46 protein-coding genes and 2 tRNA genes (2 of these 48 cut by a window edge) are annotated in these 57,671 nt (G+C 61.7%); 22 read left to right on the plus strand and 26 right to left on the minus strand.

Annotation, left to right across the window (positions count from 1 at the left end):
* Positions 1-331: the 3' end of a type II secretion system protein N gene (locus ACZ2HM_RS04810; protein WP_470426375.1), read on the plus strand. 392 nt of this gene lie to the left of the window's left edge; only the last 331 of its 723 coding nucleotides appear in the window; its start codon lies off the left edge, out of view; it ends in the stop codon at positions 329-331.
* Positions 328-1,068, plus strand: coding sequence for a prepilin peptidase (locus tag ACZ2HM_RS04815; protein WP_470426376.1), 741 nt, complete (start codon positions 328-330; stop codon positions 1,066-1,068). The genes ACZ2HM_RS04810 and ACZ2HM_RS04815 overlap by 4 nt, the downstream gene beginning before the upstream one ends.
* A 6-nt stretch (positions 1,069-1,074) precedes the next feature.
* Here the strand turns inward: ACZ2HM_RS04815 and ACZ2HM_RS04820 are convergent.
* The 3 genes from ACZ2HM_RS04820 to ACZ2HM_RS04830 all read right to left on the minus strand — a co-directional run bounded on the left by ACZ2HM_RS04820 (position 1,075) and on the right by ACZ2HM_RS04830 (position 2,999).
* Positions 1,075-1,151: transfer RNA gene (locus ACZ2HM_RS04820), tRNA-Pro, on the minus strand.
* Positions 1,152-1,256: 105 nt separating this feature from the next.
* On the minus strand, positions 1,257-1,469 hold the full coding sequence (locus ACZ2HM_RS04825; protein WP_037472731.1) for a hypothetical protein: 213 nt from the start codon (positions 1,467-1,469) through the stop codon (positions 1,257-1,259).
* Between the two features lie 156 nt (positions 1,470-1,625).
* Positions 1,626-2,999 carry a M20/M25/M40 family metallo-hydrolase gene (locus tag ACZ2HM_RS04830; RefSeq protein ID WP_470426377.1) on the minus strand — a complete coding sequence of 458 codons (1,374 nt, stop codon included), beginning with the start codon at positions 2,997-2,999 and terminating at the stop codon, positions 1,626-1,628.
* 102 nt (positions 3,000-3,101) lie between these two features.
* Between ACZ2HM_RS04830 and ettA the strand changes: the two genes are divergently transcribed.
* Positions 3,102-4,787 carry an energy-dependent translational throttle protein EttA gene (gene ettA, locus ACZ2HM_RS04835; protein ID WP_470426378.1) on the plus strand — a complete coding sequence of 562 codons (1,686 nt, stop codon included), beginning with the start codon at positions 3,102-3,104 and terminating at the stop codon, positions 4,785-4,787.
* A 23-nt stretch (positions 4,788-4,810) separates the two neighbouring features.
* The gene (locus tag ACZ2HM_RS04840) at positions 4,811-5,932 is read left to right on the plus strand and encodes a 5-methyltetrahydropteroyltriglutamate--homocysteine S-methyltransferase (RefSeq protein ID WP_470426379.1); all 1,122 of its coding nucleotides are present in this window, start codon (positions 4,811-4,813) and stop codon (positions 5,930-5,932) included.
* A 184-nt stretch (positions 5,933-6,116) separates the two neighbouring features.
* Here ACZ2HM_RS04840 and ACZ2HM_RS04845 read toward each other — a convergent pair whose 3' ends face one another.
* Positions 6,117-6,932 (minus strand): NYN domain-containing protein, encoded by an 816-nt coding sequence (locus tag ACZ2HM_RS04845; RefSeq protein WP_470426380.1) that lies wholly within the window; start codon positions 6,930-6,932, stop codon positions 6,117-6,119.
* A gap of 10 nt (positions 6,933-6,942) precedes the next feature.
* Positions 6,943-7,581, minus strand: coding sequence for a carbonic anhydrase (locus ACZ2HM_RS04850; protein WP_470426796.1), 639 nt, complete (start codon positions 7,579-7,581; stop codon positions 6,943-6,945).
* Between the two features lie 65 nt (positions 7,582-7,646).
* Between ACZ2HM_RS04850 and lipA the strand changes: the two genes are divergently transcribed.
* Complete coding sequence (gene lipA / locus ACZ2HM_RS04855) at positions 7,647-8,588, plus strand: lipoyl synthase (protein ID WP_037472212.1); 942 nt, start codon at positions 7,647-7,649, stop codon at positions 8,586-8,588.
* Between the two features lie 7 nt (positions 8,589-8,595).
* A complete protein-coding gene (locus ACZ2HM_RS04860; protein WP_037472214.1) occupies positions 8,596-9,072 on the plus strand; it encodes a type II toxin-antitoxin system RatA family toxin in 477 nt (158 codons plus the stop codon).
* Here the strand turns inward: ACZ2HM_RS04860 and ACZ2HM_RS04865 are convergent.
* Both ACZ2HM_RS04865 and ACZ2HM_RS04870 read right to left on the minus strand, forming a co-directional pair.
* Positions 9,018-9,536, minus strand: coding sequence for a CinA family protein (locus tag ACZ2HM_RS04865; protein WP_069066707.1), 519 nt, complete (start codon positions 9,534-9,536; stop codon positions 9,018-9,020). The genes ACZ2HM_RS04860 and ACZ2HM_RS04865 overlap by 55 nt on opposite strands.
* Positions 9,537-9,540: 4 nt before the next feature.
* Positions 9,541-10,710 carry a bifunctional 2-C-methyl-D-erythritol 4-phosphate cytidylyltransferase/2-C-methyl-D-erythritol 2,4-cyclodiphosphate synthase gene (locus ACZ2HM_RS04870; RefSeq protein ID WP_470426381.1) on the minus strand — a complete coding sequence of 390 codons (1,170 nt, stop codon included), beginning with the start codon at positions 10,708-10,710 and terminating at the stop codon, positions 9,541-9,543.
* A 110-nt stretch (positions 10,711-10,820) separates the two neighbouring features.
* Between ACZ2HM_RS04870 and dusB the strand changes: the two genes are divergently transcribed.
* From dusB to hflX, 7 genes are all read left to right on the plus strand, one after another.
* Positions 10,821-11,843 carry a tRNA dihydrouridine synthase DusB gene (dusB, locus tag ACZ2HM_RS04875; protein WP_470426382.1) on the plus strand — a complete coding sequence of 341 codons (1,023 nt, stop codon included), beginning with the start codon at positions 10,821-10,823 and terminating at the stop codon, positions 11,841-11,843.
* On the plus strand, positions 11,840-12,949 hold the full coding sequence (locus tag ACZ2HM_RS04880; protein WP_069066704.1) for a two-component system sensor histidine kinase NtrB: 1,110 nt from the start codon (positions 11,840-11,842) through the stop codon (positions 12,947-12,949). Before dusB ends, ACZ2HM_RS04880 begins: the two co-directional genes overlap by 4 nt.
* Positions 12,949-14,394: a nitrogen regulation protein NR(I) gene (gene ntrC / locus ACZ2HM_RS04885; RefSeq protein WP_470426383.1), complete on the plus strand. Its 1,446-nt coding sequence runs from the start codon at positions 12,949-12,951 to the stop codon at positions 14,392-14,394. Before ACZ2HM_RS04880 ends, ntrC begins: the two co-directional genes overlap by 1 nt.
* 111 nt (positions 14,395-14,505) lie before the next feature.
* A complete protein-coding gene (locus ACZ2HM_RS04890) occupies positions 14,506-16,776 on the plus strand; it encodes a sensor histidine kinase (protein ID WP_470426384.1) in 2,271 nt (756 codons plus the stop codon).
* On the plus strand, positions 16,766-18,136 hold the full coding sequence (gene ntrX, locus ACZ2HM_RS04895; protein WP_037474542.1) for a nitrogen assimilation response regulator NtrX: 1,371 nt from the start codon (positions 16,766-16,768) through the stop codon (positions 18,134-18,136). Before ACZ2HM_RS04890 ends, ntrX begins: the two co-directional genes overlap by 11 nt.
* Before the next feature lie 142 nt (positions 18,137-18,278).
* Positions 18,279-18,761: an RNA chaperone Hfq gene (gene hfq, locus ACZ2HM_RS04900; RefSeq protein WP_037474544.1), complete on the plus strand. Its 483-nt coding sequence runs from the start codon at positions 18,279-18,281 to the stop codon at positions 18,759-18,761.
* Positions 18,762-18,906: 145 nt separating this feature from the next.
* A complete protein-coding gene (gene hflX, locus ACZ2HM_RS04905; RefSeq protein ID WP_037474547.1) occupies positions 18,907-20,241 on the plus strand; it encodes a GTPase HflX in 1,335 nt (444 codons plus the stop codon).
* A 4-nt stretch (positions 20,242-20,245) separates the two neighbouring features.
* On the opposite strand, the gene mazG is transcribed toward hflX, so the two are convergent.
* The 12 genes from mazG to ACZ2HM_RS04965 all read right to left on the minus strand — a co-directional run bounded on the left by mazG (position 20,246) and on the right by ACZ2HM_RS04965 (position 32,117).
* On the minus strand, positions 20,246-21,025 hold the full coding sequence (gene mazG / locus ACZ2HM_RS04910) for a nucleoside triphosphate pyrophosphohydrolase (protein WP_470426385.1): 780 nt from the start codon (positions 21,023-21,025) through the stop codon (positions 20,246-20,248).
* A 148-nt stretch (positions 21,026-21,173) separates the two neighbouring features.
* On the minus strand, positions 21,174-22,178 hold the full coding sequence (locus tag ACZ2HM_RS04915; RefSeq protein ID WP_069064301.1) for an IS30 family transposase: 1,005 nt from the start codon (positions 22,176-22,178) through the stop codon (positions 21,174-21,176).
* Positions 22,179-22,277: 99 nt separating this feature from the next.
* A complete protein-coding gene (locus ACZ2HM_RS04920) occupies positions 22,278-23,597 on the minus strand; it encodes an MFS transporter (protein WP_470426386.1) in 1,320 nt (439 codons plus the stop codon).
* Complete coding sequence (locus ACZ2HM_RS04925; RefSeq protein WP_470426387.1) at positions 23,594-24,214, minus strand: retropepsin-like aspartic protease family protein; 621 nt, start codon at positions 24,212-24,214, stop codon at positions 23,594-23,596. The genes ACZ2HM_RS04920 and ACZ2HM_RS04925 overlap by 4 nt, the downstream gene beginning before the upstream one ends.
* Positions 24,214-25,005 (minus strand): MBL fold metallo-hydrolase, encoded by a 792-nt coding sequence (locus ACZ2HM_RS04930; protein ID WP_470426388.1) that lies wholly within the window; start codon positions 25,003-25,005, stop codon positions 24,214-24,216. The genes ACZ2HM_RS04925 and ACZ2HM_RS04930 overlap by 1 nt, the downstream gene beginning before the upstream one ends.
* Positions 25,002-25,775, minus strand: a complete 774-nt coding sequence (locus ACZ2HM_RS04935; protein WP_470426389.1) for a TatD family hydrolase — start codon at positions 25,773-25,775, stop codon at positions 25,002-25,004. Before ACZ2HM_RS04935 ends, ACZ2HM_RS04930 begins: the two co-directional genes overlap by 4 nt.
* Before the next feature lie 5 nt (positions 25,776-25,780).
* Positions 25,781-27,349 carry a methionine--tRNA ligase gene (gene metG / locus ACZ2HM_RS04940; RefSeq protein WP_470426390.1) on the minus strand — a complete coding sequence of 523 codons (1,569 nt, stop codon included), beginning with the start codon at positions 27,347-27,349 and terminating at the stop codon, positions 25,781-25,783.
* Between the two features lie 44 nt (positions 27,350-27,393).
* The gene (locus ACZ2HM_RS04945) at positions 27,394-28,365 is read right to left on the minus strand and encodes an AAA family ATPase (RefSeq protein ID WP_470426391.1); all 972 of its coding nucleotides are present in this window, start codon (positions 28,363-28,365) and stop codon (positions 27,394-27,396) included.
* Positions 28,362-28,988, minus strand: coding sequence for a dTMP kinase (gene tmk, locus ACZ2HM_RS04950; RefSeq protein WP_470426392.1), 627 nt, complete (start codon positions 28,986-28,988; stop codon positions 28,362-28,364). Before tmk ends, ACZ2HM_RS04945 begins: the two co-directional genes overlap by 4 nt.
* The gene (locus ACZ2HM_RS04955; protein ID WP_470426393.1) at positions 28,985-30,148 is read right to left on the minus strand and encodes a D-alanyl-D-alanine carboxypeptidase family protein; all 1,164 of its coding nucleotides are present in this window, start codon (positions 30,146-30,148) and stop codon (positions 28,985-28,987) included. Before ACZ2HM_RS04955 ends, tmk begins: the two co-directional genes overlap by 4 nt.
* Positions 30,149-30,193: 45 nt before the next feature.
* Positions 30,194-31,084: a septal ring lytic transglycosylase RlpA family protein gene (locus ACZ2HM_RS04960; RefSeq protein WP_037474318.1), complete on the minus strand. Its 891-nt coding sequence runs from the start codon at positions 31,082-31,084 to the stop codon at positions 30,194-30,196.
* Entirely contained in the window at positions 31,068-32,117 is a 1,050-nt protein-coding gene (locus ACZ2HM_RS04965; RefSeq protein ID WP_470426394.1) for a lytic murein transglycosylase, read from the minus strand. The genes ACZ2HM_RS04960 and ACZ2HM_RS04965 overlap by 17 nt, the downstream gene beginning before the upstream one ends.
* Before the next feature lie 134 nt (positions 32,118-32,251).
* On the opposite strand from ACZ2HM_RS04965, the gene ACZ2HM_RS04970 reads away from it, so the two are divergent.
* Positions 32,252-32,341: transfer RNA gene (locus ACZ2HM_RS04970), tRNA-Ser, on the plus strand.
* Between the two features lie 156 nt (positions 32,342-32,497).
* Here the strand turns inward: ACZ2HM_RS04970 and ACZ2HM_RS04975 are convergent.
* Positions 32,498-37,885: a glycosyltransferase gene (locus ACZ2HM_RS04975; protein WP_470426395.1), complete on the minus strand. Its 5,388-nt coding sequence runs from the start codon at positions 37,883-37,885 to the stop codon at positions 32,498-32,500.
* Between the two features lie 3 nt (positions 37,886-37,888).
* Positions 37,889-38,866 carry a tetratricopeptide repeat protein gene (locus tag ACZ2HM_RS04980; RefSeq protein WP_081913165.1) on the minus strand — a complete coding sequence of 326 codons (978 nt, stop codon included), beginning with the start codon at positions 38,864-38,866 and terminating at the stop codon, positions 37,889-37,891.
* A 628-nt stretch (positions 38,867-39,494) separates the two neighbouring features.
* Between ACZ2HM_RS04980 and secA the strand changes: the two genes are divergently transcribed.
* The 8 genes from secA to ACZ2HM_RS05020 all read left to right on the plus strand — a co-directional run bounded on the left by secA (position 39,495) and on the right by ACZ2HM_RS05020 (position 49,853).
* Complete coding sequence (gene secA, locus ACZ2HM_RS04985; RefSeq protein WP_037480242.1) at positions 39,495-42,230, plus strand: preprotein translocase subunit SecA; 2,736 nt, start codon at positions 39,495-39,497, stop codon at positions 42,228-42,230.
* Positions 42,231-42,359: 129 nt separating this feature from the next.
* Positions 42,360-42,713, plus strand: a complete 354-nt coding sequence (locus ACZ2HM_RS04990; protein WP_037480244.1) for a PilZ domain-containing protein — start codon at positions 42,360-42,362, stop codon at positions 42,711-42,713.
* 197 nt (positions 42,714-42,910) lie between these two features.
* Positions 42,911-43,993, plus strand: a complete 1,083-nt coding sequence (locus tag ACZ2HM_RS04995) for a mannose-1-phosphate guanylyltransferase/mannose-6-phosphate isomerase (RefSeq protein WP_083217164.1) — start codon at positions 42,911-42,913, stop codon at positions 43,991-43,993.
* A 48-nt stretch (positions 43,994-44,041) separates the two neighbouring features.
* Positions 44,042-45,547 (plus strand): phosphomannomutase, encoded by a 1,506-nt coding sequence (locus ACZ2HM_RS05000; RefSeq protein ID WP_470426396.1) that lies wholly within the window; start codon positions 44,042-44,044, stop codon positions 45,545-45,547.
* Between the two features lie 84 nt (positions 45,548-45,631).
* A complete protein-coding gene (gene gmd / locus ACZ2HM_RS05005; protein WP_470426397.1) occupies positions 45,632-46,666 on the plus strand; it encodes a GDP-mannose 4,6-dehydratase in 1,035 nt (344 codons plus the stop codon).
* A 102-nt stretch (positions 46,667-46,768) separates the two neighbouring features.
* The gene (locus ACZ2HM_RS05010) at positions 46,769-47,665 is read left to right on the plus strand and encodes a GDP-mannose 4,6-dehydratase (protein ID WP_470426398.1); all 897 of its coding nucleotides are present in this window, start codon (positions 46,769-46,771) and stop codon (positions 47,663-47,665) included.
* Between the two features lie 167 nt (positions 47,666-47,832).
* A complete protein-coding gene (argJ, locus tag ACZ2HM_RS05015; protein ID WP_470426399.1) occupies positions 47,833-49,056 on the plus strand; it encodes a bifunctional glutamate N-acetyltransferase/amino-acid acetyltransferase ArgJ in 1,224 nt (407 codons plus the stop codon).
* Complete coding sequence (locus ACZ2HM_RS05020; protein ID WP_470426400.1) at positions 49,056-49,853, plus strand: inositol monophosphatase family protein; 798 nt, start codon at positions 49,056-49,058, stop codon at positions 49,851-49,853. The genes argJ and ACZ2HM_RS05020 overlap by 1 nt, the downstream gene beginning before the upstream one ends.
* 22 nt (positions 49,854-49,875) lie before the next feature.
* Here ACZ2HM_RS05020 and trxA read toward each other — a convergent pair whose 3' ends face one another.
* The 5 genes in view from trxA to ACZ2HM_RS05045 are tightly spaced (at most 30 nt apart) and all read right to left on the minus strand, a layout consistent with a single transcriptional unit that may run on beyond the window.
* Positions 49,876-50,196, minus strand: a complete 321-nt coding sequence (gene trxA, locus ACZ2HM_RS05025) for a thioredoxin TrxA (protein WP_470426401.1) — start codon at positions 50,194-50,196, stop codon at positions 49,876-49,878.
* Between the two features lie 30 nt (positions 50,197-50,226).
* Positions 50,227-53,664 carry a double-strand break repair helicase AddA gene (gene addA / locus ACZ2HM_RS05030; RefSeq protein WP_470426402.1) on the minus strand — a complete coding sequence of 1,146 codons (3,438 nt, stop codon included), beginning with the start codon at positions 53,662-53,664 and terminating at the stop codon, positions 50,227-50,229.
* Entirely contained in the window at positions 53,645-56,617 is a 2,973-nt protein-coding gene (addB, locus tag ACZ2HM_RS05035; RefSeq protein ID WP_470426403.1) for a double-strand break repair protein AddB, read from the minus strand. The genes addA and addB overlap by 20 nt, the downstream gene beginning before the upstream one ends.
* Positions 56,610-57,320 carry a nucleotidyltransferase family protein gene (locus tag ACZ2HM_RS05040; protein WP_470426404.1) on the minus strand — a complete coding sequence of 237 codons (711 nt, stop codon included), beginning with the start codon at positions 57,318-57,320 and terminating at the stop codon, positions 56,610-56,612. The genes addB and ACZ2HM_RS05040 overlap by 8 nt, the downstream gene beginning before the upstream one ends.
* A protein-coding gene (locus ACZ2HM_RS05045) for an aminoglycoside phosphotransferase family protein (RefSeq protein WP_470426797.1) crosses the window boundary here: on the minus strand, positions 57,317-57,671 show its 3' portion. The gene runs 632 nt beyond the window's last position; only the last 355 of its 987 coding nucleotides appear in the window; its start codon lies beyond the right edge, outside the window — the gene reads right to left on this strand; its stop codon occupies positions 57,317-57,319. Before ACZ2HM_RS05045 ends, ACZ2HM_RS05040 begins: the two co-directional genes overlap by 4 nt.

Raw genomic sequence — 57,671 nt, forward strand, 5'->3', positions numbered from 1 at the left:
GATGCTGGAGGATGTCAGCGCCTATTTCGCCGGAGAACGCTGCGGCCATGCCGAGGGGCGAGTGCGGGCGCGGATGGCGGGGCAATTTCCCGGCCTCAACCTGACGCAGGGGCTTTCTGGCGTCGTCAACTGCGAGGGCGATGCCTTGCTGCTGCCGCTGATCAGCCAGTCGGGGATGGAAAAGTTGACGCTGCGCATCTGGCGGTCGGGACGCTATTCTGCTGAAATGCGGGTGGAGACGGCGGATCCGACGCTGGCCGGGGCGCTGGGACTGGCGGGCTTTACGGCTGTTGGCAACGGGCAGTTGCTCAAGGTCGACGGCACGCTGTGATCGAGCCGGTTGCGGCGCTGATCGGCGGCCTTGCGGGTGCCATTCTCGGCAGTTTTCTCGCGACGCTGATCCTGCGCTGGCCGCAGGGGCGCAGCGTGATGCGGGGGCGATCGGCCTGTGACGGGTGCGGGCGGACGCTTGGCGCGCGGGATTTGATACCGTTGTTCAGCGCGATGATGCAGCGCGGGCGATGCCGTAGTTGTGGGGCAGCGATCGACCCTTTGCATGGCCGGGTCGAAGCGGGATGCGCGGTGATTGGTGCGCTGGCCTTAGGCGCCATGCCCAATCTGGGCGGTATTGGCTGGGCTGTGTTCGGCTGGTTGCTGCTGACGCTGGCGGTGCTGGACTGGCGGCATTTCTGGCTCCCCGACGCGCTGACGCTGCCGCTGGCCTTTCTGGGCTTCACCATCGGCCTGTGGGCGACCGACGTGGCGCTGGTCGATCGCGCCATTGGTGCAGCGGCGGGCTATGGCGCGCTACTGGCCATTGCGCTGGGCTATCGGGCGGTGCGGGGGCGGGACGGGCTGGGCCTGGGCGATGCCAAGCTGCTGGGCGCGCTCGGCGCATGGATGGGCTGGCAAGCCTTGCCCTTCATCCTGCTGATCGCGTCGGCGACGGGTCTGTTGGTGATGCTGATGACGGGCAGGGCCAAGGAAGCCGGTGCGCGCGTCCCGCTGGGGACGTTCCTGGCGCTGGCGGCTGTGCCGGCCTGGATCATCGTGCAGCGCATCATGTGAGGTAAGTGGTCGGGGAGACAGGATTCGAACCTGCGACATCCTGCTCCCAAAGCAGGCGCGCTACCAGACTGCGCTACTCCCCGACGTCGATGCGCCTTAGCGGCCCAATGTGCGTGCCGTCAATCGACTTACAAACAAAAAGGGCGGACCTGACGGCCCGCCCTTCGGAAATCTCGCTGACGCGAAGATTACATCGCGTTCGCAGCGTTGTTTGCCATCATCGCAGCGTTGTCGGCAGCGTTGGCGGCATTCATGGCATTGTCCGAGGCGTTCATGGCGTTCTCGACGACATTCTCAACCACGGCGTTCGAAGCGTTCGCGGTTTCGTTGGCCGGGGTCTCACCGCAAGCGGCGAGAGCCATCAGGCTGGCCGAAGCGAAAACTACAGCGATCTTCTTCATTGTGTACGGCTCCCATAGCATTTTGCCGCGTCAGCCACTTTATGATGTGACCCTACGCGAGCGACCCGCATTAACGTGTGCGCTGCACAAATCAATGCTTTTCTGCGTCGGTGAAGCGACAGAATCACGCGACGGGGTGTTGTCTACAATAAAAGTTCAGTTAACGCCCATGGATTCTGATGCATTGGCGATAAGGTTCAATGTGACGGCCCAGGCGGCGACGTTTTGGCGCAGTTGCGCGGGGTCCACCTTGTCCAGCGTATCGTCGGGCGTGTGGTGCAGATCGAAATAGCGCGTGCCATCCTGTTGCAGGTCGATGACGGGCACGCCCGCCCGCACCAAAGGCGCGATATCCGCGCCGCCGCCAGCCTCCTGCTTGCTTGCGCCGATGCCGAGCGGGGCCAGTGCCGCCGCTACGCGCGTCGCCAGCGCTTCATGCCCTTGCGGTAGCTTGAAATCGACGCGCCACACCCGGTCGGCACCAAAGTCCGACTCGATCGCCAGCGCATGTTTTTCCGCGCCATGGGCCTTGAAATAAGCGCGCGCACCGTCGCCGCCGACTTCCTCTGCGCCCGCCATCAGCACGCGGATGGTGCGGCGGGGCTGGCCTGCTTTCGCGACATGCAGGGCGGATGCCGCCGCAATGGCGCAGCCGCTGGCATCATCGATAGCGCCCGTGCCCTGGTCCCAGCTGTCGAGGTGACAGGCCGCGACGACGACGCCTGCGGCCGGATCGCTGCCAGGAATTTCCGCGATGACATTGCCCGATGGCTGATCCTTGAGCATCTTCGATGTCAGGGTGAGGTGCAGCTTGACCGGCTGTCCGCGCGCAATGACGCGGGCGAGTTGTTCGGCATCGGGTACGGAGAGCGCCGCGGCCGGGATCGGCGTGACGCCATCGGCCCACATCTGCACGCCGGTATGGGGCATGCGGTGATGGTCAGTGCCGATCGAGCGGATGAGGATCCCGATCGCGCCCTTCTTCGCCGCGATGCTTGGCCCCTGCCGACGCGCTGCGCCGAAATAGCCGTAGGAGGAGCCGTCCTGCGTTGCTTCCATACCATGGCTGACGAAGGCGATCTTGCCCTTCAGGCTCGCATCGGGGGCCGCTTCCAGATCGGCGAGGGTCGGGAAATAGACGACTTCGCCGGTAATCCCCTTGTCCGTGGTCGATCCGCTATTGCCCAGCGCCGCCAGCACCAGATTTTGCGGGAAGGGCGAAAGGATCTTCGCTTCGTCGCGCCCGCGCACCCATACCGGCATGGTATAGGGTTCGGCCCGCACATTGCTGAACCCCAGCGCCTTGAGCTTGGCCACTGCCCAGTCACGCGCGCGCGCCTCCTGCGGCGTGCCAGCCGGGCGTGGCCCGACTTCGGTGGTCAGCCCTTCGGTAAAGTCCCAGGCGACGTCGTCCTTGAGCGCCGCCTCGCGAATCGCGGCGCTGTCTGCTGGGGCAGCGAAGGAGAGGGTGGGGGTGAAAGCGCTGCCAAGGAGGAGGGCGGCCAGCGTGCCCGATCGGATTTTCTGCATGGATGGGAGCGTAGCGAGCGATCACCCATTTGCCAATGCGTCCCGCCTCCGCTAACTCCGCGCCAAATCCTTTCTCTGTCTTTATTCGGAGCTGCAGAACCCATGTCCGCCTCCTCGCAATATGCCTATGTCATGAAGAGCATGACAAAGACCTTCCCCGGCGCGCCCAAGCCGGTGTTGAGCAATATCAACCTGCAATTTTATCGCGGGTCCAAGATCGGCATCGTCGGGCCGAACGGCGCGGGTAAATCGACCCTGATCAAGATCATGGCCGGGATCGACACCGATTTTTCGGGCGAAGCGTGGCCGGGCGAGAATATCACGGTCGGCTATCTGGCGCAGGAGCCGCAGCTCGATCCCAACAAGAATGTCCTGGAAAACGTCAAGGACGGTGCCCGCGAGATTGCGGACAAGATGGATCGTTTCAACGAGATCAGCAACATCATGGCCGATCCGCCCGAAGACGTCGATTTCGACGCGCTGATGGAGGAAATGGGCACGTTGCAGGAGCAGATCGACGCGGTCGATGGCTGGACGCTCGACAATCAGCTCGAAATCGCGATGGAAGCGCTGCGCTGTCCGCCGTCCGACCTGTCGGTCGAAAATCTGTCGGGCGGTGAAAAGCGCCGGATCGCGCTGACCCGACTGCTGATCCAGAAGCCAGACATCCTGCTGCTGGACGAACCTACCAACCATCTCGACGCCGAAAGCGTCACCTGGCTGGAAAATCACCTGAAGGAATATGCGGGCGCGGTGCTGATGATCACCCATGACCGCTACTTCCTCGACAATGTCGTGGGCTGGATCCTCGAACTCGATCGCGGCAAATATTTCCCTTACGAAGGCAACTACTCCACCTATCTGGAGAAGAAGGCCAAGCGTCTGGAGCAGGAGGACCGCGAGGCCACCGGCCGCCAGAAGGCGATAAACGACGAGCTGGAATGGATCCGGGCGGGCACCAAGGGGCGTCAGACCAAGTCCAAGGCGCGTATCAAGAAGTTCGAGGAACTGGTCGCAGGGCAGAACAACCGCAGCCCCGGCAAGGCGCAGATCGTCATCCAGGTGCCAGAGCGTCTCGGCGGGAAGGTCATCGAGTTCAAGGGCATCAGCAAGGCCTATGGCGACAAGCTGTTGTTCGAAGACCTGTCCTTCCTGCTGCCACCGGGCGGCATTGTCGGCGTGATCGGGCCGAACGGCGCGGGTAAATCCACGCTGTTCAAGATCATCACCGGTCAGGAAACGCCCGATAGCGGCGAAGTGGATATCGGTACGACCGTCCGTCTGGGCTATGTCGACCAGAGCCGCGATCATCTCGACCCAACCAAGAATGTCTGGGAGGAAATTTCCGACGGCCTCGATTATGTGAAGGTCAATGGCCATGACATGTCGACGCGCGCCTATGTCGGTGCCTTCAACTTCAAGGGGCAGGACCAGCAGAAGAATGTCGGCAAGCTGTCGGGCGGTGAGCGCAACCGCGTCCACATCGCCAAGATGCTGAAAAAGGGCGGCAACGTCCTTCTGCTCGACGAACCGACCAACGATCTCGACGTCGAAACGCTCGGCGCGCTGGAAGAGGCGATCGAAAATTTCGCGGGCTGTGCCGTGGTCATCAGCCATGACCGCTTCTTCCTCGATCGCTTGGCCACCCACATCCTTGCGTTCGAAGGCGACAGCCATGTCGAATGGTTCGAAGGCAATTTCGAAGCCTATGAAGAGGATAAGCGCCGCCGTCTGGGCGATGCGGCCGATCGGCCCACGCGCCTCGCCTATAAGAAGCTGACCCGATAATCGCGCATCACGGATTTTTGACGATGACCAACTCTACCCCTCCGTTCCGTGCCGACCATGTCGGCTCGTTGTTGCGGCCCGCTGCCGTTACCGCTGCCCGAAAGGCGTTTTTCGAAGAAGGGAGCATCTCCCGCGCGGAATTGTCCGCGATCGAAGATGCCGGGATCGTCGAAGCGGTAAAGATGCAGGAATCCGTTGGCCTCAAGGTCGTGACCGACGGCGAAATTCGCCGGTCCTTTTGGCATTATGATTTCATGGGCGGGCTGACCGGCTTCGACCTGGAACAGCGTGACCCGGAGGAAGGCGCGCAATTTCATGGCGTCAAATTGCGACCGACCTTCCCGGTCATCACGGGCAAGCTGGACTTCCCCGCAGACCATCCGATGCTCGACCATTTCCGGTTCCTGGCGAAAACGACCAGCGTAACGCCGAAGATTTCGATCCCTGGCCCAAGCTGCTGCCATTTTCGGACCGCAAAGGAGGATATTCGCGTCCCCGAATATGCCGATCTCGATGCCTTGTTTGCGGACCTGTCCGCGACCTATGCCAAGGCGGTTCAGGCTTTTTACGACGCGGGCTGCCGCTATCTGCAGATGGACGATATTTTCTTCGCCTATCTCTGCGACCCGAAGCATCGCGCGCAGAAGGTGGCCGAGGGCATCGATCCCGACTGGCTGATCACGGCCTATGCCCGCATGATGCAGGATGCGATCAAGGATCGTCCCACCGACATGCTGATCGGGATGCATATGTGCCGCGGCAATTTCCGCTCCACCTGGGCAGCCGAAGGGGCTTATGATCTGGCGGCGGATGCCATCTTCAATCAGACCGGCGTCGATCTGTTCTTCATGGAATATGATAGCGAGCGGGCCGGAGGTCTGGAGCCGCTGCGCTTCCTGGCCAAGGGCAAGCAGCGGGTCTATCCCGGTTTCATCACGACGAAGGTGCCCGATCTGGAGCCGATCGACGGGTTGAAGCGGCAGATCGAGGAAGCCGCGAAATATGCAGACATCGACCAGCTCGGCATTGCGCCCCAATGCGGCTTTGCCTCCACCGAAGAGGGCAACGCGATCACGCCGGATGAACAGCGGGCGAAGCTCGAACTCGTCGTACAGACGGCACAAGCCATCTGGGGCGAAGCCTGATTCCATTGCGGTTGCAACATTTGCAACCGCAGACCATCGCTTTGCACTTGTTATGATACCGCTATCAATGCAGGAAGACGGTGCCTTTCAGGCATCCTCTCCTAAAACTTTACGGGCCGGTCTTTGCGAAGACCGGCCCTTTTTTTGTGATCGTCGGTAGCGTCGCGGCTTTCCGTCGCGCGGATCAATTGACCCGCTTGATCCAGACCTGTCCGCCTTCGCGCGTTTCCGAGATGAAATTGGGAATGTCCTGCACCAAGTCGGACAGGCGCTTATAGCCATAATTGCGCACGTCGAAGCTGGAGCGGTTGCCAGCCAATTGGCCTACCGATCCCAATCGCACGAATCCGCGTTCGTCGCGGGTGACCGATCCATAGGCGTCGATCAGCAATTTGATGACTTCCTCGTCCACGGCTTTCTTCGCCACCGGGGCGGGTGGCGCGGCTTTGGCCGGGCTGGTTTTCGCCGGCGCGCTTTTTTCGGTAGCTGGCGGCGACTTGGCAGCGGTTGCTGTCACTTTCTTCGCGACCGGCTTGGTCAACGGCACTTCGGCTGCGGCCAGTGCCGCGACGTCGATGAAGCGGGTGCAGGCGCGACGGAAGCCTTCGGGCGTCTGGACCGAGCCGAAGCCATAGACCGGGATGCCTTGCTGCCGGATGCGGGTGACGAGCGGGGTGAAGTCGCTGTCGCTCGACATCAGGCCAAAGCCATCGACCCGGCCCGATGCCATCAGGTCCATGGCGTCGATCGTCATCTTCATGTCGGTGGCGTTCTTGCCTTTGGTCAGATCGAACTGCTGCTGCGGCTCGATCGCCTGCGCGACCGAGAGCGCGGCCCAGGTCTTGAGCGTGGTCTTGCTCCAATTGCCATAGGCGCGGCGGATATTGACCGTGCCGAGTTCGGCCAGGACGGTCATCACCGGATCGAAATGCGCAGCGGACGCATTGTCGGCATCTATCAGCAGCGCGATATTGCCGCTGCCATCGCGTGTCGACGCCATATCAGTCCTTTCAGGCGGGCGAGAAAATGCCGCTTTGCTCGTCCATGACGTGCAACTGGCCGTCGGCAATGGCGAAGAAGGCACCGACGAGTTTCAATTCGCCCTTGCGTTCCTTGGAACGGACGCAGGGGAAGGTGCGCAGGTTGGCGAGGCTTACCTTAACTGCCTCCTGCTCCATCGCCCGTTCGACTTCGTCGCTACGTTCGTCGCCATGGGCAGCAATCACCGTCTCGCGTGCATCGTCGAGCAGTTCGATCCAGGCATGGATAAATCCGCCGTCGCCCGGTTCCGCATCTTTCAGATCATGGCTGAGCGCGGCCTTGCAGCCGCCGCATTTGCCATGGCCCATGACGACGATCTCGCCGACTTTGAGCACCTGCACCGCAAATTCCAGCGCCGCCGACACGCCATGATGGCCAGGCGTCGTTTCGAACGGGGGCACGAGGGCAGCGACGTTGCGGACGACGAAGATTTCGCCGGGGCTGCTGTCGAAAATCTGGGTCGGGTCGACCCGGCTGTCGGAACAGGCGATGACCATGACGCGGGGGCTTTGCCCTTCGTTCAATTCATCCCATCGGCCGCGCTGTCGCGCCCATCCGGTTTCACGGAAGCGGCGATAGCCTGCGAGCATGTCGGTAAAGTCGGTCATGCGACGGGGTGTGCCCGACAATATCAGCACTGGCAAGACCGGCCCTGCATCGCTATCTGGGGCCAATGAACGACATCGCCCCCATCCCCGTGCCCGGCCAGCCGGAGCGTATGCGCAAGCCCGACTGGATCCGCGTCAAGGCACCGACCAGCCCCGCCTATCATGAGACGCGCAAGTTGATGCGGGACAAGGGGCTGGCGACGGTATGCGAGGAAGCGGCCTGTCCCAATATCGGCGAATGCTGGTCGAAGAAACATGCGACCGTCATGATCCTGGGCGATGTCTGCACGCGGGCCTGCGCCTTCTGCAACGTCAAGACGGGGATGCCGCGCAAGGTAGACGTTAATGAGCCGCAGAATCTGGCCGATGCGTCGGCGGAGATGGGGCTGGAGCATATCGTCATCACCTCGGTCGATCGCGATGATCTGCCCGATGGCGGGGCGTCGCAATTCGTCAAGGTGATCGAGGCGCTGCGCCGGACGACGCCCAACACGACGATCGAGATACTGACCCCTGACTTCCGCAACAAGCATGAGCGGGCGGTCGAGATGATCGTCGCGGCGCGGCCGGACGTCTATAATCATAATCTGGAGACGGTGCCGCGCCTCTATCCGACCATCCGGCCCGGTGCGCGCTATTATGCGTCGCTGCGATTGCTGGAGTCGGTCAAGCGGCTCGATCCGTCGATCTTCACCAAGTCGGGCATCATGCTGGGCTTGGGCGAAGAGCGGCTGGAAGTGCATCAAGTGATGGACGATATGCGGTCGGCCGATATCGACTTCCTGACGATGGGCCAATATCTGCAGCCCACGCCCAAACATACCAAGGTGATGGAGTTCGTCACCCCGGCGGCGTTCAACAGCTATGCGGCGATCGCGCGGGCCAAGGGATTCCTGCAGGTCGCGTCCAGTCCGCTGACCCGGTCGAGCTATCATGCCGGCGAGGATTTCGCGCAGATGCGCGCGGCGCGTGAAGCCAAGCTCGCCAAAGCGGCCGTGAAGGCCTGAATTCTCGATGCCCAAGCATAGCGAAACCCGCCATCTGCCCTATACGCCGACCCAGATGTTCGACCTGGTGTCCAATGTCGCGGCCTATCCTGAATTTCTGCCCTGGGTCAGTGCGATCCGTGTGCGATCGGACAGCGAAGCGGACATGGTTGCCGACATGATCGTGGGCTTCAAAGGGATAAAGGAAAGCTTCACCTCGCGCGTTCACAAGCATCGCCCCGACCATGTCCGGGTCGATTATATGGACGGGCCGCTGAAGCATCTGCACAATGAATGGCGCTTTCGCGATGACGGGCAGGGCGGGGTATTGGTGGATTTCGAGGTCGAATTCGAGTTCAAGAACCGCTTGTTCGAAATGCTGGCGGGCCAGGTGTTCGACCGGGCGTTGCGCAAGATGATCGGCGCATTCGAAACCCGCGCCGCCGCGCTTTATGGCGCGGAGGGTTCGGGCAGCAGCAGTTCGAGCGCGCATAGCGCCGCCTGAAGCCGGACGCCGCCGCGGCCGGTATCACCGAAATGCCGCATGTCGGCGACGACCTTGTCCGCCGACGCGCCGCGTTCGGCGCGGGCGAAGACGACCGTGCCGACCGGCTTTTGCTCCGTGCCGCCACCCGGCCCGGCGATCCCGGTGATGGCGACGGCGACATGGGCGTGGCTTTGCTTGAGTGCGCCTTGCGCCATGGCCCAGGCGGTGGCGATCGAGACGGCGCCGAAGGTTTCCAGCACATCCTGCGACACTTTGAGAAGTTCGACCTTCATGTCATTGGAATAAGTGATGAAACCGGCTTCGAACACGTCGGATGATCCGGCGATTTCCGTCAGCGCAGCCGATACCAGCCCGCCGGTGCAGCTTTCCGCCACGGCGACGGTGCGGCCTGCGCGCCGGTTGGCGATGATGACGCGCTCGGCGAGATCGACGAGTTCGGCGGGAAGGATGTTGTCAGGCATGGTGTCAGGATAGCGCGGGAAGGGAGAGGGTGGCAACCGCCTGCGCCGCAATACCTTCGCGCCGCCCGGCAAAGCCCAGTCGCTCCGTGGTGGTCGCCTTGACGCTCACCCGGTCGATCGGCACCGCGAGAATGGTGGCGATGCGGGTTCGCATGGCGTCGCGATGCGGGCCGATCTTGGGCGCTTCGCAGATGATGGTCAGGTCGATATGATCGATCCGCCCGCCGCGCGCCGTCACCCGATCGCCCGCATAGGCGAGGAAGCGGTCGGACGAGGCACCGCGCCATTGCGAGTCGGAAGGCGGGAAATGGCTGCCGATATCGCCTTCCGCCAGCGCGCCGAGCAGCGCATCGACAATGGCGTGGAGGGCGACATCGGCGTCGCTATGGCCGGCGAGGCCGCGATCATGCGGCACCAGCACGCCGCCCAGCCACAATAATTCGTCCGCCGCGAGACGATGGACGTCATAGCCCATGCCGACGCGCACGGTCATTGCTGACGCGAGCCGGGCTTCGGCGCGGGCAAAATCCTGGGGGTAGGTCAATTTTTCCAGTCCTTCATCGCCATCCACCAGGATGGCGTCATGGCCCGCTGCGCGGAGAATTTGGGCGTCGTCGGTGGCTTCGCGCGTGATGTCCCAGGCCTGGTGCGCCGCGAGTATCGTGTCGAAGCGGAAGGCTTGGGGCGTCTGCACCCGAAACAGTGCGTCGCGGGGTACGCCGTCGGCCATGCGTCCGTCCATGCCGCGCACCAGCGTATCGGCGACGGGCAGCACGGGGATCGCGCCTTGCGCATCGTCTAGCGCGCCGAGCAGCCGGTCGATTACCGCGGCGGGCAGGAACGGCCGCGCGGCGTCGTGGATCAACACCCGTGCTGCGCCACCCGCTGCGGCAATCGCCTCCAGCCCGGCGCGCACGGAGCCGCGGCGGCTATCGGCGCCTTCGATGAAGGAGGCCACGCGATCGCCGAGCAGTTTGCGGGCAATGTCTTCCTGCCCTGCGCCCAGCACGATATGGATCGCATCGATCGCGCCATGCGCTGCGAGCGCGCCATAGGCATGGGCCAGCACGGCCTTGCCCGCGACCAGGCGAAATTGCTTGGGCGTGTCGCCACCGGCCCGGTTGCCCTGCCCCGCCGCGACGAGCAGGGCGACGGTCTTGCTGTTGTCTATCATGGGGCCAGCGCATAGCCGAGTGCCGGGAGGGCCGCCAGACCCCATCCCTTGCCGACCCCTCCCATTTCGGCTATGGCCTGCCTGTTTTTTAGGCAGTAGCATCAGAGTTTATGTCCAGGCTTTCTCCCATCTCCATCGGTCCGGTCACCATCGCGACGCCGGTCGTTCTTGCGCCGATGACGGGCGTGACCGACATGCCGTTTCGCACGCTGGTCCGTCGCTATGGCTGCGGCCTCAATGTGACCGAGATGATCGCGACCGCCGCGATGATCCGTGAGACGCGCCAGTCGTTGCAAAAGGCAGCCTGGCATCCGCTGGAAGAGCCGGTGTCGATGCAATTGGCGGGCTGCTCGCCGACCGAAATGGCCGAAGCCGCCAGGCTGAACGCTGACCGCGGCGCGGCGATCATCGACATCAATATGGGCTGCCCGGTCAAGAAGGTCGTCAATGGCGATGCGGGTAGCGCGCTGATGCGCGACCTGCCGCTGGCCGCTGCGCTGATCAAGGCGACGGTCGAGGCAGTGGACGTGCCGGTGACCGTCAAGATGCGGATGGGATGGGACCATAGCAGCCTCAACGCGCCCGAACTGGCGCATATCGCCGAAGATCTGGGTGCGAAACTGATCACCGTTCATGGGCGGACCCGGTGCCAGATGTACAAAGGCAGTGCTGATTGGGGCTTCATCCGCTCCGTCAAGGAGGCGGTGAAACTGCCCGTGATCGCCAATGGCGACATCTGCTCGATCGAGGATGCCGATATGGCGCTGGAGCAGAGCGGCGCGGATGGCGTGATGATTGGGCGCGGTGCCTATGGTCGGCCTTGGCTGATCGGGCAGGTCATGGCCTGGCTGGAGCGCGGCGAGCGTATTCCCGATCCGACGCTTGAGGAACAATATCACGCGATCATAGGCCATTATAAGGCAATGCTCGACCATTATGATAACCATACCGGCGTCAATATGGCGCGCAAGCATATCGGCTGGTACACCAAGGGGCTGACCGGATCGGCCGAGTTCCGCCATGCCGTGAACCAGGAACCTGATGCGGCCAAGGTGCTAGACATGCTCGCCGGTTTCTACGAGCCGCTGATCGCCAGCGGTGCGGATGCCACCGCCATGCGCCAGGCGGCATGACCGTCGCCATGACGGTCGTCCCGCCGCTTCGCATGCAGCAGGACGGACCATCGCTTAGCGACCAGATGACGGCATTGCCGGTCGCGACCCTGTTGGTGCGGCCGGACAACAGCATTGCCGAAGCCAATGTCAGTGCCGAGACGTTGCTCAACATGGCGCGATCGGCCATCATCGGCAGCGATGTGGCGCGGACCATCCGTATCGCAGAAGCCGGGGCGCGCTTCGATATCTGGCACAGTAACAAGCCGATCGCCGCCTATGACATCAAGGTTCATGCCGGGCGCACCGCCGAGATGGAGGTCGACCTGATGATCTCCCCGATCATCGATCATGAAGGCTGGCGGGTCGTGTCACTCCATGCGCAGAGCCAGGCGCGTAAGATCGGCCATCGCGGCACATCGGGCGGCGCGCGCTCGGCGATGGGTGCAGCGGCGATTTTGGCGCATGAGATCAAGAACCCGCTATCGGGTATCAGGGGCGCAGCACAACTGCTTGAATCGGGGCAGGATGGCCGTGACAGTGCCTTGACCCAGCTCATCTGCAACGAGGTCGACCGCATCGCTGCGCTGATCGACCGGATGCAGGACTTCACGACCGACCGGACGCTGGAATGTCGCCCTGGCAATATCTATCCGCTGATCGACCGGGCGGCGGGGATTGCGTCGGCGGGATTTGCAAGAAACGTAAAGATCATAAAACATTATGATCCATCCTTGCCATTCGCCAACATCAATGAAGATGCGTTGGTGCAGGTGATGATCAATCTGCTCAAAAATTCGGCCGAAGCGCTGGAGCAGGTCGAAAATCCCTCCATCCGCGTGGAGACGGCCTTTCGCCATGGCGTGTCCGTGGTGATGGGTGGAGGCAAGGGGAGTGCGGTCCTGCCGATCGAGATCGTCGTGGTGGACAATGGACCGGGCGTTCCCGAACATATTTTGGACCATCTGTTCAACCCCTTCATCACTGGCAAACGGGACGGGCAGGGGCTGGGGCTGGCGTTGGTCGATAAGCTGGTCCGCGACATGAGCGGCTTCGTCCAATATTCGCGCGATGCGCAGGCGGGCGAATCGACGTTCCGTATCCTCCTGCCGATGGGCATGGGCTGATGGCGGCGACGGGGTCCGTTCTGGTCGTCGATGACGATCCGGCCATCTGCGTGGTAGTGGGCGAGGCGCTGCGGCGGCAGGGGCATAAGGTGAAGACCGCCGCGTCGATCCGCGAGCGGGCGGCGCTGATGGAGAGTTTTCGGCCCAACATCCTGATCACGGACGTCATGCTGCCCGATGGCGATGGGCTGGAGGGCGTGGCGGACATCATCGCCAGTCGCCCGGACCTGAACGTCATCATCCTGTCGGCGCAGAACACGCTCAACACCGCGATCCGCGCGACCGAAAAGGGCGCGTTCGAATATCTGCCCAAGCCGTTCGATCTCAACGAACTGACTCGTGCCGTCGCAGATGCGCTAGGCACGCGGGAGAGCGCGACGGAGGAGGAGGGCGATGGCGGGCTGCCGCATGACGGCCTGCCGCTGGTCGGTCGATCGCCCGCGATGCAGGAAGTCTATCGGACCATCGCGCGGGTGCTTTCCAACGACCTGTCGATTCTGGTGCTGGGCGAGTCGGGCACGGGCAAGGAACTGGTGGCCGAAGCGATCCACAGCCTGGGCCAACGACGCACGCGCCCTTTCATCGCCATCAACATGGCGGCGATTCCGCGCGAACTGATCGAGGCGGAATTGTTCGGCTATGAGAAGGGCGCTTTTACCGGCGCCCATGCCCGCACCGCTGGCAAGTTCGAGCAAGCGCAGGGCGGCACATTGTTCCTCGACGAGATTGGCGACATGCCGATGGAGGCGCAGACGCGGTTGCTGCGCGTCCTGCAATCGGGCGAGGTGACGACGGTGGGCGGGTCCAAGCCGGTGCGGGTCAATGTCCGCATCATTGCCGCGACCAACAAGGATCTGCCGCCGCTGATCGAGGAAAATCGCTTTCGGCAAGATCTCTATTACCGGCTGAACGTCGTGCCGATCGCATTGCCCGCGCTGCGGGAGCGGCGCGATGATGTGATCTTGCTGGCGCGTCATTTTCTGGAGCGGGCGGCGCAGGAAGGCCTGCCGCGCAAGACGCTGGCGGACGATGCGGCGCAATTGCTGATGGCCTATCATTGGCCGGGCAATGTGCGCGAATTGCAGAATATGATGCAGCGCCTGTCGGTGCTGAGCCGGGAAAATGTCATCACCGCCGATATCCTGCGCAACATGCTGCCGATGGATGCTGTGCCCGCTGATTATGCCGCGCCCGCCGATCAGCTGGCCCACGCTGTGCGCGATTGGGCGAAGCGGCAGCTGGGTATCGGGCTGGGGCAGGCCAATCGCAGCCTACATGACGATTTGCTGGCGGTGATCGAGCCGATCCTGTTGCAGGAGGTGCTGTCGAGCGTCGATGGCAATCAGATTAGGGCTGCCGGATTGCTGGGCATTAATCGCAATACGCTGCGTAAGAAACTGACGGATTATGGCCTGGACCCGCTCCAGCTCCGCCTTGCCGACTAATCTGCATCAGCGGCATTTTCGGGACGAACCGACGGGCGATATCGACCAGCGACAGGTTTTGGCCCAAATACTGTGTTTGATCGGGCACGGCGTTGTTGTAACAAAGCCACTATGAACGGCGCGACCACATTTTCCCGGCGGGCATCGACATGGCGCCGACGATTGCCGCCTTTCCTGCGGCATGGGCGGTTGGCAACGCTGGTTGAGGGCGTAACGCTCGCCCTGTTCCTGGGCGTCGCGGTGCTGACCTATCAATTGTTGGCGGGCGGGAGCGCGCCGTCGGGCGACCTGCTGACCCCGCCGATCATCGCGCTGTTGCTGGTCGCCAACCTTGTGCCTGCGATCGCGCTGCTGATGCTGTTGGGGCGGCGCGTGGCCAAGCGGCGTGCGGCGCAATCGGCGATCGGCAGCGATGGGCAGTTGCATGTCCGCCTGGTCGCCATCTTCTCGATCGCGGCCAGCGTGCCGATGCTGCTGGTCGTGATCTTCGCGTCGCTGCTGTTCCAATATGGCGTGCAATTCTGGGCGTCCGACAGCGCGCGCGGGATGCTGCAAAATGCGAGCGACCTGGCGCGCGGCTATTATGAGCAGAATTTGCGCGAGGTGAGCGATGAAACCGTCACCATGGCGGACGATCTGCGCGATTATCTGACCCAGTCCGATGTCTCCAGCCCGCGCTTTGCCGAGGGTTTCATCTTTCAGGTGGTGACGCGCAAGCTGAACCGTGCGTCGATCATCGAGGTCGGCAAGGATGGCGTGGCGCGGACGGCGGCGACGGTCGAACCGGACAATCGGCCTGCGTCCGAGATATTGACGCCGGAAGTCACCAAGCGGCTGGCGGCGGGCGAAAATGTCGTGGTGCAGGCGCGGCAGAACCAGATCGAGGCGGTGACGCTGCTCTATCCGGGGTCGAAAATCTATCTCTACGTAACGCGCAATGCGGGCAGTTCGTCCTTTTCCAATGCGGAGCGGGCGAAGACGGTGATCGCGGACTATGACCTGTTCGCGGCGCAATCGCGCGCGTTGCAGTTGCGGTTCAACATCGCCTTGTTCGTGGGGTCGCTGCTGCTGGTCGGCATTGCCGTCTATATCGCGCTGGCGGTGGCCGACTGGATGGTGCGGCCGGTCAATGAGCTGGTGACGGCGGCGCGGCGGATCACGGCGGGCGACTTGTCGGCGCGCGTTACCAGCCTGCAGAGCCGCGATGAGATCGGCACGCTGGCAGCGGCGTTCAACCGGATGACACAGCGGCTGGAAGCGCAGACCGGCGCGCTGGTGGGCGCGAACAGCCAGTTGGACGAGCGGCGCGCCTTTATCGAAGCGATCCTGTCGGGCGTCAGCGCTGGCGTATTGTCGGTTGATCGTGACGGCGAAATTCAGTTGCTCAACCGATCGGCAGCCGCAATTTTGGTGGAGGAGGGCGATGATCCGGTCGGTCGGACATTGGCCGAGATCGCGCCGGAATTGGCGGAGTTCATTGCGTCGGGCGATGGCGCTGGCATCGTGCAGGTGCGGGCGCATGGCGACCTGCGCACATTGGCGGTCAAACGGTCCGAGGATGCGTCGCGCCATATTCTGACGTTCGACGATATTACCCAGCAATTGTCCGATCAGCGCCGCGCCGCCTGGTCCGATGTCGCGCGCCGGATCGCGCATGAGATCAAGAACCCGCTGACCCCGATCCAGCTGGCCGCCGAACGGCTCCAGCGCCGCTATGCCGAGGAAATCACGAGCGACCGGCCGACCTTCACCCGGCTGACCGGCACGATCGTCCGACAGGTGGGCGATCTGCGCCGGATCGTGGACGAATTCTCGTCCTTCGCGCGGATGCCCAAGCCCGTGTTCCGGCGCGAGGCCGTGGCCGACATTGCGCGCCACTCCTTATTCCTGCACGAGGTTGCGCATCCGGCGATCCGCTTCGAATTCCACACGGAACAGCCTGACCTCGAACTGGTGTGCGACCGGCGGCAGTTGGGACAGGCGCTGACAAATATCGTCAAGAATGCGGTGGAAGCCATTGAACCCAAGCCAGTTCCGGAAGATGGCAGTCCGCTTGGGCATGTCCGCATGACGCTGGCGGGCGAGGGCGACACGCTGATCATCACGGTCAGCGATGACGGCATCGGGCTGCCGCCCGAACGCGATCGCATCCTGGAACCCTATATGACGACGCGGACCAAGGGGACGGGTCTGGGCCTGGCCATCGTCAAGAAGATTGTGGAGGAGCATCTGGGGGAAATCCGCTTCGAGGATGCGCAGGGTGGCGGTGCGCGCGTGACATTGCGGTTTGCCGCAGGCGCGCTGGAACGATTGGAAGAGGGGCAGGTAATCGCCATGCCCCAAGGTAATTTGACGGGAAAAGTGACGGCCAATGGCGCTTGATATTCTGATAGTCGACGATGAAGAGGATATTCGCGATCTGGTCGCGGGTGTATTGGAGGATGAGGGCTTTACCGCTCGCACCGCCGGCAATGCCGATGCCGCGATCGAGGCGCTGGACGCGCGCCGCCCTTCGCTCGTCCTGCTCGACGTCTGGTTGCAGGGGTCGCGGATGGACGGCCTGGAGTTGCTGGACGAGATCAAGCGGCGTGACCCGACCATCCCGGTGCTGATGATTTCGGGCCATGGCAATATCGACACCGCCGTCGCCGCGATCCGCAAGGGCGCAGCCGACTTTATCGAAAAGCCGTTCGAGGCCGACCGACTGTTACACCTTGTCAGCCGCGCCACCGAGACCGAACGGTTGCGGCGCGAGAATCAGGTGCTGCGCGCCCGTTTCGGGCAGGATGACGAACTGACCGGCAGTTCCGCGTCGATCAATGGCGTGCGCGCCACGATCAAGAAGGTTGCGGGCACCGGCAGCCGCGTGCTGATTTCGGGTCCGGCGGGCGTCGGTAAAGAGATAGCCGCACGGATGCTGCATAGCTGGAGCGGGCGGGCCGATTCCCCCTTCATCATCGTTGCGGCCGCGCGCATGGACCCCGACCGGGTGGAAGAGGAATTGTTCGGGCTGGAGGATCAGAGCGGTCTCGTCCGCCCCGGCTTCCTGGAGCAGGCGCATGGCGGCACGCTCTATATCGATGAAGTCGCCGACATGCCGATCACCACGCAGGGCAAGATTTTGCGCGTGCTGACCGACCAGAGTTTCACACGGGTGGGCGGTCAGCGGCATGTGAAGGTGGATGTGCGGGTTATCTCGTCCACGGCGCGCGACCTGGCGGGCGAGATTGAGGAACGGCGGTTCCGTGAGGATCTTTTCTATCGCCTCAACGTCGTGCCGCTGGCCATTCCGCCGCTGTCCGAACGGCGCGATGACATACCGCCGCTGGTCGAACATTATCTCGCCCGCTTCGCCGCAGAGCGGCGCGTGCCGCCGCCGGAAATGGCGAGCGATGCGATGGCCGCGCTGCAGGCCAATGAATGGCCGGGCAATGTCCGCCAGTTGCGCAACGTCATCGAACGCACGATGATCCTGGCGCCGGGTGACCGGATCGGCCGTATCGAACTCGACATGCTGCCGCCCGAATTGACCAGCGGTGGCGGCGGGGAAGGGATGGGCCAGTCCGCGATCATGGGCGCGCCGCTACGGGAGGCCCGCGAGAGTTTCGAGCGGGAATATCTGCGCATTCAGATCCGTCGTTTTTCGGGTAATATCTCGCGCACCGCGACCTTCATCGGCATGGAACGATCGGCATTGCACCGGAAATTGAAGCTATTGGGGATAACCGACGACAAGGAATAGACGCGCGCCATTCCCCATGGACGACTGTTCGCAATTGCGATACGATCGTTGCGCCTCCGACAAGCGGGGGCAAGCAAGACACCCTGCTTAAGGGCGCACGAGCGGGTAACGTCCCGCCAAGAATAAAGGACTGGCGACGACCATGGCCGACAAAATGAACAATTTGCAGGATATTTTCCTCAACAGCCTGCGCAAGAGCAAGACCCCGGTGACCATGTTCCTGGTCAAGGGCGTCAAGCTGCAGGGCATCATCACCTGGTTCGACAATTTTTCCGTGCTGCTGCGCCGCGATGGCCAGTCGCAGCTTGTCTACAAGCATGCCATTTCGACCGTCATGCCAGCGCAGCCGATGGACTTGTCCGACCTGCGCAAGGCGAGCGAGGGCAATGGCAAGGCCAAGCTCCTCCAGGAAATCTTCCTGTCCGCCGTCCGCAAGTCGGGCAGCCCGGTGACGATGTTCCTGGTCAATGGCGTCATGCTGCAGGGTGAAATCGCTGCCTTCGACCTGTTCTGCATGCTGCTGGAACGCGATGGCATGGTCCAGCTCGTCTACAAGCACGCCATTTCGACGGTCCAGCCGCTCCATGCGCTCGACCTGACCGGCGAGAATGAACAGGACGATTGACCGGCCCTGCGCGGAACGCACACGCCGTCCGCATTTCATCGAATAATAGTCTATGCGCTCCCGCGCAGGCCTTTGCCCCGTTCCTCCGTTGAACCGGGTATTTGTCTGTTCGGGAGCGTCCTGTGTTTTGAGGCGTTAAACTTCCATGGCCATATTCAATCGCGATTCCGAAGATGAAGTGGCGCGCGGCGCGCGCGCTGTCGTCGTTCATGCCGAAACCCATGGCGGCGACCGGCGCGACAGCGACGCCCGGCTGGAGGAAGCGCGCGGCTTGGCCTTGGCGATCGGCATCGATGTGCGGGCGGCGCAGGCGTTCCGTGTGCGCGACCGCAAACCCGCCACCCTGTTCGGCAGCGGTCAGGTCGATCAGATCGCGACGCTGGCGCGGCAGGAAGAGGCCGACCTCATCATCGTCGATAACAGCCTATCGCCGGTCCAACAGAGTAATCTCGAAAAAGCCTGCGAGGCCAAGGTCATCGACCGAACCGGGCTGATTCTGGAAATTTTCGGCGAACGCGCGGCGACCAATGAAGGGCGGCTGCAAGTCGAGCTTGCGCATCTTGATTATCAAGCCGGGCGCCTGGTGCGCAGTTGGACCCATTTGGAGCGGCAGCGCGGCGGCTTCGGCTTTCTGGGTGGTCCTGGCGAAACCCAGATCGAGGCGGATCGGCGGATGATACGCGATCGCATGGCCAAGATCCGCAAGGAACTCGATCAAGTCACGCGCACGCGCGGGCTGCATCGCGCCCGGCGGCAGCGTGCGCCCTGGCCGGTGATTGCGCTGGTGGGCTATACGAATGCAGGCAAATCGACGCTGTTCAATCGCATGACCGGCGCTGACGTCATGGCGCAGGACTTGCTGTTCGCGACGCTTGATCCGACCATGCGCCAGATTGCGCTGCCGGGTCTCGACAAGGCGATCCTGTCCGACACTGTGGGTTTCGTTTCCGATCTGCCAACCCAGTTGATCGCGGCGTTTCGCGCCACGCTGGAAGAAGTGTTGTCGGCCGACTTGATCGTGCATGTTCGCGACATTGCCCATCCGGACAGCGATGCGCAGCGCGATGATGTGCTGGATGTCTTGGGTGAACTGGGCGTCGCAGGCGAAGCTGCGCTGGAGCGGGCTGAGGGTGAACCGCCCGCGCCACTGATTATCGAGGCGTGGAACAAGCTTGATTTGCTGAACGCCGACGCTGCGGTGTTGGCGCGCGAAACGGCGGCGCGGCGCGATGATGTGGCCATCTTGTCGGCGCTGACCGGGGAGGGCGTGGACCAGCTTCAACGCATGATCAGCGATCATATGACCACAGGCGCGAAGGTCTATGGCCTGCGCATTCCGGTGTCAGATGGCGCGGCGATGGCCTGGCTTCACGAACATGGTGAAGTGCTGTCTACGGATGTGGAAGAGGAGGAGAGCCGGGTCGAGGTACGGCTATCCGATGCGGCCTTTGCGCGGTTCGGGAAGCGCGGCGAGGCCTAGGTGCTTAGGGCGTTTTCTCCTGCCGCTTGGCCTGCTGCCATAGCTCTTCCTTCGCTTCGAGCGACAGGGCGGTGAAGTTCGCTCCGGCCTGCTGCTCCATCGCGCGGAAGCGGCGATCGAATTTTGCATTGCCTGCGCGCAGAGCGGCTTCCGGATCGACCTTCAGATGACGTGCGAGGTTGACGACGGCGAACAACAGGTCGCCGACTTCCTCGTTGCGTTCAGCCTGAGTGGTCGCAGCGCGGACTTCGTCCAGTTCCTCCACGATCTTGTCGATGGCGCCGGCCGTATCGGGCCAGTCGAAGCCGGTACGGGCGGCGCGCTTCTGCAGCTTTTCGGCGCGAAGCAGCGCGGGCAGGGCGTTCGCGACACCGGCAAGCGCGCTGGGGTCCGGTTCCTTTTCGGCCCGTTCGGCGGCCTTGATCGCCTCCCATTGGGCATGGCCGTCTTCACGCCGTGCGTTTTCCCCGAAGACATGGGGATGCCGCCGGGTCATCTTTTGGGTGATGCCGTCGATCACATCCTGCAGATTGAAATGCCCGGCCTGTTCGGCCATGCGGCTGTGAAAGGCCACCTGGAGCAGAAGGTCGCCCAGCTCATCGCAAAGCGCCGCCATATCGTTGCGCTCGATGGCGTCGGCGACTTCATAGGCTTCCTCGATCGTATAGGGCGCGATCGAGCCGAAATCCTGCGCGATGTCCCATGGGCAGCCGGTGTTCGGGTCGCGCAGCCGCGCCATGACGGTGGCAAGCGGCATGATGTCGGCGGGACTGGCTTTGGACATGGGCGGTTCCGGCTGTTGGAGAGGTTGATCCAGCCGATAGGGCCTGTGCCGGGCTATGGCCAGAGGCGGTTTCGATTTGAAGCGCGACATCCATGGGATGCGTAGCATTTCATCCAGGGTGGGGCGAGCCCCACCCTGGATGGCAAATCTACCGGGCGTTGAGGAGGGTGATTTGCTCTCCCAGAACGTCATGCGGGGTGCGATAGTTCAGGCACTTGCGAGGGGTGCTGTTGATGCGATCAGCAACGGCCTGGATTTCCTTATCCGATAGCAACGCCAGGTCCGTGTCAGACGGCAGGAAGCGCCGTATGCGACCGTTGCTGTTTTCCACGCTGCCCTTTTGCCAGGGTGCCGATGGCAGGCAGAAATAGCTCGTCATCGCGAGTTTCTTCTGGAGTGTCACAAAGGCAGCAAATTCCGTTCCCCGGTCAAAGGTGATGCTCTGACGCAGGGAAGGGGGCAGCATGTGCAAGTGGTGCTGGATTCCCGACATGACGCCGGCGGAATGCCGACTGGGATTGCGGGCGAGGATAGTAAACCGGCTGCGGCGCTCGACCAGCGAGGTGAGGTTGGCTTTGCCATATTCCAACCTGAAGATCATCAGGTCGCCTTCCCAATGACCAAAGCTGCTGCGATTACCGATTTCGGAAGGGCGTTTGCCAATGGTGTTGGCCAAAGGGATATGCAGACCGCGGGGCTTGCGCGCATAGCGCTGCCGTCGAGATCGACGGGCAACAGGCAGAAGGCGCCACAGGCCCTGGCTTCGTCCGTCCGGCCCATAGACGAACTGGTAGATGGTCTCGTGACAGACGGCTTCACGATTACCGCGATGGCGTCGAAGGTATCCCGCAATCTGCTCCGGCGACCAGGCTGCTGACAAGCGGTCGGCGATATAGGCGGCAAGCTCGGGCTTTCGGGCGATTTTGCCGCCACGCACCCGGCGCCTGTCCGCCATCGTTTGTGCGGCCGTTGGAAAATAGCCACGAAACACCGGCTCGTCATCGAGATGCTGATTACGTTTGAGCTCGCGATAGATGGTCGAACGATGTCGCTGCAGCGACGCTGCTATCTGATGCACGGACCGCCCGGTTGCAGCCAGTTGATAGATCTGTCGCCGCTCATCCAAACCCAGATGCTGGTAGCCGTTCATCATGTGCCTTCCTGGAAAGGGGATCAAACCCCTATAAATCCTAGGATTTCGCACTTCGATCTAGAATCCACCAGACTAGATCGCAAAGTCCGATAATAAGGATTATGTTAAATATGGGCTGAGGTGGGCGTCAGTCTGGATCTGGCTATGTTTACTCGTGTCGCGCATACGCACATAGACCACCAGTGAAATGGCGATCATCACCGTGACATAGATATAGAAGGCTTGCTCCATGCCCGCCTGTTTGAACCACAAGGCGACAAATTCGGCCGTCCCACCGAACAGCGTATTGGCCAAGGCATAAGGCAGCGCCACGCCCAGCGCCCTGATGTGCGCCGGGAACAGTTCGGCCTTCACGACGGCGTTGATCGACGTATAGCCAGTGACGATGATCAGCCCTGCCATCACCAGCAGACCGGCGATCAGCGGGTCTTTGGTCACGGCCAGCGTCGCGAAAATGGGATAGGTGCATAGGACGCCCATGATGCCAAAGCCGATCATCAGCGGCTTGCGCCCGATCCGGTCGGACAGCGCGCCCGCGACCGGCTGGAGCAGCATGAAGGCGAACAGGGTCACGGCGTTGATCTGCGAGGCCGTTTCCCGGCTGAGGCCACTCGTGTTGACCAGGAATTTCTGCATGTAGATCGAATAAGCGTAGAAGGCGATCGTACCGCCAGCGGTCAGCAGTATCACCGTCAGCGTTTCGCGCGGATGGTTGGTGATGAGTTCGACAAAGCCGGATTTGGGCGCGCCTGCCGCCTTGGCCACGGCAAAGCTCTGCGTTTCGGCAAGGCCGCGCCGCAGCCAGAAGACGATCACCGCCAGTCCGCCGCCGATAAAAAAGGGTATGCGCCAGCCCCAGGCATCCAGTTGCGCTTCGGTGAGCGTCGCCTGTAAGATCAGCAGCACGCAGATGGCGACCAACTGACCGGCGATCAGCGTGACATATTGGAAACTGGAGAAGAAGCCACGCCGGTTCTTGCCCGCCATTTCCGACAAATAAGTGGCGCTGGCACCATATTCGCCGCCGATCGACAGGCCCTGCATCAGGCGCGCCAGCACCAGCAGCAGTGGCGCGGCGACGCCGATTGTCTCATAGCCCGGCGTCACCGCGATCAGGAGCGACCCCGCGCACATCAGCGCCACCGACAGCGTGAGGCCGCTCTTGCGACCATGGCGGTCGGCATAGACGCCCATCAGCCATGCGCCGATCGGCCGCATCAGGAAGCCGACCGCGAAAATCCCGGCAGCGCTCAGCAATTGGGCGGTGCGATCCTGGCTGGGGAAGAAATGCGGCGCGAAATAGAGGGTGAAGGCGGCATAGGCATACCAGTCATACCATTCGACCAGATTGCCGGTGGAGCCGCCGATAATGGCCTTGAGCCGCTGGCGCTGGGTGGGTGGTGCAAGCGATGGCGTCATGGCGTCAGCACCATCTCGCCATTCTGCACACCCCAGCTTTTGAGGCGGGAGAGCAAGTTCATGCCGATGACGTTGATCTCGCCGAATGCGGGCGAGACGACGACGGGCAGGTCGCTGGCCGTCACCGGGCCAATGGCCAGCGTGGCGATGCTCGACCGGCGCGCTTCGACCTTACCGTTTGCGGTGGTCATGACGACACCGGGCTCGCCGATGTCGTAATTGAGGCCTGCCGCACGGGCGGTCGGTTCCGACAGCGCGGTGACGGTCGCGCCGCTATCGATCAGGAACCGTGCGGGCGTGCCATTGATGCTGGCTTCGACCCAATAATGGCCGTCGCGGGCCACGGGAATGCGGATGGCCTGCCCCTCGGCGCGGACGGGAGGTAGCGTTGGTGGTGCGTTGCCGACCGGCCCACCCTCCTCTGCCCAGCGGCCGGTAAGATAGCCCTGCTGCTGCGCGAGTGTGAACAGCCCGAACAGCCCTGCGAAGATCGCGACCCATAGTAAAGCCAAGCGCAACAGTGATCCCCAAGCCAATCTGCGCCCGATCAGCGCCGATCCGACCAGCACGAGCGCGAGGACATACCAGAGGGTTGATGCTGCCTGATCGCCGTCCATCAATCCCCCTGCTCTGCCGTCGCCAGTTCCACGGTCATGCCGTCATAGCCGGGTTCGACGCCTGTGGGGAGTGTCCGCCGCAGCGTCGCATAATCCATGCTCTGGTCCATATGCGTCAATATGGCCTGGCCAGGCTTGGTTTGTGCGATGCCGTCCAGCGTCAGGGCAAGGTGCGGGTGGGTCGGGTGTGGCTTTTCGCGCAGGGCGTCGACCACCCAGACATCGAGGCTGTCATAGAGCGCGAGCATGGCTGGCGTCAGGTCATGGAAATCGGTGGCATAGCCGATCGACCGGCCGCCATGGGTGAAGCGAAAGCCGGTGGACCAGATGTCGCCATGGGGTTGATCGACGCAGGCGATGTCGATGTCGCCGATCCGCAGGCTGTCGCGCAGGATATGCGGCACGATGGTCGGATGATAGCCGTTACGCCCTTCAAAAGCATAGGCGAAGCGCTGCGACAAGAGCCGGAGCGTCTGTTCGCGCGCATAGCCGGGCACGGGCGAGCGGCGATGGTGGAAGAGCTGGCGGACATCGTCGATGCCATGGCTGTGATCGGCATGATCATGTGTCCACAATATGGCGTCGATCTGGACCACGTCGGCGGCGAGCAGTTGCGCGCGCATGTCGGGCGAGGTGTCGATCAGGATGCGGGTGGTCGGGCTTTCGACCAGGATGGATACGCGGCTGCGGCGGTTTTTCGGCTCGGCAGGGTCGCATATGCCCCAATCATTGCCGATCCGCGGAACGCCGGACGAGGTGCCGCTGCCAAGGATGGTCAGTTTGAAGCTCATGCCACCTTCTTGAACAAGGTGCGGAAATTGGCGGAGGTGGCGGCGGCCAGTTCATCGATGCTTTCGCCGCGCAGGGTGGCGAGGAAGCGCGCCGTATCCGCCACGAAGGCGGGTTCGCACGGGCGACCACGATGCGGCACCGGGGCGAGGAAGGGCGAGTCCGTTTCCACCAGCAGCCGATCGAGCGGCAGGCGCGCCGCCGTTTCCTGCAAATCCTTTGCGCTCTTGAAGGTCACGATGCCAGAAATGCTGATGTAGAAGCCCAATTCCATCGCCGCATCGGCAAAGGCGCCGCTGGCGGTGAAACAGTGGATGACGCCCGGATAGGGCCCCTTCCCCATTTCATCGCGCATGATCGCCAGCGTATCCTCCTCCGCGTCGCGGGTGTGGACGATCAGCGGCAGGCCGGTGTCGCGCGAGGCAGCGATATGCGCGCGAAAACTCTTCTGCTGCCGGTCGCGGTCGCTATGGTCGTAATAATAATCGAGGCCGGTTTCGCCGATGCCGACGACACGCGGATGCGCGGCGCGCTCGACCAGCTTGGCCGTATCGACATGCGGATGTTCGTCAGCTTCATGCGGGTGGATGCCGACGGTCGCCCAGACATCGGGCGCGCGGATCGCGGTGTCGAGGACGGCATCCCACTCGCTTTCGCGGGTCGCGATATTGAGCATCAGGTCGATGCCGGCCGCGCGGGCGCGTTCCAGCACATTCTCCTGATCCTCGATCAAGCCCTTGTAATTCAAGTGGCAATGGCTGTCGATCAGCATGGCGATCAGCCGTCCGCTTCGGTCAGTTCGAGGCGGGGGAAAAGCGGCTTGGGGGCGGCAAGGGTGAAGCCATTTTCGACCAACGTCTGGTACCAATTCGAACGAAGCGCCCCGTGGTGGCGGACGTATTCAGGCACTCCCATCTGGTCCAGCAATGCCGTTGCACTCGCTGGGATCACTGGCAAGATGGCGACCGCTAACTGCCCGATCGCTATATATAGCGTCGCGAGAACTGCCTCCATACGTGCAGGATCCGTCTTTCTCAAAGACCAGGGTGCTTGGGCGTCAATATAAGCGTTACAGGCAAATACTGCCCGCATCCAAGATTGAATACCGTCCGAAGGCGCAAGGCTTTGAAAATCACTCTCCAGCGCCGCGATTTCCTTGCTCACAAAGGCTTGTAAATCCGTATCAGCATCGGTTTCGGCATTACCGCCCCATGGCAAGCGGCCTTCCAGATTCTTGGCGATGAAGCTCAGCGTCCGCTGCGCCAGATTGCCGAAGCTGTTGGCCAGGTCGCTATTGGCGCGGGCGACGATCGCCTCGGCGCTGTAGCTGCCGTCATTGCCGAAGGTGACTTCCGACAGCAGGAAATAGCGCAACTGATCGACGCCAAAACGCTCGGCCAGGGCGATGGGGTCAGCGACATTGCCGACCGACTTGGACATTTTCTCGCCGCGATTGAGCAGGAAGCCGTGGCCGAAAATCTGGCTGGGCAAAGGCAGCTTCGCACTCATCAGGAAAGCTGGCCAGTAAACGGTATGAAAACGTACGATATCCTTACCGATAATGTGGGTGATGTCACCACCTTCGGCCCAATAGCGCGCCATCCGCGCGGCATCGCCGGGATAGCCGCAGCCGGTCAGATAATTGGTCAGCGCATCGACCCAGACATACATGACATGGCCCTCGCTGCCCGGCACCTTCACGCCCCAATCGAAGCTGGTGCGCGAGATGCTGAGGTCGCTCAGACCGCCTTCGACAAAGCGCAGGATTTCGTTGCGGCGGCTGTCGGGCTGGATGAAGCCGGGCTGGCTTTCATACAGGGCCAGCAACCGATCCTGATAGGCGGACAGGCGGAAGAACCAGCTTTCCTCGACCGTCCATTCGACCGGCGTGCCCTGGGGCGAAAGTTTGGCGCCCCCTTCCCCCTCGACGATTTCCTTCTCGTCGTAAAAGGCTTCGTCGCGGACCGAATACCAGCCTTCATAGCGGCCAAGATAGAGGTCGCCATTGGCCTCCATCGCCTGCCAGATCGCCTGGCTTGCACGGTGATGATCCGGTTCGCTGGTGCGGATGAAGCGATCATGGCTGATGTTAAGAACTGATGCCATGTGCTGGAAATGTGCGGCCATTTCATCGGCCAGCGCGCGCGGCTCGATACCGCGGGTGCGCGCCGCCTGATCCATTTTCAGGCCATGTTCGTCAGTGCCGGTCTGGAAAAACACGTCGCGGCCCATCATCCGCTGGAAGCGGGCGATCGCGTCGGTGGCGATCACCTCATAGGCGTGGCCGATATGCGGACGGCCATTAGGATAGCTGATGGCGGTGGTGATGGTATAGGGTTTGGACATGGCGCCTTCCCTAGCGGCTGTTCGCCTGCGCGCAAAGTCGCTTTTCAGGCGGCGCGCGGTGCCAGCGCCGCGACATGACCCGCCAGTTCGAACACGACTGCCGCCGGGTCGAGCGACAGGATGATCGCCCCGCCCGCCAGCCGCCGTGCTTCCTCCCAATGGTCGAGCGCCACGCCAAGAGCGGGACCATTGCGGTGCCGCGCAGCCTCGGCCAGGAACGCCGGCGCGCGTTCCAGAAAGGCTTCATAGCGGGGTCGCGCTGGCTTGGTCGCCAGCGTCTTGGCGAGCAGGAGCCGCTGCCGGTTGCCGGGATCGCCATCGGTCGCGATCGACGTCAAGGCTGCCTCGATTTCCGCCAGATTGAGCCCGGCATAGCGCAATGCCTTGCCCGGCGATCCTTCCCCTGCCCGCACCAGCGCGTCCATTTCCGCGGGCAGCAACTCCCCCTCTCCCGCGCGCAAAACCGATCGCATCGCCGCATCGTCCAGCGGATCGAAGCGCAGCGTGCGGCAGCGCGAGCGGATGGTCGGCAACAGGCGGCCGGGCGCATGGCTGACCAGCAGGAACAGCATGTCGGCGGGCGGCTCCTCCAGCGTCTTGAGCAGCGCATTGGCCGCGCCGCGTTCGAGATCGTCGGCGCTGTCGATCACAACGATGCGGCGCGTCGACAGCGACGGAGCCGACTGCAGCAGTCGTCCCAGCCCGCGCACCTGATCGACGCTGATGTTGCGCGCAGTGACGCCATCCTTTTCGAGCGGCGCAAGTTCGGCATAGTCGGGATGGGCACCGGCGTCTATCAGATGGCGAACCCGATGGTCGTCGGGCACGGCCAGTCCCTCCCCCTCGACCTTCGGCCCGGCGGCGTCGGCGAGCAGGCGCAGCGCCAGAGCGCGCGCAAAGCTGCCCTTGCCGATGCCGCGCGGACCACTCAATATCCAGCCATGGTGCATCCGCCCGCTGGCTGCCGCGGCGATCAGCAAACGGGCCTGTGCATCATGGCCGATCAATGACGTCATGGCAGCAAGTCAGCCAATGCTTCGAGCAAACGGGCGGTGACGGCATCCGCTGCACCCGACGCATTGACAGGCCGGAAGCGGGCGGGTTCCTCGACGGCAAAGCGGGCGAAAGCGTCCGCGACGGCGCGATGGAAGGTGCAGTCACGACCGCCGATGCGGTCGGATATGTCGCCATCACGGGTGCGCGCGCGCGTTTCGGCTTCCGCTTGCGGCAAGGTGAGGAACAGGGTCCGGTCTGGCAGAAACCCGGCACTGCCGATCCTGTGCAGCGCCACTATATCGGCATCGGTCAGCTCGCCCTGCCCCTGATAGGCGCGGCTCGAATCGAGATAGCGGTCGGACAGTACCCATGCACCCCGCGCCAGTGCGGGACGGATCGCCTTTTCGCCATGGTCGGCCCGCGCGGCTGCGAACAGCAGGGCTTCGGCACGCGGACTCCAGCGATCAGCTCCGCCGGTGAGCAGCAGCGCGCGGATGGCTTCTGCGCCTTCGCTGCCGCCGGGCTCGCGCGTCTCCAAGACCTCCAGTCCGCGCGCGCGCAAGGCTGCGGCGAGCGCGCGAAGCTGGGTTGATTTCCCCGCGCCCTCTCCGCCTTCCAGCGTGATGAAGCGGCCCTGACTCACCCGAACAGCGACTTCATGCCATTCCAGATCCGGCCGAACATACCAGCTTCCGCCACATCTTCGCCCGCCACCAGCGGCATGACCTGCGGCGGCGTGTCGGGCGTCTGGACGATGAGCTGGGCAATCTGCTGCCCCTTGGCGATCGGCGCCTTGATCGGGCCAGTATAGACGACCTTGACCTTGACGTTCGACGATGCGGTGCGGGGCAGCGTCACAGCCATATTATGCGGCGCGACCAAGGGCACGGTCGTCGCGCTGCCCAACTGGACCTCGGCGGTTTCCACCACCGCGCCCTTCTTGAACAAGGGCTGCGCCTTCCACGCCTTGAAGCCCCAGTCCATGAAGCGCACCGATTCGCCGATGCGGCCATTGAAGCTGGTCAGCCCGGCGACGACCATGACCAGGCGGCGACCATCCTGTTCGGCCGACCCGGTAAAGCCATAGCCCGCTTCCTGCGTGTGCCCGGTCTTGAGGCCGTCCGCCCCGGCGATCTTGCCCAAAATCGGGTTGCGATTGCCCTGGCTGATGTCGGCCCCGCCCATCGTCTTGCCCCAGGTGAAGGAGCGCGCGGCATAGAAGCGCTTGTAGAGGTCGGGCGTTTCCTCGATCGTCGCCTGGGCGAGGCTGGCGAGATCTTCGGCCGTGACATAGGTCACGCCTTCGTCCGGCCAGCCATTGCTGGTGCCGAAATGGCTGTTCTTGAGGCCCAGCCGCTTGGCTTCTTCATTCATCTGCGCGACGAACGCCTGTTCGGTGCCCGCAATGCCTTCGGCCAGGACCACGCAGGCATCATTGCCCGACAGGGTGACGATGCCGTGCAGCAGATTTTCCACCGAGACTTGCTCACCCGCTGAGAGGAACATGGTCGACCCGGCCTGCGGCCCGTGCCACTGTTTCCAGGTTTCCGGGCGCACGGTGAACATCGTGTCGAGCTTCAATTCGCCGCGCTGGATCAGGCGGAAGGCGACATGCGCCGTCATCATCTTCGCCATGGAGGCGGGCGGCATCCGCGTCTGGCCACCCTTGTTAAAGAGAACCGCGCCCGACGACAGATCCTTCATATAAGCGATCGGCGCTTCGCTGGTGTAGGGCGGCGCGGCGGCAGTCAGGGGCTGGGTCAACAGCCCGGCGAAGAGGAGGACTGCAACGGACTTGTTCATGACACTGCCTTCAATGGAATGGAATCGTGCGGCGCTGCGCCGGGTCTATCGGGCGTCATTAGCGATGATGGGCGCATTCTCAAAGCCCCCTGCTGCGGCGGCCCGGACGCCCGCCTGCGCCGCGGTTCGGGTAGGATAGGGGCCAAAGCGCACGCGCCAGAGGCTGCCGCCCTCGATGGCGGTTGCGCCGATGCGTTTGGCGAGCGTTTCTGCGCGGTTGCGGGAGGAGAAGGCCCCGACCTGGACGACATAGCCGCCCTTGGTCGTGACGGGTGGCGCGGGGGACGTCGGGTGCGTTTTGGGCGATAGGGGTGCGCTGGCGACTGGCTGGCGCGGCGGCAATTTGGCCCGCAAAGGCGCCAGCAGCGCGGCGGGCGTTTCCAGTCGTTCGGCGGCGCGTTGGTGGGCGCGCAGCAGAGCGCGATCCTGCTCCGGCGGATTGACGCGGCGCACCCGTACGGGCGCTGCACCGGCTCCGATGATCCCCAATTGCTCCGCCGCGCCGCGCGACAGGTCGATCAGCCGATCATTGGCGAATGGCCCGCGATCATTGATGCGCACCAAAATGGTCTTGCCGCTATCGAGCGCGGTCACCTCGACATAGCTGGGCAAAGGCAAGGTCTTGTGTGCGGCGGTGATCGCCATAGGCATGAAGGCTTCGCCGTTGGCGGTCTTGTTGCCCTGCAATTCTTCCCCATACCAACCGGCATAGCCGACCGCGTCATAATTGGGCGCGTCTTCGGGTGTGTAGGTGACGCCCGCCACGGTGTAAGGTGCCCCGATCGTGACCGGCTCGTCGGCGACCATCGGCATCTGTGGCACCGGGCGCGGCGTGGTCGTCGGTGGTGCCAGTGGTGGCTCTGCGCCACAGGAGGCCAGCACCAGCAGCATGCCGGCTGCCGCTGACGGCGCACCTGCCCTATTGTTTGACCGCATCGGCCAGCAACCCCACGGACAGGGCGTAGAAATTGGAGCAATTATAGTCGAGGATCGCGCGGTAATTGCCGGTCAGCAGATAGGCGGTCTTGCCCGGCCCATCCGGCTCCAGCAGCGTCGCCATCACGCTGTCGGCCGGCCAACTGTCCCGCGCCAGCGACATGCCCATCTTGCGCCATTCGGCGATGGTCAGCCAACGGCTATGCCGGTTGAACACGCGCGGGCAGCGTGCTGGCTGCGTCCGGGCCGTAACGGCCGCGCGGTTGAAACCGCTCGGCACATTGACCGCCACGCCCCAGGGTTGCCCGGCGCGCCAGCCCGACTGCACGAAATAATTGGCGATCGACGCCAGGGCGTCGGCCTCGCTGGTCCAGATGTCGGCCTTGCCATCGCCATCGCCATCGCGCGCCAGGCGCAGATAGACGCTGGGCAGGAATTGCGGATAGCCCGTTGCGCCTGCCCAACTGCCGACCAGGCGGCTGCGCGGCACGCCATTGTCCAACATCTTGAGCGTCGCCAGCAATTCGGGTTCGAACAGCGTCCGCCGACGCCCTTCCCACGAAAGGGTCGCGAGCGAACGGATCAGATCGAAGTCGCCAGTATAGGAGCCATAATTGGTCTCATGGCCATAGATCGCGACCATGATTTCTTCGGGCACGCCGGTTTCCGCCTCGATCAGGGCGAGACGCGCGCGATTGTTACGATAGGCAATCCGGCCGCGATTGATCCGCGCGGAATCGACATGTTTCACGCGATAAGGCTCGAAATTCGGGATCGGCGAATAAGCGCCGCCACCCGGCTGGCTCTGGTCCAGTTCGATGACGCGCAGATTGGGTGTCAGCGTGGCAAACACGCCATCGAGCGTCGCATCCCTGATCCCCATCGCCCGCGCCTTGGGCCGGATGCTGTCGAGATAAGCGCGGAACGCCGCGTTGTCCTGCGCCACGGCCGGGGTCGGCGCGACGCTGCAGGCGGCGACGCCAGTCAGGCCAAGCAGCAGCGAAAATATGGATGTATGCAAAGAATCTCCCATAGCCCCGTTGTTGCACAGGCAGGAGGCGAGGTGAATCCCTTAATGGCGCGTCGGCCCCAAGAAAGGGATGAACCGATCGATCGACGATTTTTGCGCTTGGCAACGCCGTCCGGCGCGCTAGGAAGCGGGACAACGGAAGTGTGGCCGAGTGGTTTAAGGCAGCGGTCTTGAAAACCGCCGTGGGTGCAAGCTCACCGTGGGTTCGAATCCCACCGCTTCCGCCAGAAATCGCTAAATGCGACATATCCCACTCAAATACGGCAACGAAATTTGGCGCGACTTAAATCTCGTTGCCGTGCTGTCCAAAGACGGCCAGGCCCGCGATAGCAAGCAAGATGCACTATCGCGGGCAAGACATAGCGTTCATCTTAATTCGTTCATCAAGACGCCATTCGGTTCACGTCCCAATGTAGACGCTTTTCCTGCACGAGCCCCTGAATCATGCCTTCCATCGTTCCCGCTACACGGCTCCAATCGTGGGCATGAAGCCAGTCGTGCATCGCGGCCTGGACAGTCCTTCTTTCTTCCGGGCTACGCAGTAAACGCCCGATTACCTCGGCCAGCACTTCTGGATCATTATTGTCCGCCCATGCGGCTGCATCACCCAGTTCCGCGAAAATCTTCACCCGCGTTGCGACAAGCGGGACCATGCTCGCGAGGGAGACGCGGACGGCTCCACTGGCCGAATCCGTGCTTTCGCTATAGGGTAATGCGATGATGTCGCACGCAGACAACAGGCCGTTGACTTCCTCGATCGGCATGAAGGCTTGATGCCATTCGATGGCGTCATACACGCCCAAGGATTTCGCCAACGCCTTGCATTCGGAAATATAGGCTTGATGGCCTTCGCCTGGAAACTGGGCATTGACTAGGCGAAGCTTAAGATTGGGCCAGTCCTGACGGAGGATCGCGGCCGCGCGAATAAGCTTGTCTATGCCCTTATGCTGGAAAAAGAAGCCGTGGCATCCGATGATGGGCGCGTCGTGCTGGGTAAAACGCTTTGGCCATGGTGCCTGATCCGGCGCGAATGCGCCGTGGGGCAACAGGCCGATATTATGCTTTAGCCCCATCGACAAAAGGAAATTCATATCCGCGATATTGTGGACAAGAACCCTGCTGAATTTACCGAGTCCTTCCAGCAATGTCATCAGTTCATGCGAACTGGCGCGTGCCATGTTACCGGCATTATGGAGAACAACGACCGTCACCTTGCCAACCAAACGATCATCTAGCGCCAAACGGCCGAGTTGATCCCAGGATAGTAGTCCATCCTGATGCTGAATGACCAGAGCTTCGGCGTCGATGTCTTCGACGGCATTCAAGATATCGTCGATCTTGGGCACATTATCGACGGCCCATTTCGGAATGTGGCGCGGGACCGACGACACACGCCGGGGCGTGCGATGATCACATAGGACGGTTAGTTCGCGTTGGGCCGCTGGCGAAAAGTGAGCGACGATATATTGCGAATATTGGGCGATGCCGCACTGGACGCCCCAGGTGCTGACCCAAGCTACACGCGCTTTTTCGCCATTCGACGTATCGAGCAGATTTTCGACCATCGCTGTATAACGATGGAGCCATGCCATCTTATCGCTTTCCCGCGCGGCCGCGATAAGAGCACGTTGCCGACGTTCTTCTATCACCATGTCCTGATCCGGGTCGGCTTGCTCCCGCAACGCTGCCGCCAGATCTTCAACGTCCGGTTCCACCCACAAGGAATGGTGCCCGCTCACATGGCTTTCCGAACGTGCGAAGCGATAGTCGATGAGACGCGCTTCCCGCTCGCTGCAAAAATCACGCTGCCCACCATGACCGGTAACGATCAACGGCAATCCGGATGCCATCGCTTCAAGCGCAGGTAAATTATACCCTTCCCCACGCGATGGCAAAACCATGACGTCGGCATCGGCGTAAAATTGTAGCAGTTCATCACGCTCGACGTCCCGGTTTATGATCTCGACCGTTGCGAGGTCGGGATAGCGCGACACGAGTTCTTCCAGTTGCTGCTCGACATCATTGTGCGGGTTAGGAAAAGTCTTGATGACCAGACGCACAGGATCGGCAGAGGTAAATGCCTTAGCCCAAGCCGCCAGCAGAATGTCGATACCCTTGCGCTTGAAGCAGGACGATACATGAAGGAAACGCACTTCCTTACCGCGCGGGCTTCGTCCGCCAGCCAGCGCTTGATAAGGTTCGATATCGACCGGTTGGCCGATCGTCGCAATCGGAATCGACAAGCCAGAATCGAGAAGCGCGTTCGTTACAGTTCGTGCAGGCGAAATTATAGCGTCGAAATTCTTACCCAAACGTTCGATTGTGTGTTCTGGGACAGCGCTTTCTTCCCAAAAGAACAGGGCCATCATCAGACGATAAGACCCGTCGGGCACTATGACCGGATAATGATGGCTGATAACAACTTCATTGCCATTGTCCGGTGCAGCTCGCCCTGCCAACTCGATCATGAGGGGCTTGTCGTCTGCAGGCACACCTTCTGTATGGTCTATGGGATCTGTTTCGATTGCAAGAAAGCGCGCCTGACCAGGGAAGCTCGCTTCCAGCGATCTTGCAAGCATGCGATTGATGATCGCGAGGCTGTAGCTTCCCAAGACATGTCCCGCGACCACATGGCCAAGGTCAGCAGCATGGGTGCCACGATGGGCCATCGTCAGCGGCTTGTGTCTCTCCGCAAGCCATATGTTGATCGCGTTCGACATCGCCGCCGAGAAATGCCTCTTGGCATCCGCCATAACACGACTATCGCCCAGAATATCAGGGCAATTGAGAACCGCTACCGGAATATCGGCATCGTCTAGAGCCTGCATACAGGCATCATGCGAGGCCGGTCGGGATGATGTCGCATCCGACATTTCCTGCCGCAGCCCCGTCATGGAAATGCCATTGGAGAGGACAGTCTCCTCAATCCAGGTCATGAGCATCCCGGCAAAAGGTGGTCTTAACCCATCACGCTGAAACGCCAGGCTATCCATGACAATATAGTCCAGCGCGACGCCATCATTACGCGCTGCCCTAAGCAGGTCGAAGTTATTTTTGGCGAAAGAATGAAACAGGTCGGACCCGACGATGCGGTCACCGATTTGAGGCGTGAGAAGATGGTCCTGCAGACAGCTATTGGCAATCTTGCAGACATGGGCGGCAAATTGATTGCCGACGACAAAATGCCCACCGTCGGCATAGATGGCGCGTACCCTATTCCCGCCTTGCCGGAATATCTCTTCAAGCCAATAACTGGTGATGCGATCAAGTCGGTGGCTCGGATCAGGTTTTGCAAAGGCGGTCAAATCGAAGTAGATTTGAGGCGCTTTCTGGCAGGCTTCATTGCGAGCCAGCGCGATAGCAACCTTTGCCAAATCATTTTCGTCCGGCCGACTTCCGCGGACGTCTTCCGGCAGTCTCGCAATAAGGCGTTTTAGGACTTCGGCGTCTGCGCGCTTTGCTGGCGGCTTACCGCTCATCTGGCGCGCTGCCTCGACGGCACCAGGCATGGCCGCGCCCGTTATGTTATCATCCCGCACGAGGGCCTGCGCCGAATCAAAAAATTCGACCAACTTCGAGCACTTTGCTCCAACCAGATGGCGAGCTAGATAAAGGCGCGGTGGCGGGCAGTCGATGGACATCCTTTTACGGATCGCATCCGGCAAGCCGTCATCGACGATCAGGACATCGGCCGTTGACAGCAGTCCACAATACACAGCGTCCAGATCACAGCTAATCCGGACAACGCCAGACACCAATTTGCTGATATTGACGTCGCCCGGCTGCCGGTCATGCAGGTCGCAAAAAACCACGAGAGACGGCGCGTCTGTTACAGCGACAAAAGCCGTACGGAAATCCCGAATGATGCGGGAAGCGGCATCGTCATCGGCAGCAACTGCCACGATAACAGCGGACGCTGCGTTTACACCGACCTTTTCGCACAGTGCCCTACGGGCCTGGTCGGAAAGCGCAATGGGCATGATGTCGGTCCGGCAGGCCACTTGTCCGACTGCCGAGTCAGCCTCGACATAGAGATGGGCGGCACGGCTTGCCAAATCCTCAATCAGCAGGTCGATCATCTCATTTGCAGAAACTTCGTTCGCCGCTGCGCGTGACAGCCCCCCAAAGCCGGCGGCCTCGAACATAGCCAGTTCCGCGCCATCGAAAAGGCGCCGGCCGGTCAATTTATTAGGAGCAGGAGGAGCCAGACGCTCCACCAGTATCAGGTCGCCCTTTTGGCGGCGCATCAGTCGGCGGAAAGCGGCATCGGCCATATAATCGGCACTGTAGAGGATATGATGAAAGTGATCCGCGTGGGTTTCGAACCACTCGACGTTCCTGATGGCGCAATTGGCCTGCAACCATTCGCTTACCGGCGTTCGGCTCGTGCTGATGATCGTAAGGTCAAACCTGTCTGCGAGCGCGGCTGCCAAGGCATTGTTGACGCCAGAGAGTCGATGTTCGGGTGGAACGTCCATCATCAACAGCGCCATTTCCATCCGCCTGGATGGCATGCCCCCTTCATCCTGTACGGTAGCAGAGGTAGACGGGCGGCTCTCGCGCAGCAATTTTTCAAGCGCGTCGAGCGCGACGGTTGCAGACTTTTCCCATGTGAACAACGCCGCACGCCGCGGGCCAAAATCGCGCAATTCCTTCTCAACCGAAGGATTGGCCAGGATGCGTTCGATCGCTCGCCCGATTTCGACGATGTTGGCAGGATCGGGCGCGAGATCGGATCGACCAACGACTTCGGGAATGCTGGTTTTCGACGAACCTACGACGGGGGCTCCGCAGGCCATCGCCTCCAATAGCGGAAGGCCAAAACCCTCGCTAAAGGATGGAAAGGCGAATGTGCTGCTGTAATGGTAGAGCGCAGGCAGATCAGCATCGGAAACGAAACCAGGCAACACAATGGTTTCCGGGTCCATCCCCTCCGCCCTCGCCAAGTCGTGGATATAACGCTGCGCAAAGCTGTCCATCTTGCCGGCAAAAACAAGCTGATGTCCATCACGGACGCTCTTGGACATGCTGCCATAACCCGCAATCAGTCCTTCGATGTTCTTACGCGGCTCCAAAGGACTGGCCATCATCACATAGGGGCGGGAAATCCCATATTTTTCCAGGATATCCGCTCTTTGCGCGGAACTCCATTTCGGCGCGCGAAACTGTTCATCCACACCGCCATAGGCAACGACCACCTTGTGATCGGCAATGCCGAGCTTGGCGATAGCGTCATCTCCCGCGTAGCGCGAAACTGCAAGCAACAGATCGGCGTGGCGGGCGTCGTTCAAACGGCGAAAATAGGCAGCACGATCATGTTCCCCGCCCAAATGACGCGCGGGATCTTCCAAAGGTATCAGGTCGTGTAAGGTGATGACGTTGAGATAGGGCGCGTCGCGCTCCACAGAGACAACCGTATCGTCCCAAAAGCCCTCGAACAGGCTAGGAACGAACACGACGTCGGGCGCCAGGCTTTCGAGAAAATGCGCGCGCACAAGTTCAGCCGCGCGATTGCGCCATGCATTTGACGGATCCGCCGCCGTAGCCATGGGAGGCACCGAATAGGTAACGACAGAGCTAGGCGGAAGCAGCCCCTCAAACGAACGACGGATATCATCCACGGATTCGGAGAAGGATCGATTAAGCGCAATGATGAATTCGTGGTTTCTACCAGCCTTTACCATCGCGCGGGCCATGGACATGGCGTATCGGCCGATTCCACGATGTCGGCTGCCATTCTGACATGCCTGCAGATCTATAACGATGCGCATCTATCAATGTTTTCCTTGAACATGCGTGGCCAGAAGGTTCCATATGGCTTTTTCACGTTCGCCCAGTTCAGGCGGGCACACCATGACTCTTGACTTGCCTTCGGCAGGGGCGGGACTGGCTTGCGTATGCGCGATTTCGGCACCGGCCAATATGGGGTGGTCAGCAAGGCGATGGGGAGCAAGCCGAAGCACGGTGCCGAACGCTGTACGGGCCGAATTATGCCGGTTTTGCGCCGTTAACACATAGCCAAGATGTAACCATGGATCCACATATAGGGGATCGATTGCGATCGCGCGACGGTAGGCGAGTTCTGCTTCAGGTTGCTGGTTTTGGTGGTTGAAAGCATGGCCGAGCTGTAGAAGAAGATCGGGATTGCTCGGCTCAAGCCGCACTGCGGCTGCATAAAATTTCTCGGCTTCTTTCCAATCCCGTTTGCGCGCAGCTTTTCTTGCCTGGGACCGCAACCACACTGCCTTCCACCCCATCGGCCGATCAGGACGGCATTCATCAGCGTGCGCAAAAGCAGCATTGACCAGATATTCCTGCGTCTTTTCCTCGCCTTTGTCTGCCAGCAATATTTCAGCGATGTCGCGATTTTCAGGGTCAAGAAGAAGGGCGCGGGCTAAAGAACGCATTCCTTGTTCATGAAGATGCGTTTCGCGCTGCACATAGCCTAGATGGCGGTGACCGATAGAATTTTCTGGCTGCGCTTTCGTTGCATTGCGATAGGCGAGCTGTGCTGCATCCGGCATTCCCAAATGACCATAGGCATGACCTAGCTGTACCCAGAGGCGTGCATTCATAGGTACCAACCGCAATGCCCCAACATAGGCATCAACAGCTTGGCCCCAATTCATTGCATGGGCAGCGGCACGTCCCTTTTTTCTGGCTAAATATGCACAGAAGCGAGCGGCGAACGGGACCATCTTCAACTTAGCGATTTCAAATGGAGCGTTCGAAACAGGATCTACCAACTTCATAGCATACTCTAACTGTCAATTTTGACCGAATAAGGCGCGCTGCCCAAGCTTCAGCCTAACAGACCCAAGCCCTGGAAGACTTTACACCTTCGTACCGATTACAATATGGGGGGAAAGCGCCCGTGAGCTCCAATTATGCAACCGTAAGCCCGTGGCCTTGTGTACAACGTCAATCCCATGCTGCTTAGTTTGATCTAGCTCATATCAGAAAATAAATCACTTTATATCAATTTTTTAGATCAAATTACACGACATATGATCTGGTATGCGAAGTCTCAAATCGGAAGGAGCTGGCGCGTTGAAACCAACGAATTCATGGTTCCTACAATTTCGAGCCTTGCAACCGCCTTGGCAAGAAAATTTTGTCGAAAAGCATAATTTCATGGAAAATGGTAAGGGGTTGCTCTCTTCTGAACGAGGCAATGAACCGCATTGCTCAATGCTGGGCGAGTAAGGCGCATATCGTGATATTACCGTAATAGAGCGATCCCTCCACCCGCCGCAGGACGTTACCTGTGGTGCAGCGGCACGTTGATTGACTAACCGCTGAGCCATCCCTAAATCGCCGCGCATGTCTGCGCGCCTGCCCGTCACCGGGCAACGCCTCCCTTTTGAGTCAGGAATGTCCATGTTCGGCGCACTCGCCAAGTCCATCTTCGGTTCGTCCAACGAACGCTACGTGAAGTCGCTGGGCAAGATCGTCGATCGGATCGCCTCGTTCGAACCATCGGTGCAGGCGCTGAGCGACGCGGATCTGGCCGCACAGACCGCGCGGTTCCGCGAGCGGCTGGCCGCGGGCGAGACGCTGGACGACCTGTTGCCCGAAGCCTTTGCCACGGTGCGCGAAGCGTCCGTCCGGGTATTGGGTATGCGCCATTTCGACGTGCAGATGGTGGGCGGCATCGTCCTGCATCGCGGAGAGATCGCTGAAATGCGCACGGGTGAGGGCAAGACGCTGGTGGCGACGCTCGCGACTTACCTCAATGCGCTGGAGGGCAAGGGCGTTCATGTCGTCACCGTCAACGACTATCTCGCCAGCCGCGACTGCGACTGGATGGGGCAGGTCTATCGTTTCCTGGGGCTGACCACCGGCGTCATCGTGCCGAACATCAGCGAGGATCAGCGCCGCGCCGCCTATGCCGCCGACATCACCTATGCGACGAACAACGAACTCGGTTTCGACTATCTGCGCGACAATATGAAATATGACCGCGCGTCGATGGTCCAGCGCCCGTTCAACTATGCGATCGTTGACGAGGTGGACTCGATCCTGATCGACGAAGCGCGCACGCCGCTCATCATCTCCGGCCCGACCGACGACAAGTCCGAACTCTATGTCTCAGTCGATGCGATCGTGAAGCAGGTCACGGAAGCCGATTATGAGAAGGACGAAAAGCAGCGCTCCGTCACGCTGACCGAGGACGGCACCGAGCGGATCGAGCGTTTGCTGGAGGATGCCGGGCTGCTGCAGGGCACCAACCTCTATGATTTCGAAAATACCCAGGTGGTGCATCATGTGAACCAGGCGCTGCGCGCCAACGTCATGTTCCGCCGCGACATCGATTATATCGTGAAGGACGGCAAGGTCATCATCATCGATGAGTTTACCGGCCGTATGATGGATGGTCGCCGCTGGTCCGATGGCCTGCATCAGGCGGTGGAGGCCAAGGAAGGCGTACAGATCGAGCCGGAAAACCAGACGCTGGCATCGGTCACCTTCCAGAATTATTTCCGCATGTATCCCAAGATTTCGGGCATGACCGGGACGGCTTCGACCGAAGCGACCGAATTTTACGAAATCTACAAGATGAACGTCGTCACCATCCCGACCAACAAGCCGGTGCAGCGGATCGACGAGCAGGATAGTTTCTACAAGAATATCGAGGACAAGTTCCGCGGGATTGCGCGGACGATCAAGGAACATGCCGAAAAGGGCCAGCCGGTGCTGGTCGGCACGGTGTCGATCGAAAAGTCCGAAATGCTGTCGGAATTCCTCAATCAGGAAGGCGTGCCCCACGCGGTCCTCAACGCCCGCTTCCATGAGAGCGAGGCGCATATCGTGGCGCAGGCCGGGCGCAAGGGCGTGGTGACGATCGCCACCAACATGGCCGGTCGCGGCACCGATATTCAGTTGGGCGGCAATCTGGAACTGCGCGTCGAGGACGAATTGCGCGATGTGCCAGAAGGCCCCGAACGCGATGCTGCAATCGAACGGATGAAGGCGGAAATCGCCGCAGAAAAGGCCGAAGTGCTGGCCGCTGGCGGCCTGTTCGTGCTGGCGACCGAGCGGCATGAAAGCCGCCGTATCGACAATCAGCTGCGTGGCCGTTCGGGTCGTCAGGGTGACCCTGGCCTGTCGCGCTTCTATCTCAGCCTCGACGATGATCTGATGCGTATCTTTGGCCCGGACACGATGTTCGCCAAGATGATCCGCTCCAATCTGGAAGATGGCGAAGCACTGCCCCCGTCCAAATGGCTGAGCAAGGCGATCGAGACTGCGCAGAAGAAGGTCGAGGCGCGCAACTACGACATTCGCAAGCAGGTCGTCGAATATGATGACGTCATGAACGACCAGCGCAAGGTGATCTACGAACAGCGCTCCGACATCATGGACGCCGATACGGTGGACGACGTCGTCACCGACATGCGCCATGAAACCGTGAACGACATCGTCGGCGCATCCTGCCCGCCCGGCACCTATCCCGAACAATGGGACATGGTGAAGCTCAAGACCCGCACCTCCGAAATTCTGGGGCTGGAGGTTGATTTCGACGCTTGGATGGCCGAGGATTCGATCGACCCGGAAATGATCGAGGAGCGGCTGACCGCCATGGCCGACGAAGCCGTCGCCGAGAAGGTCGCCAATGTCGATTCGGCCGACTGGCACATGATCGAAAAGTCGATCCTGTTGCAGAGCTTGGATCATCATTGGAAGGAGCATCTGGCCACACTCGACGCGCTGCGCCAGGTCGTCCATCTGCGCGCCTATGCGCAAAAGACGCCGATCAACGAATATAAGCAGGAGGCCTTCGCGCTGTTCGAACGGATGCTGGAAAATATCCGCGAGGATGTGACCGGGTCGATCGCACGGGTGCAGTTCCGCATGGACGAAGCGCCACTACCGCAATTCGACCTGCCGGTGCTACCCGATTTCATCACCACCCATATCGATCCGTTTTCGGGTGAGGATAACAGCGCCGACATCGACGCCGGGCAATGGGGCGGGATCACCACGACCATCCCTAGCCGGCCGCTCGACACGGCACCCGATAGCGACTTCGCTAATCTCGACATCAGCCGCAACGCGCTTTGCCCCTGCGGGTCGGGTCAGAAATATAAGCATTGTCACGGCGCCTTGGCCTGATCCTGCGCCGGGCGGATGGGTAATTCCGTCCGCCTATGGCTAATATAGGGTTGACCGGATGAGGCATGGTTTCGGTAACGAAACCAGCCGATAATTGCATCTTATCCTGGGGGGAGCCGGGAGAAGAGCATGACAAGCACATCTTATCGTTCACAAAGTGACCGCCGACGCGAAAGTCGCTTCGTCGCCAATGCGCCAGCGACCCTGCTATGGGACGGGGTCAGCAGCCCAGTCACCATCCTGAACATCTCGGTCTATGGTGCGCTGCTGGGCGGTGCCCATGTGCCGCCGGTGGGTGCCCGTGTGACATTGATTGGCGATCATCTGGAAATATGCGGCACGGTCATCTGGCAAGGTGATGATCGATGCGGCCTTCTGCTCAGCCGTGCCGTTGATCCGCTGGCCGTGATCGACGAACCATCGGTGCGCACGACCGAACCGCCCATCACGCTACGTCGGGTCGCGCCTGGCCGTTACGCTTAAAGAGAACGCCATCGATCTTCTCGACCCGCGCGTCACTATCACAGTCCAGTTATACCGTTGCCCAAGCGCCGCCATCAGAGTGCTAAAGGCTTGGCAAGCCTAGAATTTGCAGCCATAGACCACGCCAATCATCCGTGTGACACTGTTACGGTAACGTTACATCTGATTTGAAGATTGACGGATTAATTAGGCGAAAAATGGCGAGCGAATCTCAATATATTGTTCCTGTGGTCTTGTCTGGGGGATCGGGAACTCGACTATGGCCGGTGTCGACGCCTGAGCGTCCCAAGCAACTGCTATCGCTAACGGCAAAGCAAACCATGCTTCAATTGACCATCAGTAGGACGGAAGGCTATGCCGGTGCTTCGGTTAGTTCCCCGATCATTGTTGCCAATGCCGCACACGCACCCATTGTCGATGAACAATTGCAGGCTATCGGAATCCACGACTATCGTCTGATACTTGAACCGTCGGGGCGCAACACCGCGCCCGCAATTGCGCTGGCAGCATTAGAGGCGCGACCTGATGATATTCTGCTGGTGATGCCAAGCGATCATATCATCCTTGATCTGCCTGCGTTCCATACTGCCATATCGCGTGCGTTGCCGCTTGTTTCAGAAGGTCTGCTAACCACATTCGGCATCGAAGCGGACGGCCCGGAGACGGGATATGGTTATATCCAGATGGGTGCTGACCTTGGCAATATGGTGCATAAGGTAGCAAGGTTCGTTGAGAAGCCTGACGCATCTACTGCCGTAAAGATGTTGGCTGAAGGCAAATATGTCTGGAATGCTGGCATATTCCTGTTTCGGGCCGACGCCTATTTGGAAGCGCTTGAACGTCACCGGCCGGATATGCTGGCCGCAGTCAGGGCGTCCCTTAAAGGCGCGAAGCGCGAAGGATTGCATGTCCTGCCGGAACCGGAATCCTTCGCGGCTTGCCCCTCTGACTCGGTAGACTATGCCATTATGGAACGCGAGGCGCATGTGGCCTGTGTTCCTGTCAATATGGGCTGGTCCGATGTCGGCAGCTGGGACTCGTTGCATGCGGTCAGCACTAGAGACGCCAACGACAATGCAGTACGAGGGGAGGCCCTCCTGTTGAACGCAAGAAACTGTTTGGTGCATAGCGATGGACCCCGCGTCACGCTGGTCGATATCGACGACTTGATCGTGGTCGTTTCAGGACAAGAAGTCATGATATTGCGTCGCGGCGAATCTCAACAGGTTCGCCGCGTGACGGAAGCGGTAAAGGGCGCTAAGCCCGCGACAGGGGCGTAAGTTTTCCGCGTCTGCAATCACATTCCCTAGCGGGCATAGCGAGTTTTTATGACGGGTGTTTCTATCGCGGACCTGATGGCCGTGTCTGGCGTCGCTTTCGGTACAAGTGGCGCCCGCGGCCTCGTGAGCGCGATGAGCGACCGCATATGCTTCGCCTACACCATGGGCTTTCTGCAGCATCTGGAAGCCGAGGGATTGTTTCACTCCGGACAGCATGTTGCGATTGCTGGTGATCTTCGCCCATCCTCGCCCCGGATCATGGCCGCCTGTGCAGCCGCTATTGTTCATAAGGGCGGACATGTGGACTATTGCGGTTTCGTACCTTCGCCAGCGGTGGCAGCCTATGGCTTTGCGCGGGGCATGGGGTCGCTCATGGTTACGGGCAGCCACATACCCGACGATCGCAATGGCATAAAATTCAACCGTCCCGATGGTGAAATACTCAAGGCGGACGAACTGTCCATCCGGGCGCAAATAGTGGATTTGCCGGATATATTCGACGGCAGTGGGATGTTGTTGGCGCCTCCCCTAAAGTTTCCCCTTGTCGATGCTACGACAACATATATCGCGCGCTACGTCGATTTCTTTGGTGCGCGCGCATTGGAGGGGCTTAAGCTCGGCATCTACGAACATTCGGCCGTTGGTCGAGATGTCCTTGTTGCTTTGGTCAAGCAGATGGGCGGGCAAGCCTTTCCTCTCGGTAGATCGGAAACGTTCATTCCAGTCGATACGGAGGCGGTTCGCCCTGAAGACCATGTCCTCGCCCGCCAATGGGCTGCAGAATTGCAACTCGATGCCATTTTGTCGTCAGATGGGGATTCGGACAGGCCGCTGCTGGCCGACGAAACGGGTATATGGATTCGTGGGGATATATTGGGCATTTTATGTGCCAGGGCCTTGGGTATCAAGGCGGTCGCGACGCCGGTCAGTTGCAACAGCGCGGTCGAGCTATGCGGCCTGTTCGATGTAGTTCGTCGAACCCGGATCGGATCGCCATTCGTCATAGAAGGCATGCAGGGACTGAGCCGCGCTGGCCATGCCACGATATGCGGCTATGAAGCCAATGGTGGCTTTTTGCTTGGCACTCCTGTTGAAAGCGAGGGCGTTGTTTTAGAAGCGCTACCGACGCGCGACGCCATATTGCCAATGATAGCAGCACTAGTGAATGCAAAGCGCCGAAGCATCACTCTGTCGGCGTTGCAGGAACAGTTGCCGGCCCGATATACGGTGAGTGATCGCCTACAAAATTTCCCCACCGATCGCAGCCAGGCGTTGATTTCCTATCTTCAAGCTGGCACCGAAACCGATATCCTCGCTCGGCTGACGAATATGCTGGGCGCAGTAGCGGGGAAAGCGGTCCGGTTCGACACGACAGACGGGTTGCGGATCTATTTCGACAATGACGACATCGTCCATCTTCGCCCCAGCGGTAATGCACCGGAGTTGCGTTGCTATACGGAGAGTGCGGATGTGGAAGCGGCATCGACGCTCAATCAGCAAATTCTACACCTTGTCGCAAACAGTGATAGTAATATTCTTGAATTTCAGATCTAAAAATAGAATACTATTATCGACACATTATTCTCAAAAATGTTCGATTGATTCAGAAATAAACATTTTATCTGGCACGAGGTTTATATGAAAACGGCAATAGTTACTGGAATAACCGGGCAGGATGGTGCTTATCTTGCTGAACTGTTGCTGGGTAAGGGTTATGAGGTTTATGGAACCTATCGCCGCACCAGTTCCGTCAACTTCTGGCGGATCGAGGAACTTGGCATAAGTCAGCATCCTAACCTCAAGCTTGTGGAATATGACCTCACGGATCTTGCATCGAGCATTCGTCTGCTACAAACGGCCAAGGCGTCAGAAATCTATAATCTTGCCGCACAAAGCTTCGTAGGCGTATCCTTCGATCAGCCGATTACGACCGCCGAGATTACCGGCATAGGCCCTTTGAACCTCCTCGAAGCCATCCGCATCGTCGATCCCACGATCCGCTTCTATCAGGCCAGCACGTCGGAAATGTTCGGAAAGGTGCAGGCCGTACCGCAAATTGAGGACACGCCCTTTTATCCGCGCAGTCCCTATGGCGTTGCCAAGCTGTACGCGCATTGGATCACGGTGAACTATCGTGAAAGCTATGACATCTTCGGATGCAGCGGCATCCTGTTCAACCATGAAAGTCCACTGCGCGGCCGCGAATTCGTAACCCGCAAAATCACCGACACCGTCGCGAAGATCAAACTTGGTAAGATGGATTGCCTGGAACTTGGCAATCTGGACCCAAAGCGGGACTGGGGATTTGCCAAGGAATATGTCGAAGGCATGTGGCGCATGCTGCAGGCCGACGAGCCGGACACCTATGTTCTGGCGACCAACCGCACTGAAACCGTCCGCGATTTCGTTCGGATGGCGTTTAAAGCTGCGGATATTGAGGTCGAATTTTCGGGCGCCGAAGAGCATGAGGTTGCCACCGACGTTGCAACCGGCAAGATCGTCATGCGCGTCAACCCGCGTTTTTATCGCCCTGCCGAGGTCGATTTGCTGATTGGCAATCCCGAAAAAGCTGTCACCAAACTGGGCTGGAAGCCGGAAACGACATTGGAGCAGTTGTGCAAGATGATGGTAGACGCGGACCTCATACGAAACCGTTTGAACGCCTCTTTCTGATCTCGATTTGAGCGTTGGCGACAAGATGCCGGTAGCGGGCGATCGGATACCACATCCACGTGGCAACGGTCGTTCCACGGCCGCAGTTAAGGTGAGACATCTATGAGCAGAATTTTGATTACCGGCGTAGATGGGTTCACGGGACGCTACCTAACCATTTTGTTGTCGCGTCATGGTCACGAAGTCGTTGGTATATCGCATATGCCGATTACTTCGCCTATCGAAGGATTGAGCAGGTCTGTCATATGTGATTTGACCAACGCCAAAGCCCTTACGGACACGATCGCAGACATCAGGCCGGATAAGGTCGTGCATCTTGCTGCAATCGCATTTGTCTCTCATGGCGTAGCCGAAGATATTTATCGTACAAACATCGTGGGTAGTCGCAATCTGCTGGACGCCCTCGATAAAGCGGGAAATGTCGATACAATCCTTCTGGCCAGCAGTGCTAATATTTATGGAAATCGGGTAAGTGGCGCCATTACCGAATCTGTTTCGCCTGACCCTGTAAACGACTATGCTGTCAGTAAATTATCGATGGAGTTTGTTGCCCGCCTGTACAGAGAACGTTTGCCGATCATCCTCGCCCGGCCGTTCAACTATACCGGCGTCGGACAATCAATCAATTTTGTCATACCCAAGATCGTTCATCATGTGCGTCAAAAGGCAGATGAGATAGAGTTGGGAAATCTGGACGTTTCCCGTGATTTTTCGGATGTCCGTGATGTCGTGTCGGCCTATGCCTCTCTTCTGGACGCGCCTTCTGCTTTGGGCGAAACATTCAACATCTGCTCCGGCAAGGCCTATTCGCTGAGAGAAGTAATCGCCATGATCCAGGAGATTTCGGGACGCGATTTCGCCGTTCGCGTCAATCCGGACTTTGTTCGCGAGAACGAGGTAAAAACATTGTGGGGAGATCGTAGCAAGCTCGATGCGGTGTCCGGGCAAAGGCCGATATATGATCTACGCGATACGCTGACATGGATGCTCAATCACTAGTAAACGAGTGTTGCAGGCGAATGGCGTGGTTACTTTTGAACAATCACAGTTACTACGCTGAACTGAATATTTGTGGCATCGCTCTATCCTGACCGATGTGAAAATATGTTTGTTCCAAAGGGCATTGTGCCTAAACTGGCCTCCACCCCTGTCATAGCGAGACGAATATGCAACGCTCCCCCCTCGCCCCTGCCCACTTCCCTGTCCTGCCCTCTATCGCGGGTGTGACGCTGCGTGTGGCGCAGGCGCGCTATAAGGAATGGGACCGCTGCGACCTCACCTATGTCGAGTTGGATGCCGGCACGGCGGTCGCGGGTGTGACGACGCAGAGCCTGTGCCCATCGCCCGAAGTCGAATGGTGCCGTGATGCCATTCCGCTGGGGTCGGCGCGGGCGCTGGTGGTCAATGCGGGCAATGCCAACGCCTTTACCGGGCATCGTGGTCGCGCGGCGGTGGAGGCGATTGCGGCCAAGGTGGCGAACCATCTGGGCTGCCTGCCTTCCGACGTGCTTGTGTCTTCGACCGGGGTGATCGGCGTGCCCCTGCCGATCGACAAGGCCGAAGCGGGCCTCGAAGCGGCGTTCGTTGCTGAACCCTGCGGCTGGGAGGCAGCGGCTACGACCATCGGCACCACCGACACCTATGCCAAGGGCGCCCATGCCTCCGCCATGATCGGCGACACGCGCGTCGAACTGGTCGGCATCATCAAGGGATCTGGCATGATCGCCCCGGATATGGCGACGATGCTGGGCTACATCTTCACCGACGCGGCGATCGATCCGGCGCTGCTCCAACAGATGCTGTCGGCGGCCAACAAGCGGACCTTTTCCTGCATCACCGTCGATAGCGACACCTCGACCAGCGACACGGTGCTGGCCTTTGCCACCGGCAAGGCGGGCAATGCGCCACTGACCAGCATGGACGATGCGGGGGCGGACGCCTTTCAGGCCGCACTGTCGGACATCTGCCGCCAGCTCGCGCATCTGGTGGTGCGCGACGGCGAAGGTGCAACCAAATTCGTCGAGATCAGCGTCGAGGGTGCAGCAAGTGACGAGAGCGCGCATCGTATCGGCCTGTCGATCGCCAATTCGCCGCTGGTGAAGACCGCGCTGGCGGGCGAGGACGCCAATTGGGGTCGGGTCGTCATGGCCATCGGCAAGGCGGGCGAACCGGCCGATCGCGACCTGCTCTCCATCCGCTTCGGCGCGACGCAGGTGGCGACCGGCGGCCTGGCGGTCGAAGGCTATGACGAAGCGCCGGTGGCCGCGCATCTCAAGGGGCAGGATATCGAGATCGGCGTCGATCTGGGTCTGGGCGAGGGGCGCGCGACAGTGTGGACCTGTGATCTGACCCACGGCTATATCGCGATCAACGCGGATTATCGCAGCTGATGCAGCTCAATATCCACGCCCCCGTCGTCGCCCTAATGCGCGAGGTCGCGCGCGACATCGTCATGCCGCGCTACCAGAACCTGGCGCGTCACGAGATCAGCGAGAAGGCGGCAAACGACTTCGTCACCATCGCCGACAAGGAAAGCGAAATCCGCCTGGCCGAGGGGCTAAGTGCGATCCTACCCGAAGCCGGGATCATCGGCGAGGAAGCCTGCGCGGCCGATCCGGCGATCCTCGACCGGGCGGGTGAAGGGCTGAACTGGATCATCGACCCGATCGACGGCACCGGCAATTTCGCGGCAGGCAATCCGCCCTTCGGCATCATGATCGCGCTGGCCGATGGCGGCGCGACGCTGGCGGGGTGGATCCTCGATCCGCTGACGGGCCGCTTGTGCCACGCCATGCTGGGCGGGGGCAGCCATATCGACGGGGAACAAGTACAGGCGCGCGAGAGCGGCGGCGAGCTGCCGATCGCGGCGCTGGCCGTCTATTTCATGACGCCGGAGGAACGGGCGGATATTCAGCGGCGATCGCAGGACCGTTTCGCGCTGGTGGACATTCCTCGCTGCGCCGCCGAACAATATCCCCGGCTGGTGCTGGGGCAGAATGATGTGTCGGTGTTCGCGCGCACCCTGCCTTGGGACCATGCGACGGGCACATTGTTCCTGAACGAAGCGGGCGGCTGCTGTCAGCGGCTCGACGGATCACCCTATCAAGTCGGCGATACGCGCCGGGGTCTGCTGGGCGCATCTTCGCCGCGTTTGTGGGACAGGGCAGCGGAAATCCTGTTCCGCTAACCCTGCCCCGCCTGCATCGATCTTACAGGACGCTTTCGAGCCAGCTCTTGAGCGCGCTCTTGGGCGCAGCGCCGACCTTGGTCGCGGCGGCTTCGCCATTTTTGAACAGGATCATCGTCGGGATGCCGCGCACGCCATATTTGCCCGGCGCCTCGGGATTTTCGTCGATATTGACCTTGGCGATCACCACCTTGTCACCCAGTTCCTCGGAAATTTCCTCCAGAGCGGGGCCGATCATCTTACAGGGGCCGCACCATTCGGCCCAGAAATCGACAAGCACGGGCTTGTCGGCGTCGATCACATCCTGCTGAAAGCTGGCGTCGGTTACTGCCTTGGTGGCCATGTCGCTATTCTCCTTGCGTTGCTTGGCTATCTAGGACGCCTGCTCGCCCGGCTCAACGGGCGGGAGCGGCAAATTCTCCTGCGCAGGCACAAAGCCGGGCTTGTGTGCGGCGAGCAGGGTGGGTGGCAGGGTGATGAGACGCGGCGCGCTGGTATAGAGCAGCCCCGCCTCGATCGTCCGGTCGGGGAAGATGACCTGCAGCGCCGCGACATAGGCCGCCATCTGGCGGATATGGGCGATCGGCACTTCGGCCAGCGTCAGCGGCGCAACCCGCCCGGTCTTGAAATCGACGATCTGAACACGATCCGCGCCGACGCACAGCCGATCGACCGTGCCTGCAATTACGGCTTCGCCCACCACCGCCGCGATCGGCGCTTCGGCCAGCGCATCAGGACTGAACAGTCCGGCGAAATCGGGTGCATTGATGACGCGCAAGGCCTGGTCGATTACCTCCTGGCGCAGCGCTACGTCGTCCGCCCCCTGCTGAGCCAGCCAGCGGTCGGCCGCATCTCGGCGGCGATCGACCGGCACGGCGGGCAACCGCTCGAACAGGGCATGAAGCCAGCGTCCGCGATCAGCCGCCGCACGCATCGCCAAGGTCGGTGGCGGATAGGGCTGGTCATCCTCCACCGCTGCCGATGGTGCGAGCGGACGCGGCGGGCGCGCTTCGACTGGCGCTGGCTGGCGCAACCATGTTGGTTCCGCGACGCTGTCGCGCGCCTCTGCTACGTCGATATCGGCCTTCGCGCTCGGCAGGCTTTCCGTCCCCCGCCAGCGGCGAAGTTGCCCCCAGATCGGATCGTCTTCCCACGGTGCGCCAAGCGATTCCATCGCTGCCTCGACCGCGCCATACCAGCTTTCAGGCTTCACCTGCTCCTTGGCCGCCGGGCCAAGCGATCCGGCAACAACCAGCCGTTCCTCGGCCCGCGTCAGCGCGACATAGAGCAGCCGCCAATGCTCCTGCCGCTCGACCCGCGCCGCTTCTTCCGCGAGGTCACCGATCGGTCCCTGCCGTTCGGGCTTGCGCGGCGGCAGGATCGGCAGGCCGTTCCATTCCAGTCCATCCATCCGGTTGCCCGCATCGGGATCGAGACAGGCATCGGCGAGAATGACGATGGGGGCCTGCAAGCCCTTGGCCCCATGCACGGTCAACAGCCGGAGATTATCTCCCTGGGCGGCGGCATCGCGCACGATGTCGACCTCGCCCCGGTCGAACCAGTCGATGAACCGCTGGAGCGAGGGGTGATCGTCCTGCTCGAACCCCAGAGCGGCGTTCAACAATTCCTCGATCGGGTCCGCCGCTTCGGTGCCCAGCCTGTCGATCAGGCGACGGCGGCCATCCATCGGCCCGGACAGGATCGCTTCGAGATAGCGATAGGGGGTCGAAAAATCCGCCACCGCCAGCAGGTCGCGCAAGGGTTGAAGCAGGCCATCGTCCAGCGAGCGGGTGAGGTGCCGCCACAATCCGCCGCGTCGCCCGATCAGCCGGGTCATGAGATCGTCTTGGGTCCAACCGATCAAGGGCGATACCAGCAGCGCAGCGAGGTTCAGATCATCCTCCGGCTGTACCGCAAAGCGCAGCGCGGCGAGCAGGTCGCGTACGGCAAGCGGCGCATTGAGCCGCAGCCGATCGATCCCCGCAACCGCGACATTTTCCTCATAGAGGCGGGCGACGATCAGCCGGGCCAATTCATTGCGGCGACGCACCAGGATCATGATGTCACCCGCGCGCACCGGGCGGCCCCGGCTTTCGAGCATCAGCCCGTCATCGATCCAGCTCTTGATCTGGCGCGCGATATTTTCGGCCAGCTTGCGCTCCTGATCGGCGGCCCAATTTTCCTCACCCTCGGCATCGTCAGATAAGCCCGCGATCACCGGCTTCCACAATTGCACTTCGCCGGGGTGGAGATTGGCGCTGATATGGCGCACATCGCCGGGTTCCAGCCCCAGCCGCCCTGCATCGAGGGTCGCGATGGTGCGGTCCACCACGTCCAGCACCGCCGGGGTGGAGCGGAAACTATGGTCCAGCGACAGATCGTGGAGCCGGTGGCCGGACTGGTCGGCATCGCGCTGGAACAGAATTTGCGCAGCGGCGAAATTGGCGGGGCTGGTCCCCTGAAAGCCGAAGATCGCCTGCTTGAAATCGCCAACCGTGAAAATCGTGCGGATCTTTTCGCCCGCTTCCCATTCGGTTGCGAAAAACTCTTCGGCCAATGTGCGAACGATGCGCCATTGCGCGGCGTTGGTGTCCTGCGCCTCGTCCACCAATATATGGTCGATCCGCTGGTCCAGTTTGTAGCGGATCCATTCGGCAATACCGTCCTGTTCCAACAGGCGGGCAGCGCGGGCAATCAGATCCTCGAAATCGACGGCCCCTGCCAGCCGCTTACCCTCGGCATAGGCCATGGCATAGGCGCGCCCAGCATGAAGCCCCTGCGCCAGCAGCGCGGCATAATCGGCGCGAGCCTTGGTCGCGAGCAGTTCGGCGCAGCGCGTATGCAGGCGCGAGGACAAGGCACCATAGCCATCGTCCGGCGGCACCCAGCCCTTGGCCTCGATCAGATCGCCATCGGTTTTCGCCCAGGCGCGGTGCAGATCGGCCAGGGTCGCCGCGCGCGTGGCGGGATCGGCAGCGCGCCAGACAGCGATCCGGTCACAGCGTTCCAGCCCCCGCCCCCTGCCCCAGGCGACATTGGCGGCGACCAGCGCAGACAAGGTCCGCATGTCAAAGACATCATCGGAACATTGGTCAGCAAGCCATTGATCAATATCACCTTTCGGCAGATCAAACTGACCCGCCAGCCAGGGCGCGATCGGATCGGGCAGCGCCGCCAGCGCATCACCGCGCGCGGCGCAGCGCAGCAGGAAATGCTCCGCCCCACCCTCGCCCAGCCGCAGGCTGATCGCCTGGAGCGCGCCGATCAGTGCGCCATCGCCCTGCTCCTGCGCCCGCACCGCCATGTCGGCCAAGGTCTGCCGCGCCAGTGCGCTCTGTTCGCGCTGGTCGAGTGGGTGGAAGCCCGGCACCAGGTCCGCCTCCAGCGGGAAGGCGGTCAGCAATTGCTGGCAAAAGCCATGGATGGTCTGGATGCGCAAGCCACCACCCGTTGATTCCAGCACTTCGGCGAACAGGCGGCGGGCGCGTTCGCGGGCATCGGGGCCGGACTCTTCACCCAAAGCCTCAAGATCGGCGAACAACCCCTTGTCATCCATCTGCACCCAGGCGGCGAGCCGGTCGTGGATGCGGTCGGCCATTTCCGCCGCACCTGCCTTGGTGAAGGTCAGGCACAGGATATTTTCCGGGCGCACCCCCTGCAGCAGCAGGCGGAATACGCGCGCGGTCAGCACATGGGTCTTGCCCGTGCCGGCCGACGCGGACAGCCAGACATGAGCGTCCGGCGCGGCGGCCTGCGCCTGATTGCCGAGGAGTTTCTGGAGCGGGCGCGCCTTAGCCATCGTCGCGGCCATACCATTCCTCCAGCCGCATAAGCTGGTCATAATCGCCATAATTGGCGACTTCGGGGTTGAGTTGCGCGGTAAAGGGCACGGTGCCAAGCAGATAGGCCTCGACCAATCCACTGAATTGCTCATGGGCGTGGGCGGTGAAGCTCGACGTGACGATCTTGCCACGGCTGCCTGTCGAATCGACCGGGCTTTCGCGATAGCCGAACTGATCGCCCTTCTTGGCGAGCGACCAATATTCGAAGTCGGCTGCGCGCGGTTGATCGCCCAGCCCCGCAAAACCGCCCATTTCGGCGATGACGCCCAGCAGGCCGAGTTGCAGCGAATAGCCCGCATTAACCATCTTGGCGCTGGGCGGCTTGCCGGTCTTATAGTCGATGACGCCGAGCGTGCCGTCTGACAGTCGGTCGATCCGGTCGGCCTTCCCCATCAACGTGACCTCGGCGACCTCCGCCCGACCTTCGCGCTCGACCGCCAATATGGTCCGCCCCGCCGCCTTGTCCTTGGCGACCTCCGTCGCGATCCAGCGGATCGCTTCCATCAGGCGCGGTTGCCACAGGGCTTTGAGCAAGGGATGGACTTCGGGCCGGTCGAACATCGCCTGCGCGCGGGCTTCCAGGTCAGCGGGGTCGAGCGTGCCAGCCTCCGCCCAATGCTGGAGGATTTCATGCACCGCCGTCCCGCGCCAGGCCGGACCCGCATCGGCGTCAACCGGGTCGAGCCGGACGAGGCGAAGAATGCGCCGGGCGTAGAAAGCATAGGGGTCGGCCTTGAGCCGATCGACGTCGGTGACCGGGATCAGCCTTGGCCGCACGGACAAAGGCGGAACCGGCGCGGGCCGCGAAGCCGGGTGATGGCCATCGGGCCGGTCAATCGCCTGCGCCAGCGCGGCGTAGCGGCCGGCGCCTTTCCATTGCGGGCCGGACATGGCCTTCAACCGCAGCCAGAAGCGCGAGGCGACCGCCGGGCCGCCGCCGCCGCGCCGGGCGCGGGTGATAAGGACGTGGGGGGCGCCCAGCGCACTGGCGAAATCATGCGCGGCAAGGCCAATGCGGGTTTCCAGCCCCGGCAGGCCCAATTCACGGCGGATTCGTGGCGCTAGCCACGGGTCGGGCGCGGGCAGGCCGGGCCAGGTGCCTTCGTTGAGGCCACCCAGCACCATGAGGTCGGCCTGTTGCAGCCGCGCTTCGATCAGACCCAGGATGGCGATGCGCGGATGACCACCCTGGGGCGGACGCACCGACACGCCGCCCAGCATGTGATCGAGCAATACCGGCAGCGCGCGCATGTCGGCCTGACGCGGGCCTTCGGGCGCGGCGGCCTCCATCTCGGCGAAGAGATCGGCGGCGGCCTGCCCCTGGTGCCCGGCCCAGATCGCGTCGCCCGTCAGCGCGCCCGCCTGCTCGCTGATGGCGGCAAGCTGGCCCGACAGGTCAGGCGTTGCGAGAAAAGCGCGCTCCAGCGGTTCGAGCAGCGCGCGCGCCTGCGGCCACCAGTCGCGCACCTGTGCGCGCAGGGTGCCCTGCCGGTCCTCATCCTCGCGCGGGCGCAATGTTTGGTCGATGCCGATCAGCCCGGCCTGCGGGCGGGGGCCACGCAGCAGCAGGTCAAGGCCGCGCACGCCCTCCAGCCAGGCCAACCGCCCCGTCCCGCGCATCACCAGCGGATGTTTGAGCAGCGTCAGCAGCGCAACCGGCGCAAAGCGTTCCGCCACCGCCTGCGCCATCGCGATCAGCAGCGTGCCGGGCGGCAGGCGCGAAAGCGGCAGGCCTGCCGAATCGTCCGCCTCTATCCCCCAGCGGCGCAGATGCGCGGACACGCGCGTCGCCAATTGCCGGTCGGGCGTGACCAGAGCGGCGGTGCGGCCCGGCGTTTCCAATGCCTCGCGTAGGGCGATGGCGATGGCCTGCGCCTCCTCGCCCGGCGTCGCGACATCCAGCGCCTCGACACCCGCGAGCGAGCGGTCGGCGGTTTTGAGGTCGCGCCAGCCGCTGGTGAGCTTTGGCGGCAGCATCGCGTTGGAAATATTGCGCCCGCGCACCGCTCGCGCATCATGCTCGCTGCCCCAGCGCCATTGCGCCACATCGTCGCGCGTCGCGCTCATGGCATGGAGCAGGCGCTTGAGCGCATATTGGGGATGGCTCTCATGCCCTGCAGGCGCGCGGCCCGTCACCGGGTCGGGATCGAACGGGCCGATCGCTTGCCAGGCGGCATCGTCCATATGCTGGTCCAGTCCGGCGAACACCACCATGCCGCCGGGCATCTCGCCGATCCGACGCAGCAGTCCTGCAACGGCAGGGGCCGTGGTTGAAATACCCGCCGCCACGACGAAGCCAGAGGGCGGCGCGTTGGCCCAGCGTTTGGCCAGCCGATCGAACAGGCGATTGCGCCGATCGACCAGATCGATGCAGCCAAGCCGCGCCAGTTCGGCCGGCCAACGCGCAATGATAATCTCGAACAGGGTTAAAGACTTTTGCCAATGACCGGAGAGTTCGTCCGAAAGGCTGAGCTTACGCAGCGCGTCAGGGGTCAGCCGTTCGACCTGCATCTGGTCCAGCACCTGTCCCAGTGCCTGCCCCAGTTTCAGCGCCTGTCCGGCATCGATGCCGGGCTGTGCCTGCTGCACCAGACGGGCTAGGATCATCTGCCGCTGCATCGGCGCGATCGCGGGCGCAATCGGATCATCCTCGCCCAATGGATCGAGCGCCCCACCGACCTGCTCCCCTATGTCCGGGTCGCCGATCGGAATGAGCCGGGGGAGCAGCAATCCACCGCCCGACGCGCGAACAAAAGCGTCGGCCACTGCCCGGACGCCGCGATTGCTAGGTAACAGGATCATGCCCCGCGACAGCGCCAGCGGATCGCGCCCCTGCCGCGCCATGATGCCCGCGACCAGTGCGTCGGCAAAGGCGCGATGCGCGGGGATCGTGAAGAGTGCGGGTTGTCCGCGATCACCCATGGGCGAGCATGGCTTCGACCACCGGAATGGCCTGCGGCGTGCCGACGTCGAACCATAGACCCTGGTGCGACACGCCATAGAGCCGCCCGGCCGCGATCGCACGGGACCAGAAGATGTTCGTGGAAAAGACGTCGGCAGGCGGATCGACCAGCAGCGACGGGGATAGGATCTGTACGCCGGTGAAGACGAAGGGCGCGACATGCGCGCTCTTGCGCCGGGTCAGCCGCCCATTGGCATCCATATGGAAATCGCCCGGCCCGCTATGGCAGTTCGCCCGCGCCAGCGGCACCAGCAACAGCAGCGCGTCCATCCGATCGGCATCCCAATGGCGCTGCATCAGCGCCAGCGTATCCTGCGGCCCGTCGATCCACAGATTGTCGCTATTGGCGCAGACGAAGGGCGTGTCGCCCAGCAGCGGCTTGGCGTGGACCAGCCCACCGCCGGTCTCCAGCAACTTGGCGCGTTCGTCCGAGATCAGAAACTCCGCACCGCCCTTGCGCGCGCGCAGATGCGCCTCGACCGTGTCGGCGAGATAATGGACGTTCACCACGACCTTGCGGATGCCGCCTGCTTCCAGCCGATCGAGCGCATGATCCATCAGCGGCTGGCCCGCCACCTTGACCAGCGGCTTGGGCCGGGTCGCGGTGAGCGGGCGCATCCGCTTGCCAAGGCCCGCCGCCATCAGCATCGCCGTGTCGATCATACCGCCGCAAACTCCGTGAGCGCCTCATGGCGCTTGTCGGTCGGGATGTTGGCGGCGAACCAGTCCGCCACCGGGGCCAGCGCGGGATGCGCGAGGTCGCGCTCCAGCAGGCCCCACATGCGCGGCAGATAGGAGAGGTAGCGCGGCTTGCCGTCCCGCTGCCACAGGCGGGTGAAGATGCCGATGATCTTGGCATTGCGCTGCGCGCCCAGCACCGCATAGGCCGCATCGAAATCGGCGGGCGGGTTCGCCACGGCTTTATAATGCGCCAGCATCGCGGCCTCGACAGCAAGCGGCACATCGCGCCGCGCATCCTGCAACAGCGATACGAGATCATAAGCGGGATGCCCG

The sequence above is a fragment of the Sphingobium sp. KKT206 genome, assembly GCF_055640555.1.

Coding starts and splice junctions, on each gene's coding strand:
- ACZ2HM_RS04960 (WP_037474318.1), bottom strand. CDS start 31,084: ATGCGGTCAAACAATAGGGCAGGTGCGCCGTCAGCGGCAGCCGGCATG.
- ACZ2HM_RS04955 (WP_470426393.1), bottom strand. CDS start 30,148: ATGAACAAGTCCGTTGCAGTCCTCCTCTTCGCCGGGCTGTTGACCCAG.
- ACZ2HM_RS04870 (WP_470426381.1), bottom strand. CDS start 10,710: ATGATAGACAACAGCAAGACCGTCGCCCTGCTCGTCGCGGCGGGGCAG.
- ACZ2HM_RS04965 (WP_470426394.1), bottom strand. CDS start 32,117: ATGGGAGATTCTTTGCATACATCCATATTTTCGCTGCTGCTTGGCCTG.
- ACZ2HM_RS05040 (WP_470426404.1), bottom strand. CDS start 57,320: ATGATCGACACGGCGATGCTGATGGCGGCGGGCCTTGGCAAGCGGATG.
- ACZ2HM_RS04990 (WP_037480244.1), top strand. CDS start 42,360: ATGACAAGCACATCTTATCGTTCACAAAGTGACCGCCGACGCGAAAGT.
- lipA (WP_037472212.1), top strand. CDS start 7,647: ATGAACGACATCGCCCCCATCCCCGTGCCCGGCCAGCCGGAGCGTATG.
- gmd (WP_470426397.1), top strand. CDS start 45,632: ATGAAAACGGCAATAGTTACTGGAATAACCGGGCAGGATGGTGCTTAT.
- addB (WP_470426403.1), bottom strand. CDS start 56,617: ATGGGTGATCGCGGACAACCCGCACTCTTCACGATCCCCGCGCATCGC.
- ACZ2HM_RS05020 (WP_470426400.1), top strand. CDS start 49,056: ATGCAGCTCAATATCCACGCCCCCGTCGTCGCCCTAATGCGCGAGGTC.
- ACZ2HM_RS05010 (WP_470426398.1), top strand. CDS start 46,769: ATGAGCAGAATTTTGATTACCGGCGTAGATGGGTTCACGGGACGCTAC.
- ACZ2HM_RS04825 (WP_037472731.1), bottom strand. CDS start 1,469: ATGAAGAAGATCGCTGTAGTTTTCGCTTCGGCCAGCCTGATGGCTCTC.
- ACZ2HM_RS04890 (WP_470426384.1), top strand. CDS start 14,506: ATGAACGGCGCGACCACATTTTCCCGGCGGGCATCGACATGGCGCCGA.
- ACZ2HM_RS04930 (WP_470426388.1), bottom strand. CDS start 25,005: ATGAGCTTCAAACTGACCATCCTTGGCAGCGGCACCTCGTCCGGCGTT.
- ACZ2HM_RS04840 (WP_470426379.1), top strand. CDS start 4,811: ATGACCAACTCTACCCCTCCGTTCCGTGCCGACCATGTCGGCTCGTTG.
- ACZ2HM_RS04860 (WP_037472214.1), top strand. CDS start 8,596: ATGCCCAAGCATAGCGAAACCCGCCATCTGCCCTATACGCCGACCCAG.
- ACZ2HM_RS04995 (WP_083217164.1), top strand. CDS start 42,911: ATGGCGAGCGAATCTCAATATATTGTTCCTGTGGTCTTGTCTGGGGGA.
- argJ (WP_470426399.1), top strand. CDS start 47,833: ATGCAACGCTCCCCCCTCGCCCCTGCCCACTTCCCTGTCCTGCCCTCT.
- ntrC (WP_470426383.1), top strand. CDS start 12,949: ATGGCGGCGACGGGGTCCGTTCTGGTCGTCGATGACGATCCGGCCATC.
- ACZ2HM_RS04850 (WP_470426796.1), bottom strand. CDS start 7,581: ATGACCGACTTTACCGACATGCTCGCAGGCTATCGCCGCTTCCGTGAA.
- ACZ2HM_RS04915 (WP_069064301.1), bottom strand. CDS start 22,178: ATGATGAACGGCTACCAGCATCTGGGTTTGGATGAGCGGCGACAGATC.
- ACZ2HM_RS04945 (WP_470426391.1), bottom strand. CDS start 28,365: ATGACGTCATTGATCGGCCATGATGCACAGGCCCGTTTGCTGATCGCC.
- ACZ2HM_RS04865 (WP_069066707.1), bottom strand. CDS start 9,536: ATGCCTGACAACATCCTTCCCGCCGAACTCGTCGATCTCGCCGAGCGC.
- dusB (WP_470426382.1), top strand. CDS start 10,821: ATGTCCAGGCTTTCTCCCATCTCCATCGGTCCGGTCACCATCGCGACG.
- addA (WP_470426402.1), bottom strand. CDS start 53,664: ATGGCCGCGACGATGGCTAAGGCGCGCCCGCTCCAGAAACTCCTCGGC.
- ACZ2HM_RS04925 (WP_470426387.1), bottom strand. CDS start 24,214: ATGGACGGCGATCAGGCAGCATCAACCCTCTGGTATGTCCTCGCGCTC.
- ACZ2HM_RS05000 (WP_470426396.1), top strand. CDS start 44,042: ATGACGGGTGTTTCTATCGCGGACCTGATGGCCGTGTCTGGCGTCGCT.
- trxA (WP_470426401.1), bottom strand. CDS start 50,196: ATGGCCACCAAGGCAGTAACCGACGCCAGCTTTCAGCAGGATGTGATC.
- hflX (WP_037474547.1), top strand. CDS start 18,907: ATGGCCATATTCAATCGCGATTCCGAAGATGAAGTGGCGCGCGGCGCG.
- ACZ2HM_RS04830 (WP_470426377.1), bottom strand. CDS start 2,999: ATGCAGAAAATCCGATCGGGCACGCTGGCCGCCCTCCTCCTTGGCAGC.
- ACZ2HM_RS04935 (WP_470426389.1), bottom strand. CDS start 25,775: ATGCTGATCGACAGCCATTGCCACTTGAATTACAAGGGCTTGATCGAG.
- ACZ2HM_RS04920 (WP_470426386.1), bottom strand. CDS start 23,597: ATGACGCCATCGCTTGCACCACCCACCCAGCGCCAGCGGCTCAAGGCC.
- ntrX (WP_037474542.1), top strand. CDS start 16,766: ATGGCGCTTGATATTCTGATAGTCGACGATGAAGAGGATATTCGCGAT.
- ACZ2HM_RS04845 (WP_470426380.1), bottom strand. CDS start 6,932: ATGGCGTCGACACGCGATGGCAGCGGCAATATCGCGCTGCTGATAGAT.
- metG (WP_470426390.1), bottom strand. CDS start 27,349: ATGTCCAAACCCTATACCATCACCACCGCCATCAGCTATCCTAATGGC.
- hfq (WP_037474544.1), top strand. CDS start 18,279: ATGGCCGACAAAATGAACAATTTGCAGGATATTTTCCTCAACAGCCTG.
- ACZ2HM_RS04975 (WP_470426395.1), bottom strand. CDS start 37,885: ATGCGCATCGTTATAGATCTGCAGGCATGTCAGAATGGCAGCCGACAT.
- secA (WP_037480242.1), top strand. CDS start 39,495: ATGTTCGGCGCACTCGCCAAGTCCATCTTCGGTTCGTCCAACGAACGC.
- mazG (WP_470426385.1), bottom strand. CDS start 21,025: ATGTCCAAAGCCAGTCCCGCCGACATCATGCCGCTTGCCACCGTCATG.
- ACZ2HM_RS04980 (WP_081913165.1), bottom strand. CDS start 38,866: ATGAAGTTGGTAGATCCTGTTTCGAACGCTCCATTTGAAATCGCTAAG.
- ACZ2HM_RS04880 (WP_069066704.1), top strand. CDS start 11,840: ATGACCGTCGCCATGACGGTCGTCCCGCCGCTTCGCATGCAGCAGGAC.
- ettA (WP_470426378.1), top strand. CDS start 3,102: ATGTCCGCCTCCTCGCAATATGCCTATGTCATGAAGAGCATGACAAAG.